Source organism: Nitrosomonas sp. Is79A3, from assembly GCF_000219585.1.
Taxonomy (GTDB): Bacteria; Pseudomonadota; Gammaproteobacteria; order Burkholderiales; family Nitrosomonadaceae; genus Nitrosomonas.
This window is the reverse complement of sequence record NC_015731.1, coordinates 1,441,789-1,499,459: the sequence shown is the minus strand read 5'-3', so window position 1 is coordinate 1,499,459 and position 57,671 is coordinate 1,441,789. Positions and strand designations below refer to the sequence as shown.

The following is a 57,671-nucleotide window of genomic DNA, read 5'->3' as shown; positions in this document are numbered from 1 at the left end:
CGGCAATAATGAAACGAGTAAATCTAAAAACCTGACCGAAGAAAGACATGAGTTTGACAAACGTCAACAGCAAAAAAAAGAAGAAGATGTGAAACAGCAAGCCAAGGCTGAAGAAAACAAAAAAAAATGTATAGACGCGCAAGGACAGCTTAGACTATATACTGATTCACCGCGTTTAACTGTGCCTGATGGGGCGGGTGGAATAGTTTTTGTCGATGATGATGCACGGCAGAGAAAAATTGCAGACGCCAACAAAGCGATTGCAACATATTGCAAATAAACAAACGTTTCAAAATTAGATGGCAGCATTCTCCGGCAAATTAATATTTTTTATTATTCTCTTTTTGACAGGTACTTTAGTTAAGGCTGAAGTACCTGTTTCATATCCAGCTCAGGAAAATAGTACGCGAACTGGGATTGATGCCGCCTCCAGCCCTAATGCTACAAAATCCGGAATGCAATGGCAGATCCTGCCCGGCGAAGATATTATGCAGATCGCCCGCCTGATGTTTCCTAAAGATCCTGCTGCACGCGACAATTTTATTCGTGCAATTATTCACACCAACCCGGAACACTTTCCTGGCGACACCTATCAACCAGTGCCCGCAGGATCCATCATTCAGATTCCGGATTTAAGAACAATTAGCACCTATGCAAAACCGGCAGTCAAGACAAAGAAATCAAATCCAGCCAACAATCTTAGCAATACAAAACATTCAGCCCCCCCGGAAACCGGGAAATCCGGCTTAAATAATAGTCACCCGGCATTGAAGCTTATCGCGCAATTGGAGCAAATCGCCGAGAATGAAGCCAGCGAACTCAACGCATTATTAAAACGCATCGCATCACTCGAAAAAAAAATCGCCGCGATGCAATCCATGCTGGCATTAAAAATGGAAACACCCAACGTACAACCCAGCGGGACCACAAGCACTCCGCTTGCAGAAAACATACAACCTCTTCAAGACACAGCAACGCCTGCCGCCGATAACACACAGCCTGTTGCACAGACAATAACGCCGCCGGAATCTAACGGCCAGCAACTTAGCCATCCAGCAGGACCAGATGAAACCAGCAGCAATGCCTCGATGGAATTCACTTTTCTCTCGGATAGCGTACTTCTTTTGGGGCTATTATTGGCGCTACTGATCCTCATCTTGATGTTACGCAATCACCATAAAATCAAAGAAAGATTTGCACGATCCACGGATGCATCGCTACCCGATGCAGCAGAACGGTACCGGTACGAAGCCCTCTTGTTGCGCCGGAATGACACCAAACAAGCCAATTCACCGGAGAATTCACCCGAAGCATCCGGTCAAACGATAGCCGCAGCACGCGCGTTAATCGAACAGGACAATCCGGATGCTGCGATTCAATTGTTACAGAAGCAACTCGCAACAAACCAGCGCGACATCCCTGGCTGGCTCCTGTTATTCGAACAACTCTATAAGTCAAATAACAAAAGAGATTTCAAAAAGAATGCCCGGCGTTTTAAACGCATGGGGGAATTTTCTGATATCTGGATACAAATCCAGAAATTAGGCAATCAGCTCGAACCCAATGAACCGCTTTATTTTGACGAACTGAAGCGCAAAGAAAAGTTTTTTTCTGATGCATCAAATCCTGGTTAGAAAAGCTCTGAATACATTGTTGATTTAATCACCTAAAAATTCTTTACTCAGCAATTTTCAGGTGATTGGCTGTTCTGACTAGATCACCAAAATGTCCGAATGGGTCATGGCAAGCCCAGTACCAACAATCGCAATGGGTACTGAAGCGCCCCCGCCACTACCATCCGCATCATAGAGCAGCGCTCCTGTCACATCGTTGTATATGATGAAATCATTCGCATCCAATGCTTGTGTGCCAATTACAAACTTACCGGCCGACAGTGTTCCTTCCGTCTTTAATGCTGCAAAGATATAATTATCAAGCTGAATCGTGTCATCAACTACGGTGAAATCAGTAATTGCTACAATGGAACTATTACTAAAAAATACGAAGTTGTCTATACCCGCGCCTCCAGTCAACTTATCACTGCCATCTTCGATGTACAACATATCATTTCCCCTCCCACCCAGTAATGTATCATTACCGGTACCTCCATAAAGCCAATCATCACCATCACCACCTTGCAGCATATCTTTTCCATTACTGCCGTACAGCGTATCGTTACCTTTGCCACCAGCTAGCGAATCATTACCATCTTGACCATCCAGATAATTGCCCAAATCATCGCCCGTCAACGTATCGTTATAACTACTGCCTAAAACGTTTTCGATTCCACTCAACGTATCATTGCCGCTACCACCAGTGGCAGTACCCTGAGAAAGATTTACTGTCACCGAGGAAGACGCATCATCGTAATATGCCCAATCCCAACCTTTCCCGCCTTGCAATATGTCATTGCCCGCACCACCTTTCAGATCAGTACCGTTATCGCCGCCGATTAACAAATCATCACCTTTACCGCCCCACAGCACACTGTAACTATCACTAATGCCTGTCAGTGTATCGTTATAGGCGCTACCAGTAACACCCTCAATACCATTTAATCTATCGTTGCCATCCCCGCCAGAGACTATGCCAGTAGCAAGATTGACTGTGACAGCCGAAGGAGCTGAATCATAATGAGCCCAATCAAAACCTTTTCCTCCCCCTCCTATCAGCAGATCATTCCCAAGCCCACCGGTGAAATCATCAGATACGTCATCCAAGCCAGTCAGTTTGTCGTTCCTATTGGTTCCAATATATACAGTCATGCTATTTCCTTTAAGTGAATAGTGTTTCAAAAACTTTTCGATGTAATATTTCGATCGAATCAATATTTTTCAACAAGCGTAATGGCTAATAAGTGGTCATATGATCTCCTTAAGGTCAGTAATGCTTCAGAAACGTTTCGATGTAATATTCCGTCCGAGTAAGCGCCCCGACAAGCGTGCTATGACTGCACTCCCGCGAAACGCATCTTCAGTCAATCCATTTTCATAGCAATCCAACCATTGGCGCGACTTTGGGTCACGAAGATGTTGCTGGCGTAGCCCTTCCTGGAGAAATCCAATTGAAGTGGTACTTTTTTGTGAGTGCTGATTGTTGGCAATAACCATTGTAGTTAATTTATGCAATCCGATTTGGTTGAACGCAAAGTCAAGAATTAACAACGTCCCGATAACTGCAGCAGCTTGTTTACGGTCGTCCTGATTGGGAATTCCAATGAGTAATTCAGCACGCCGATGTGCGATCTGAATATCCACTAAGCTTGCAAGCCCTATAGGCTTTAAGCTACTGATTAAAGACCTCTGCGATTGATCAGCCTGCTCATCTTTTTTGATTACCCAATGCACAGTCCTGGATTGTGCAACCGGGAACTTATTGTGCCTGAGTGCAACAAGCATCGACTCAGTGCTTTGATTCCGGCGTCCCATCGGAAGAAGCTGTTCCATAAATTCTTCATTAGCAAAACATTGCTGTAAGTACGGCAGATCACTCTCTTCGGGGATCGTCAAATGTATACTGTTGCCCGCAATGGGCGAACACCATCGCTGATCAACAATAAATAATCTATCCAGCAAAATAGAATGATTTGGAAAATTCACCAATCCTTGCAAGATAAAATCGCGAGCAGCCTGATAGTTCTTTTCACGAAATTTCTCATCGATTAAAGTGATCCAGTAATTTAGATTCGGTTTCACAGACATATCCGCTGAATTTTTCACATCAAGTTTTAGGTAGGATAAAACGCACTTTGAGATTCAATTCTTATAAAAATACCTTAGTTGGCTGCAAAGAACCCTAGCGATCTATGCAATACGCTATTCATAAATTGGGAACTAGGCTATAGAATCAGAGCGATCTGCGCTGTGACAAAAAACACAACCACTGCAAGATGCCTTGACACGATTGAAACAAATAGATTATTAGACCGGCAGAAGGCACAACGAAAAAGCCATTGGTTGGAAAATGTGTCTGCATTCGATAAACCACGCTCGGAAACGGAAGCATTGAGCCTCTAGTATTAAAAACCGGATTACTCAAACGCTTCCACAGCGCAATAACCAGCAGCGAAACTGTTTTATTTCAAAGCAAGACTCTCTAGCGCTTTCTGATGATCCCATTTTCCATGAAACAAAAGACCCTTTTTCTCAGGAGTGCGGTCACTGGTCCAAGTTAAATAATTTCCATCCGGCGTAAATACCGGCAGACCATCAAAACCTTCTTTATCGGTCACACGTACAGGGTCTTTTTTGCCATCTACATCGACGATATAAAGCTCGAAATTGCGATGGCCATGCACATTCGTTGCAAATATGATGTATTTTCCGGAAGGATGATAAAAAGGTGCCCACGACATCACATTAAGGCGCGTGATTTGTTTCTGATCCGACCCATCGATAGCCATCGTAAATATTTCCGCTTCCCGGCCATTCTCCGAAAAACGGCGCCAGACAATACGCTTCCCATCCGGGCTAAAAAACGGGCCGCCGTCATAGGTTTTCGTGTGGGTTAATCGCTTCACATTGGAACCATCTGCGTCCATGATATAAATATCGATCAAAGCGGATGGATTGGCTTTAAACAATGCGGTTTCTTCTTCGGATAATTCACCACTGTACGCGCGGCGATTGGAAGCAAACGCGATCAGCTTACCATCCGGCGACCACGAAGCTTCAGCATCGTAACCCAAGGTTTTAGTCAGATTTTTGATATTGCCACCGGAAAAATCGGTTTCATAAATATCGTAGAACTCATCGTAATCCCACGCGTACGACTTCTGCTCACCCGCTTTGCGGCGTTCGATCTCGGCAGCCATTTTGGCTTTGGCTTCCTTATCCTCATGCGTCGAGGAAAACAGCACTTTCTCCTGCGACGGATGAACCCATGCGCACGTGGTCTTGCCGGTACCCGGTGATACCTGCGTCACCGCACCAGATTCGACATTCTTCAAAAAAATCTGATAAAACGGATTATCATCCGCCACTTCCGCTTGATAAATCATCCATTTTGAGTCGGCACGGTAATACGCTTCACCGGCACGTTTTTCCTTGACGGAGAGCTGGTGTTCATCGGTGATGAAACCGGCGGCATTGGCACTCAGCGCTACTAAGAAAAATAAAACTGGGGAAAACTTGATCGCGGATTGTGAGTCATTCGGCCTGCCAGCAAACATTTTCATTTAATATCAAAACCCTTAAAAATAATTCAAATATCTTGTGCTTCACAAGATCCGGTCTCAATTGTACAAGTATTCGATGATGCTTGTTAAGCCGATACCGCCACCTGGCAGTAACAGCGCGAGTAATGCTGGCCGCTGTACGATTGGCAAAAAAGTGCTTTTCTTAACATTGCGGATCTCGGTCAGCAAGTTATCTGCTTTGCTTAATTCACTGGATGCAATCGCCACCAAGCGCATCCGGTAGTCTTCATAGTATTTCAATACCATTCCACACTGCTTCTCAGCACTTTTTCTCAGCAAAAACAGAATAGTAATTAGATATACCGATGCCAAGAGATACACAACGATTAAAGCCAGCGAGAAACCGAGATTGTCAAAAAGATTACTGCGCCCAATCGCTATGATCAGCATTAAAATAAATGGCAAATAAATCAAATTATTGATACTGTTTACCAGCTTAGTGATCAGTACAAAATGTAGATAGGGATCGAGTTTGCTTATCGAAATCCCCGTCATTATTGATTGTTGTTTGCGCATTTCCGATGACCATACTGTTTTATCTGAATTAGTTTGGTCCCATTCGATGCTTTCAATAAACTGCTTACAAGCGATTGCTTCATATGCAACCCAAAAAACCAACCCCCACAATATGAAAAACTGAAGTGTTACAAGAATATAGTGCCCATACAATGTGATAACACCGCGTGCAGGAAAGTTTAAATAACCCAATCCCCAAAACGCATATAAGGTCAATGTCAGAGAAATTGTACTAGTTAGAAAAATCCAAAGGTATCCTTTTGATTCCTTGTATTGAATAATTTTCTTGTATTCGCACCATAACACTGCAATATCGAAACTTTTTTCATCGGTATTTTTTTCTTTAGAGAAATGTAGAAATGGGCCTTGAATAACAGCTTCCTTCCATCTTCGGAAACAAGTTTCTTCTTTACATTGCTTGAAATTTTTCTCGATGGCCTTGATCTCTCGCCCCCTACGAGGATGGAAAAAATATATAAAGAGAAGAATCATCATCATAATTCCTGCAAATCTGATAACCAGATTTGGCCAGACACTGATTCCTTCCAACAACAAAAATGGTTCTCCGTAGGTATGAGCCGGGTAATTATCTTCATAGATCAGGAAGAACAAAAGAAACAGTAATGCAGAAACAGGAAGTAATATAAAAACAATTTGAACCGGCGTGACATTTTTCCAGCCGGACTTAAAGAAACCCCAAGAAAGATAAGCGGCGAAAAGGAGCAGTATTAAAGTAACGCAAATAACTGGCCAATCAATCTGCTTAGTACGAACCGGTTCAATTGTTGTTTTGCATTCCATGAAATGGTTGACTAAACAATTGCTGTTATCGATTTCACTAGACTCAGTAAATTTTAGGGTAGAGTTTTGTATCCACTTATCGAGAAACTCATTGGTGGGTGATGCTAAATGAATGGCTTGTGTTCTTCCAATTTCAAAAATTTGAGGGGCTAATAATGCATTAAATTTATTACTTAAAGTTATCTTAGATTGACAATTATTATTGTCTGGAGTTGGCCATTCTTCAATTACCTGCGGATTTAGAGCTACTAATGTCGCAAGATATGTCGAAGTCTGATAGCTATCTCGAAAAGGCATTACCTTATCTTGCAATTTTGGATGCAGCGAAAAATCAAAATTGCTGGCGATTACTAAATTTCTTGCCCATGCAGATTGATCCTTATGCAGAAAACGGGCATCCAGATCCGTCGTGAAGAAAATTTTATGTTTAAAACTATCCTTTAATGCATGCAGAATTAAAAGCTTGTCGTAAACATCGGTCCCGATGATTCCGATTGCTTTGATTTGATCCCTATTTCCATCAGCGGAATCCAATTGTTCGATTTTGTCGATCAATCTTCTTAAATAATCGAATTGATTACGGCCTTCGGCATGCTCGGGTGATGCATCGTCCAATTGCGTCAAAAGATTTTTTTGTTCTTTGGTATTTTTCTCACTTTGCGATTTTTTATTCGATTCATCGAACTCTGGCAACTTTCCATCTAAGCCACGCAAATAAGTGAAATTTTTGATTAGTTCTTTTCCTCCTTTACATTGCTTTTTCAAAAGAGAAGAAAAATGATCGACCAGGCTTCTGGCATATAGAGAATCCTGCTCGCTAATGAGTACCAGTTGATCTTTACAGTCTTCCTTAATTATTGGAATCTTACGATTAACATCCCGTTGTTCCAATTCCCAAAGAAGCGCTTTTGCAAGGTTTCTGTCTTGCCCGATCGTGCGAACAATAGAACGTTCGTCCAATAAACATTGGATTTTTACTTCCCCAGCTTTATCTGAACATGTTTGATTGATGTCATTTTCAAGTGCACCAACTAATTCCTTATTTGAGATCGTTGCACCTGGTGAAAAAATTCTGAACGAGTGCAGTTTTTCTACATTTTCTTCGATTGATTTGCTATTCATTAACTCTATTAATAAAGACGTATTGGTTGGTCCAATTAATGAAAAACTAAATTGTTCAACTTTTGATTCGGTATTCTTTAAATTTTGATATAGCAAAAAAATGAAATCCCGATATTTCCCTTCAGGAATCTTGTCTTCGTTTAACCAGATAACCAGTACTTTTTCTGATCGAGAATTATGCGCGTACCATTCATAAGGTAGAGTAATTTCGGTATTGATACAGTATTCGGGTGACAATCCAGTGTTTAGATTTGAATATTTAATATGTTCATTATCTTGAGGTGTATAACCACTTGAACCAAGCGCAGACACCACCGCATAGCGATAGCGAAGCCGATACTCAACCGGTTCGGAATAAGAACTGCCAAACACACTTACCGCAACTACTTTTAAACTAACAGTTTTGTCACCAATTTCCTGTTTAATTTTTTGAGTGAAATCAGTAATTGAACAGTGGTCACAATCATCATTTTTTTTTGCCTCTTTTTTGTTACTTATAGATACGGCCAATAAATAGTTTGAATTTTTGTTGATTTTGCATGTCGTAGGAGGATGGAAAAAATAGATGCAAGAACCTTAAAAGATGAAGCGCTGCATGAACGTCGCCGGCAAGTGATTCGTCTTCACAAGCGAGGCGGCAAACCTGGGCAAATAGCGCAGGTTACGGAGCTGAGCGACACGGCTGTGAAGAAGATTATTCGACTTTATGAAGAAGGTGGTGCAGCTGGACTAAAGCCTGGTAGACGCGGCCGACGTACGGGTGACAAACGCAGCCTAAGCGAAGAGCAGGAGTTGAGATTGCAACGGCTTATTTGTGATAAGCGTCCTGAGCAACTGAAGATGGATTTTGCGTTGTGGAATCGTGGGGCGATAAGACAGTTAATTGAGCAGGAATGTGGCATATCCATGCCGATACGCACGGTGGGACACTACCTCAAGCGTTGGGGATTTACCCCGCAGAAGCCGATCCGACGTGCTTATGAACAACGCCCGGAGGCGGTAAAGCAATGGCTCAATGAGCAATATCCGGATATTGCCAAGCGCGCTCGAACTGAAGGCGGGGAGATTCACTGGGGTGATGAGACAGGATTAGTCAATACGGATGTGCGAGGACGTGGCTTTGCACCCAAGGGAAAAACACCCGTGACCTACGCTCCTGGCACGCGGCAACGGCTGTCAATGATTGCCACTGTAACCAACAAAGGCTGTGCACGCTGGCAGATTATTGATGGAAATTTCAATTCAGATAGACTCATTGAATTTCTCGAACTACTGATCAAGGATGCAGGGAAGAAAGTGTTCTTGATCCTGGATAATTTGAGAGTGCACCACAGCAAACCAGTGAAGGCTTGGCTGGAAGAAAATAAGGAAAAGATCGAATGCTTTTATTTACCCAGCTACAGTCCGGAATTAAATCCAGAAGAAAGATTAAACTCAGATTTGAAGCAGGCTATCGGTTCGAAAGTTCCGGTGCGTACCAAGGAGAAATTACATGCCGCTGTCGATGATCATATGTTGATGCTGCAGAATAATCCAGAGCGCGTTGCTTCTTACTTCCAAGATCCGTACGTAAAATATGCCGCTTAAAACTATTTAATGGCCGGATCAATAGGAACTGCTCGGTTACCGCGATCGGATCTTGCCAGAGCCGAGCATCAATCTTCTGTTCATCTATTAATGACAATTTTTTATTGAGCGGATCAAATGGCCGTGAGCTGGTTAACGGATCGATCAGCGCGCCAGTCGTGAGCATGATCAATAACAGTATCGAAATCAGACCATTCTTAGAATCTTGATTATTGTCGTTTCCCATAGTTCTTCGCTCGCCAATGATTATTTAGCTAAATGTCATATTCCTGGCATTATGCCGGTGTTATGTGACTTGTCTCAACATACCAATGATGTTTGATATGATGCTAAACATGCAGTGAGCAAAATCACACTGCCCTGCAAATAGTGTGAAATTCCCGACAATCATCAGAATCCGTTCAATCTCCTTACAAAATGCAAAAATCATTAAACCTCCTCAGCGTAGCCTTTTTTGTTCTTGTTTTCTCCCTCTGTATCAGCCCGATTGCCGCGGCAAGTACTACAACCTTCCATCACCACATGGAAATCCAATTGTCGCCGGACACTTCTGAAATCCGCGTCAAAGACCGGATTCATATCCCGGATTCGGTGCGCAATGGCAAAGAATCCGTGCAGCTCGAATTCTTTTTACATGCCGGTTTATCAATCACGGATGTTGAGGGTGCTGCAATTCAGGTGGAAGAGAAAGAAATTACTTTGAAATCAAGATCGATTTCGATCCGGCAATACATCGTGACAGTGCCACCGGATCAACAAGCATTCACGCTGCAATTCAGTGGCAAGATCCATCACCCGGTGCAAGGCTCGGGACAGGAATACGCGCGCAGTTTCGGTTCGACGCCGGGGGTGATTTCGCCGGATGGTGTGTTTCTGGCAAACTCCAGCGCATGGTATCCGCAGTTTGCAAATGATGTCATGGTGTCATTTCGCCTGGATATTCAAGTGCCCGCCGATTGGGACGTGGTCAGTCAGGGCACGTTATTGCGCGAGAACCGGACAAGCACAATGCAAAACATCGTGTGGGAGGAAAAGCAGCCGCAGGACGATATCTATATCGTCGCGGGCCGCTATCAGCGCTACACACAATCCGCCGGCGCGGTGAATGCGCTGGTGTATTTGCGCAGTGCCGATCAACCGCTGGCGCAGAAATATCTGGATGCGACGGCGCAATACATTGCGATGTATAACAAGCTGCTGGGTCCCTACCCTTACACAAAATTCGCGCTGGTCGAGAATTTCTGGGAAACCGGCTACGGCATGCCTTCCTTTACGCTGCTGGGTTCCAAGGTGATCCGTTTGCCGTTCATCTTGCATTCGTCGTACCCGCATGAAATTTTGCACAACTACTGGGGTAACGGCGTCTTCGTCGATTACGCCAAAGGCAATTGGGCGGAAGGATTGACCGCTTATCTGGCCGATCATCTGGTTAACGAACAGCGTGGCAAAGGCGAGGAATACCGCCGCGACGTGTTGCAGAAGTACGCTGATTTCGTCAATAAGGAAAAAGATTTCCCGATCATCCAGTTCGTTTCGCGCCATAGCGCCAGCTCGGAAGCCGTCGGCTACGGTAAAACCATGCTATTTTTCCACATGCTGCGACAGGAATTGGGCGATGAAAATTTCGTGCGTGCCTTACGTCAATTTTATAAGCAGTTCAAATTCAAACAAGCAACTTTTGCAGATTTGCTCACGACAATCAACGCAACCAGCGGCCAAGATTTCTCCGCGCAGTTTGAGCAATGGGTACACCGCGCCGGTGCGCCCGATTTGGTATTGCGCGATGCAGAAACCGAACGTACGGCGCAAGGATTCAAGCTCAAAATGACAGTTGAGCAAACGCAACCGGGCGAGCCCTATCGTCTGCGCGTTCCCGTTTCTGTCACGCTGGAAGGTGAAGATATGGCGACGCAATCGCACATCACCGTTGATCAGCGAACGCAAACCATCGAAATGGATTTCCACACCCGCCCGGTGCGTATCGACCTTGATCCGCATTTTGATGTGTTCAGGCGCTTGGATAGCCGTGAAATCCCTTCCGCGCTGTCACAGGGTTTTGGTGCAGAAAAACCGTTGCTGATCCTGCCTGCGCGCGCAGACAAACAAATCTTAGAGGCGTATCGCGCGCTGACGGCGAATTGGCAAAAAACCCAATCGAACCAACTGGAAGTGATTACGGATGATCAACTCACCGCTTTGCCCGCAGATCGCACCGTGTGGATCATGGGTTGGCAAAATAAATTTGCCGAGACTGTCGCCAAAACTTTGGCGGATCGTGGCGTTTCTTATCAGCAAAAAAAATTGCAACTGGAGCAAAAGACCTATCCGCAAGCGGAGCATGCCGTCGTATTGACTACCCGGCAACCATCCAATCCGGATAAAACACTGCTATGGATCGCATCGGACAACCCCAAGGCGATTGCCGAGCTCGCCAATAAATTGCCGCACTACCGTAAATACAGTTATTTGGTATTCAAAGGCGACGAATTAACCAATATCGACAAAGGTCAATGGCCGATCACGCAATCGCCGCTCTCGCAATGGATCAAGCAAAAAGACAATTACGCCATTCACACGACGCACACCGGCATCACCAAACCGCGCCGCGCATTGGCGGAACTACCGCCGGTTTTTTCCGAGAGCCGCATGCTGAGTGATATTACGCATTTGTCCAGCGAATCGTTCAAGGGACGCGAACTAGGCACCCCGGAACTGGATACCGCAGCAACGTATATTGCCAAGCAATTTCAGCAAATCGGCCTAATGCCCGGCGGCGGCGACAATAGTTATTTCCAGATTTGGCAACAGGATGTCGGCGTGCCGAAAGGCAATATCACACTACGCAATGTGATCGGCATTCTGCCGGGCACCAACCCGCAACTCGCCGGGCAAAGCTTGCTCATCGGCGCACATTACGACCATCTTGGCATGGGCTGGCCGGACGTGCGCGCCGCGCACCAGGGGAAAATTCATTACGGTGCGGATGACAACGCCAGCGGCATCGCTATCCTACTGGAATTGGCGAGGCAGATCGTGCCCAAATGGCAACCGGAACGCACCATTATTTTTGTCGCTTTCACCGGAGAGGAAGCGGATTTGCTCGGCTCCAAGCATTACATCCGCAATACCAAAAATTATCCAACCGAGAAAATCATCGCGATGTTGAATTTGGATACCGTGGGACGTCTGGGAAACAATCCGGTCACGGTGTTCGGCACCGGAACCGCGCGCGAACTGGTGCATGTTTTCCGCGGCGCAGGCTTTGTCACCGGTATTCCCGTCAACGCCGTGCAAGATGACTTCGGCTCCAGCGACCAAGCCGCTTTCATCAATGCCGGTGTACCCGCCGTGCAATTCTTCGCCAGCGCGCACGAGGATTACCACGCCCCCGGCGACACCGTCGATAAAATCGACTCCGCCGGATTGGTCAAAGTCGCCGCCATTCTCAAAGAAGCCACCGAATACCTGGCCAACCGCATCGAACCATTGACGGTCACGTTGTCATCGCAGAATGCGCAAACTGAATCCACAGAAACAAAAACCAAAGAAAAACGCACAGCCAGTCTCGGCACAGTACCTGATTTTTCGTACCAGGGCGAAGGCGTGCGCGTGGACAACACCCTCCCCGGCTCCCCGGCGCAACAAGCGGGACTACAACCGGGCGACATTTTGATTCAACTGGCTGGGCAGCCGATCAGCGATTTAGCGTCGTATGCGGCAATTTTGCGCACGTTGAAGGCAGGGGAGAAAGTGGAATTGCGATATCGAAGGGATGATGCGGTTATGGTTACCGAGGCGGTGTTGGTGGAACGATAGCAGCATTATTGCTGATTCTAGTTCGCTTCGATTGCTGGAACCGCAACCGAGCCGGCGGATAAAGCTTGCCGTCAAAAATAACAGAGTGTTACCCTATGAAATATTGGTTTTTCCATGCTGAAACGATCGTGCTCGTAATTTTTTCTCACGGATTGAATCGAGCAAATTCTTAATGGATCGCATCGGGTGCGTTTGCTTCTATGAACTACCTTATTCAATTTATCAGTTGCTATTAAAACATGATGATAGATAATATTCACAGTGATTACACGACATTATCGACAGGATTATTGGACAAAATGTCTTATATATTACGTTAGGCGTCGCGATGTCACGCAAGCCGATCCCCTCGTTCGACCTCAACACATTCAGCGGCCCCTTCCGCGCTGAGTCCGATAGGGCCTGCGCAGTGCTCGGTGCCGCGCTATTGGATGCTCGGCTTGAGAGCCTGTATGACCGCCGCCTTCGAGACTGCAAACAAGAACTACTTTCGGGCAATGGATCGTTGAGCACATTCTCGGCACGAATCCGCATCGCGCGCGCACTCGCCTGGATCAGCGAAGACGTTCGCTACGATCTCGATAAAGTACGCGAGATACGTAACGAGTTCGCACACAACTTCGACCACGAACTGTCGTTCTTGACTCAGTCGATCGCCGACAAATGCCGAACGCTCCGAGTAGCGCAAGTGTTGATCGACGCGAACGAGCACGCGGCCTCCACACCACACTGCAACCTGAGCGCAACGATGATTCGAACCATTGGTTCAATGTTTGAGCCACCGAGACAACGGTTTGAGGTTACCGTCGAGATGCTCGCCCAGCACCTTGACGAATTGCCAGGAGACTCGTTCGAGTATGACGGTCCCAACCTGCGAGAAGAACTCTGGGCGCTTGGGTCACGCGTAGACATAAAGATTTCCGCGACTGGTACGGTGGGCGCCGTCCCGCCCAAAGCGGAGGGGCGGTGACACCTAACCCTGCGTTGCACCCGGACGTCCCATGGGCAGCGCTTCGCGCCCGCCCACGGACCGCCGGTGAACATGTACGTTAGGACAAAATGGCCAATCCATTACGAATAGGTGAGTCAGTATCACATGGACCGCGCACACTGCTTCAGCGACCAGAGCTGGCAGCGCTTATAGGTTGCGCATGTGCTGATTGGGCGTACATCGAAAGCTCTTTAACTATGTTTTATGGGCATTTGATGGGTGTCTATCTCCCCAAACATCCAGAATTTGAACCCCCATTACATCCTGTCGCCCTCCAAGTCTTAAATGAGCTCCAAAGCATTCACGCCAAAGTAAATCTGGTGAAGAAATTGGCTGACTGGGTTATCAAGGATGAGACACAAAAAAAGGATGTGTTATCTGTATTGGATAAATTAAGAAAAGCAGGTGAAGGTAGAAATTTGGTAGCTCATGGAGTTTGGGGCATTTGCGAATCAGAACCTGAAGCTCTAATACTTCTTCCTACATTCGGACATCAAATAATTTACAAAAAACGAGATTTCGAGTTAATTCTTGAAAGAATCCAAAGTGCTAAAGTTGAGCTTGACCGCATACACCATGAGTTCTATCAGCAGCGCCGTAACAGATGATCAACCATGCCCCCTTTCGATCACTGGCGCTATACCCAAACATGTGCAGATGGCACTGAAGTGCCTGTAATTTTCGACAGCCAGGAGTTGATCCCCAAAACTGCACATCATTTGCATCCATGCGATTACATGGCAGCCACTGCTTACACACGATCTGCGTTCGAAAAATTGATCCGCAAACACTGCGAAGACAGGAGCAAAAAACTTGTATTCAAGTCACAGATTGGCAAAATTATGCTCACCATCCAACTAAGGTTCACTCTTACAAACCCCATGCCTCCTAGGATCAATCGAATCAAAGGAAAGCAAAAACAACGTGGGGAGACTGTGTAATGCCCACCTGCTGGATCATTGCCGGTCCCAACGGCGCAGGCAAGACCACATTCGCACTGGAATACCTGCCCAAGGTGGCGGAGTGTACTCATTTTGTTAATGCCGATCTGATCGCAGCCGGCCTGTCTCCGCTGGCACCGGAACGCGAACTTGTTGCAGCAAGCCGTATCTTTCTGAATGAGATCGAAGAAAACATCAAACGCCAAGAGAATTTTGCATTTGAAACCACGCTTTCAGGCCGTAGTTATCTGCGCCTGATCAATCGGCTGCAACATGATGGCTGGCTAGTGGAGTTAATCTATCTTGCCTTGCCCAACGTGAAAATATCAAAAATGCGTGTGGCGGAAAGGGTTGCGCATGGCGGCCACAATATCCCGCTACGCGATATTGAGCGGCGTTTCTCGCGCAGCCTTGGCAATTTATTCCATATATTCAGTTATAAGGTTGATCGCTGCACTTGTTTCATAAATGATGGCGAAAGCCCCATTCTAGTGTTTGAACAAAAAAGCGATAGTCGTGATATTCTCCACGAAGTTTATTATCAACAGTTATTAAAGAGCATCAAGGAATGAAGATCACTCTGAAAACAACACCTTCCGAAGAAGGTCAAGTAATCCTGGATTCGCTGCAAAAAGCCGTAACTCAGGCACTTGAAAAGAAACGCCGCCTGGGTCACTACGCCGTGGTCTGGCGGGATGGTAAGGCGGTGATGATCGGCGAGGATGCGCCGAAGGTATCAGAAAATCCTGTCAGCTAGAATTGCGCGGCCTAGCCGAAGCAGATCAGCGCGCTGATGCGACTCATTTTATAGCGTTTATGCTGACCGCTTAAGCGTGGGACTTAACAATTAGTAATCTCTTGATGGCCTGTTAAGGAACCCCTGATTAAGTCCTTCGACAGGCTCAGGGCGAACGGTAATTTTGTCATTTCGAGCATGGCGAGAAATCTATGGTGTTGATTCGAAAAGATTCCTCACTGTGTTCGGAATGACAAAGATGCGTTATTCAGAGTCGCCTTAATATTCCCTGATTTCTCATTAAAATATAAAATAACCTGAACAAAATAATGCAATCCGATGATATCTCCCCTACTATATCGCGATGAAAAATTATTTTTCCCCTGTTCATTTGATATTTTTCGTTCTTCTGCTTGGCGTCATGATGGCGCTTATTCAGGTGGAGTTGTTGTCATTTGCTTTTGCGAAACTGGGTTTGCCGCCGGCATTGGGATTGATGGTACTGTTTCTTTCCTTGCTGGGCAGCGTCATTAATTTGCCGGTGACGCGTATTAAAAGCCAGGTACCCATACGGGAATTCACACAAACCGTGTATTGGGGGCTGCTCAAAGTGCCAGTGCGCCCATTTCACAATGAAACACAGATTTCCATTAATCTCGGCGGTTGCCTGATACCGGCGGCATTGTCGCTTTATTTGTTTTCCAATAGCACGTTGAGCTTGTCTTCCACGCTGCTGGGAATCGCTATCATTACTCTAATCAGTTATTTTTTCAGCCGCCCAATTCAGGGACTTGGCATCGGTATGCCGATACTGGTTGCTCCTGTCAGTGCGGCGCTGGTTGGTCTAATACTCAGCCCGGAACAAAGCGCACCGCTCGCTTATATCAGCGGCACATTGGGGGTATTGATCGGCGCTGACCTGCTGCGCATGAAAGATATTTCGCGGCTCGGGACGCCGTATGCATCGATCGGCGGCGCAGGTACCTTTGACGGGATTTTCATCACCGGTATTGTTGCGGCATTGTTGGCTTGAAGCTTCAATGCCAATAAAAAACCCCGCCGCAGCGGGGCCGGTCAATATAACCATTCTTAAGAATTTAGACTGTTTCTTGCAGTTTTCTGCGTTGTGCAACAAACCCCAATAAGCCAAGGCCAGCTAACAACATCGCATAGGTTTCTGGTTCTGGAATGGCTGCTATGGCATCGATTTCGCCTTCGCCAGGGGAGTAAAAACCGCCAACCAGACGATCTCCCGATACGACCGCAAAGTAATTATAGGCACCTGTGAAAGACCATTGTGTTGTCCAGTCATCAGCGTTCTTCAAAGCGCTTGAATCATCCACACCTTTCGCCCACACATTGGTGATATGTCCTTCTTCGAGCAATGCGCCAGAGGAGTCAGAGCCAAAAATGCGGAATTCAAAAGATTCCCAGAATTCACCCGTGTTGCCAGAAGTCCAGCCATGGTCAATTGCCGGAATGGCGAGAACAGAACTCAAGGCGGTGGCACTATACACCACGATGGCTGGATCATACTGCAGCCAATTATGATCTGCTGTCGCCATAGCGGAAGCAGCCGAAATTCCAGTGATACCATAAGTCGACCCATCCGCCCAGCCGGTAGCACCATTACCGCCACTTACATAACTGAGATAAGCGGTTGGTGACACAGTGCCGCTATTCACTGTCGCGGTATCAATCAATGTTGCGCCGCCAATTGTGGTCGTAGCAAAAGCTGAAGATGCTGTTGCGGCAAGTATGGCGGTAGTTATTAGCGCTCGTTTAAACATAAAATCACCTCTTTAAAAAATAATCCGTTCAAAAATTTAGTGCCATTTACCTTCAAGGTAGATACTTAATTTATTGTTTTTTTAGCCAACCCAATCAGGAAATTGAAGTCTATCATATAGAAATTTTCTATTTAAAAGAATTGTCCTATAAAACAACTAACTTTGTCCTAGCCTCCTTGAGAAACAAAGCAATATAGATTTCATCGGATTTATTCCAGCCATTTCTGTAATTTTGACTTCGACCTCGCTATACTCTTCGATATGATAAGCTCATGCCTGCATAATTCCGATTCACCAAACGAGCACTTGCTGCATCGGCTATATGCTTTGCAGCAGCAGTTTTTGCACATTTCGTCGGAATCCATGCAACAGGTTGCAAGTGAATTTAATCTGCCGGTCAGTCAGGTGGCTTCGGTTGTTGAATTCTATTCATTTTTTTACACACAGCCTTGCGGCCGCTTCCACATTTTGTTCAGTAATTGCACCAGTTGCGGCTATCTGGCGGATGATCAAAATCTGATGTTGATGCTTTGTCAGCGATTAAAAGTCACGCCAGGCAAAACGCGCCATGATGGATGCGTCAGCGTGGATGAAACTTCCTGTATTGGTCTATGCGATCAGGGGGCATCATTGCTGGTCAATGGCGTACCTATCGCCGCACTGAATCCAGAAAAAATTATGCAGATCGCTCAACGGATTACAACCGGAGCGCCTGTCACTGCTTGGCCTGCGGAGTGGTTTGAAATCCACGATACCGTGCATCAGCGCAATCTGCTGTTAACGGAACGTTTGGCACGTGGCAGCGTATTACAAAAAGCGTTGCAGCAAGGCGCAAACGAAATATTGGCGCTAATCCAGCAATCCGGCTTACGCGGCCGCGGCGGTGCGGGGTTCGACACCGGCAAAAAATGGCAACTCTGCCGCGCAGCGCCCGGCGATGCGCGTTATGTCGTCTGCAATGCCGATGAAGGCGAACCCGGCACTTTTAAAGATCGATTTTTATTAAGCGAACAAGCCGATGCCCTATTTGAGGGCATGGCCGTATGTGCATTTGTCATTGGCGCGAATAAAGGCTTTATCTATCTGCGCGGTGAATACCGCTATCTGCTATTCCACCTGCAAGCCGTGCTTGAACAGCGCCGTAGCTTAGGATTGTTAGGCAAAAATATTCTCGGACATGAAAATTTTGAATTTGACATCGATATCGTCGTAGGTGCCGGCGCCTATATTTGCGGTGAGGAATCGGCGTTGATCGAATCGCTCGAAGGTAAGCCCGGCATTCCGCGCATCCGTCCGCCGTTTCCGGTCACGCACGGCTACCTGGGGCAGCCCACCATCGTCAACAATGTCGAGACATTTATTGCAGCAGCGCATATCGTCGCACACAGCAGCGCCTGGTTTAATTCCAGAGGCACAGAAAAATCGCGCGGCACAAAAATCCTCAGTATCAGCGGCGATTGCCAATTACCTGGAATTTACGAATATCCGTTCGGTGTGCGCATTCAACAAGTCTTAGATGATTGCGGCGCGCGGGATGTGCAAGCAGTACAAATAGGCGGCCCCGCCGGAAAATTGCTCGGCGTAGCGGAATTTGACCGCACAATTGCATTTGAAGATGTATCCACCGGCGGATCGTTTTTGATATTTGGGCAGCAGCGTGATCTGCTGGGCATTCATCGCAATTTTGCGCAGTTTTTTGCGCATGAAAGTTGCGGTTTTTGCACCCCTTGCCGTGTCGGCACGCAATTACTGAAAAACAACCTGGACAAAATCGCCGAAGGTCGCGGCACAGCTTATGATATCGCGGAACTCAAACAGCTCAGCCAGTTGATTCAGCACCATTCGCATTGCGGCTTGGGACATACGGCAGCGAATCACATTCTGGATAGTTTGCAGTATTTCCCGCAAACCTTTTCAGCCAATTTGAAGCAACACTTCACCGCACAATTCGATCTGGATCAGGCATTGGAAAGTGCTCGCCATGTAACGCACCGTGACGATGCTGCGGCACATCTGGGTAACGAATAATGCCAACGGACCCAAACACAATTCGTATCGACGGCAATGAAATCCCGTTCAGTGCGGGACAAACCATCATGGATGCCGCATTGGCTGCGAAAGTTTATATTCCGCATTTGTGCCACTTCCCTGGCTTACCGCCGAGCGGCAATTGCCGGTTGTGCGTGGTGGAAATCGGCAAGCGCAGTGTTGCTGCGTGCATAACACTGGCTGCTGCCGGACAGGAAATCCGCAATAACACACCGGAATTGAACGAAGTACGCAAAGCCGTCACGCAAATGCTGTTCGTCGAGGGCAATCATATTTGTCCGTCGTGCGAGAAAACCGGCAATTGCAAACTGCAGGCGATGGGTTATTATCTGGGCATGCTGGAGGACCATTTCCCGCAATTTTATCAACGCCGCGAAATGGATGCCTCGCATGCCGATATTCTGCTCGATCGCGGCCGCTGCATTCTATGTGATTTGTGCGTTCGCGCCAGCCGTGATGTGGATGGAAAGAATGTGTTCGCCATTGCCGGGCGCGGCACAGATGCGCATCTAATCGTCAACTCTCCGACTGGAAAATTAGCCGACAGCCCAATAGAAAAAACCGATCTGGCGGCAACTATCTGCCCGGTGGGTGCGATTCTGATCAAGGAACAAGGCTATCAGGTGCCGATCAGACAACGCATTTATGATCAGCACACCATCCGTGAAATTGGTTTGCAGGAAAACATTGCGAAGAAAAATGATGATTAACCTCAAAATCAAAATAATCGTCACTCCATTAGCGAGATGTTTTGGCTGCTACATGTCTTTTCTGACTAGGGATGAACCCCTGGTCAGTTTGACCGGATACATGGAATTTAACCGCTTGCCATTGACCGGAATCAAACACTGCTGCCCGTGTGATATCGGTTTGATTGAAGACGGTATGTGCAACACAGAAAACGTGCATCTGTTGCACCGCCCCCCCTTACAAAAGGCACAATGAGTTTCTCCATCGATATCTGCGAAAAAGCCGGTGTGCGCACGTTGCATTTCGGATCCGACTGGATACAAGGTGCAATGCGCATCGCACGTCCATGGCATCTGGAGCTCGACTACACCCGGGAAATGATGGCAAGCCTGTTGCTCAGAGACGATGCGCGCTTTCCGCGCAAAGTGCTGCTGATCGGTCTTGGTGCGGCATCACTGACCAAATTTTTATATCGCAACTACCCGCTGGCAAAACTGACCGTGGTTGAGATCGAACCGCGTGTGATAGCAGCCGCAAGGCAATTCTTCAAACTGCCGGAAGACCCGCTACGCCTGAATATCGTAATCGCAGACGGCTCAGAGTATATCGTCGAATACGACAAGACTTACGACCTGATTTTGGTGGATGGCTACGACGCCGATGCGCGACCCGGTGAACTGGACATGCTGCCGTTTTACCAGATGTGCCGCGCGCGATTAAACAATAACGGCATCCTTGCGGTGAACCTGCTAGGACGCAGCCGCGGGCACCAGGCAAGTCTGGAACGCATCAAAACATCGTTCGACGCGCGCGCACTGGCTTTCCCTTCCTGCGACAGCGGCAACGTCATTGCCATGGCCGCGACCGGAGAGAAGATCGAGATACCCATCAGTGAACTCAAGAAACAGGCACTTGAATTGAAAAAAAAAACCGATCTCAATCTGCTACCGACGCTGACGCGCCTGGAACAGGCAAAATCTTGTCCTGGGGGAATTCTTAGGATTTAACTGATGTCACGCAGCCTTTGGCATTATCTCTAAACGAAATTTCCGCTCTCTCAGTATCGACTTTCTCAGCTAAGCACTTCATCAATATTTTCGCGGCGATCTCGACGTGATGTTACGTCATAAAGCGCATTCTAAAATGCTAACCGGAACGGTCTTGTCATCGTATGTGGCACACACACATTTTTCTTGGATCGTGCCTCTATCTTGCATTATAAACATTTCATTTGGCGAATAAGCTTGCTAAAGTAGTGATATGAAGAATTTGCTCTGCCCCTTAGGCGGAGCTTTATTCGGATGTTTCTTTGCATTAATGACATTCAGTATATTTATTGTAGCTATTGCAACTGCGGTGAAGCCGGATTTCAAAACCACTTGGGAGATTGATCACATGAAAGTAATTCAAATTATTTTTTTATTCTTTTTACAGAATGGAATACGTAGATCACTAGTATGTTCGGTAATTTTTGCTTCGATTTTGATTGCAGGTTGTGGAATTGGTGATTCTGTTGATAAAATTACCAAAAAGGTCGATGAGGTTACTGATAAAGTTGAAGATTTAACTAATACAACAAGTGATATTGCGGGAGATACAGTCGCTACAATTGATGATGCAATAGACGCTTTAGATCGCAACTCTGCATCCTGGCAATCGGTATTGCAGGATGTGACCAAACAACTAACCGCAGATACTCAATCGACAATACGTAACGAGATTTCCGATTTGCTCAACCGCAGCGTGGCAGCAACCGGGACAGAATTGCGATGCGATCTTGATTTTATCGGTACGCGCGTACGGCAAGCATTGGTGAGAATTCGCGCACATTTGCTTAATGAACCTGAACCTCTCGTCGAACCCGCGTTATGTCATGTCGTGCCCGCAGCTGTCGATATGGCTTTGGATGCCAACCGTCGGAACAAAGTTGAGTTTTTTGGCTATGATTTCGATACTACACCGATTAAGGTCAAACTATACGACAAGTCGCGTGCAGTGGATGTATCTAAACATCTGCATGTACTTACGCACTACCATATGACACTGAATTTAGGCGGCAATGGTGTTCCCTTGTCAAATGCGAGTAATCGTTTAAGTCTGGAATGGAAAAATGATCAGATTTCCAGTATTGCTGTGATTCAACCAGCGACACCGGTATGCAAGGAAGAAATTAATACTATCCCGCCGTCTGCTGAAATAACGTTTACACCACCACATAAGCAAGGAGACAAAGAATTTTTTGGGTTTGGCCCAGAAATCTGGGCGACCGCCGAGTGGATTAAGGAAGATAAGCAAGTCAAGTTCAAACTTTGGATGAAAGCTTTGCAAACAAAACCTGATATTACGCTTCCTTTTACAAAATCAAAATCGCCAACAAAGGCAGAAGGAACTCACATTGTTTCATACTATAAAGCGCCTACCGGTTGGCGCATTGAGAGCATAGAAAGTGATACAAAGAGTTCTGCACATTATGTAGATACTGATCACAATGAAGATCGTCAAGGTACTGGCCCAAATGGGCCGGTTAAGGAATTTGTATTCCGTGGTGACCAGAAAGGTGACGATGCCGGTAGCTACACAGGCGTTGATGTGCGTTTTAATCCTTTGATCATTAAGTTGGTTCAAGAAGAAAATTGTGCGCCGGCATCAGCAGTCAAGTTTTTGCAAGATAGAGGACAGCTATCGGCGGCTACGATAAAGCGTTTAAATCCAGAGTTAATGAAATTGCAGCTCAGGAAACCTTGATGAGATAAATTGCTTGATTGCGTTCATACACTAAGGCTTGTGTTTGAATGCAATCAACGATGCATCACATACTTAGTCAGCTCTAAAATATCTACAAATACTTGATATTAGGCAGGAATGCACTGATTCCAAATGATCATAACGACCAGAAATGTTAAAATATTCATGTGTTTTCTGGTCTAAATGGCACCGGAAAACGGGTAAAGGTTAGAGAACAGTCTCTCATTTCATTTTAGAAGAGACTAGAAATTGACGTTTCGAACCTAAGAAGGTATAGTGTCGCCTTTTCCGGGGTGTAGCGTAGCCTGGTAGCGCGCCTGGTTTGGGACCAGGATGTCGGGAGTTCAAATCTCTCCACCCCGACCAATTTCAGCTCTAAAATTTAGGGCAAGCCCGACTTGGTGCCCGTAGCTCAATTGGATAGAGCACCAGCCTTCTAAGCTGGGGGTTACAGGTTCGATCCCTGTCGGGCACGCCACAAATATTTCTATATCGTGTGGATAGCATTCTCAACTCAGTTTGTGTAAATTAAACCACTACACTTTTCATCTTATGGTGGCTGTAGCTCAGCTGGTAGAGTCCCGGATTGTGATTCCGGTTGTCGTGGGTTCGAGTCCCATCAGCCACCCCATCTGATTATCTTCATCGCAGCGTGGATCAAATATTATTTTCTTAATTTACGCACAGTAAATTTACGGTAATAATTCAAAAAAACCTAAGCGTGACTTTGTTTGCCCAAAAATATATATTATCGGCTGAATAGTTTATTAACCTGTAATCCATATTATTTTTCAGGAACATTACCATGAACCACAATCTGTTCAATAGCCTGCATGAACTATCCATCGCACAGGGAAGTAGTGCAAAATACTATTCACTTCCGGCTCTGGAGAAAAGTGGGATTGGGAAAGTCTCTCGTTTACCGATATCGATCCGCATCATACTGGAATCCGTATTGCGTAATTATGACAATAAAAAGATAAATGAAACGCATATTAAGCAATTGGCGAACTGGAGACCTAATGCAGTTAGAGTAGACGAGATACCGTTTGTCGTTTCTCGCATTGTTTTGCAAGACTTCACCGGCGTGCCACTTTTAGTGGATCTGGCTGCTATGCGCAGTGCCGCGGTAAAATTAGGTAAAAATCCAAAACTGATAGAACCATTGGTACCCGTTGATCTTGTAGTTGACCATTCCATTCAGGTTGATTACTACGGAACCAAAGACGCTCTCACTCGCAATATGGAAATTGAATTTTCCCGTAATAACGAACGCTATCAATTTATCAAATGGGGAATGCAGGCTTTTGACACCTTTAAGGTGATACCGCCTGGAATTGGCATAGTGCATCAGGTCAACCTCGAATATCTGGCCCGCGGTGTACACCAAAAAGATGGATTAATCTTTCCGGATACACTGGTAGGCACCGACTCACATACCACGATGATTAACGGGATCGGTGTCGTCGGCTGGGGGGTCGGCGGTATCGAAGCGGAAGCCGGCATGTTGGGTCAACCGGTTTATTTCCTTACACCCGATGTAGTTGGTGTAAATCTGACCGGTCAGTTACGGGAAGGCGTCACTGCAACTGATCTGGTTTTAACGATCACCGAAATGTTACGCAAAGCCAATGTAGTCGGTAAATTTGTTGAGTTCTTTGGTGAAGGAACTGCTTCATTGACATTGCCTGATCGTGCAACGATCGCCAATATGGCGCCTGAATACGGGGCAACGATGGGTTTCTTTCCAGTTGACGACATCACCATTGAGTATTTCAGAAGCACAGGGCGTAGCAATGACGAGATTGTGGCATTTCAATCCTATTTCCAGGCGCAGGAAATGTATGGTATCCCTCGGAAGGGCGATATCGACTATACCCAAGAGCTAGCGCTTGATCTGAGTGTGGTCTCACCTTCGTTGGCTGGGCCAAAACGCCCGCAGGATCGCATTGAACTCACAGCGATTAAATCTAAATTTACTGAACTCTTTAGCAAACCCGTCAAAGAAAGCGGTTACGGGAAACAAAGTGATGATATCAATCAGCGTTATCCAACACGCAACATCCGCACGCAGAGTCCTGATGTCTGCACACATATTGGCTCTAATATTCTGGAAGAAAATCGGCTGGCACCCCAGAATTTGCATAATGCATCCGAAGTAAACAGTCATCATTTGACAGAGAAAGTTGTCCCAGCAGAACGCCGAATGACATCCCGCAACGTCACTGAAATGACCAGCAACCGCCCGACCCCTCATCTTGCCGAAATCCCTGCTACTGAATTGAATAGTTCTTCAGTGAATTTGGGGAATGGTGATGTATTGATTGCCGCCATCACTTCCTGCACAAACACATCCAACCCAAGTGTCCTAATCGCAGCCGGATTATTAGCAAAAAAAGCCGTTGAAAAAGGATTGTCGGTTAAGCCCCATATCAAAACATCGCTGGCGCCCGGTTCGCGGGTTGTAACCGAGTACCTGACCGTCGCGGGACTGCTACCCTACCTTGAGCAACTTGGCTTTAATTTGGTCGGTTATGGCTGCACCACATGTATTGGCAATGCGGGTCCATTAGCAGATCCGATTGAAGAGGCTATCGTCAAGAATGACTTGGTCTGTGCAGCCGTACTTTCAGGAAATCGCAATTTTGAAGCGCGCATTCATTCGAACATCCGCGCTAATTTTTTAGCCTCGCCACCGCTGGTCGTGGCTTATGCTATCGCAGGTACTGTTTTGAAAGATCTCACCGCCGAGCCTTTAGGTATCGGCAAGAATAATCAGCCGGTTTGGCTTAAAGACATATGGCCCAATAGCGCAGAAATTCATGCACAAATGAAATTCGCCGCCAACGCGGATACCTTCAGGAAACTCTATAGTAATCTCACCAAAGACCACCCTTTGTGGAATGATGTGACTTCTGTCAGCGGTCAAACTTACAATTGGCCACAATCCACCTATATCGCAGAACCGCCCTTCTTTCAGAATTTCACACTGCAACCGGCGATCTCCAGTGGCACAAATGACATCAAGAATGCTTACGCATTAGGTATATTTGGTGACTCTGTTACAACGGATCATATCAGTCCGGCTGGCTCGATCAAAGACACTTCCCCAGCCGGACATTATTTGCTGGATAACAACGTCGCCAAAGCCGACTTCAATAGTTATGGCGCGCGGCGTGGCAACCATGAAGTGATGATGCGCGGCACATTTGCCAATGTCCGCATCAAGAACTTGATGATCCCGGGCAGCGAAGGCGGTATAACACTTTACCAAGCCACTGCCGGCACTATACCGGAGCAAATGAGCATTTATGATGCCGCGATGAAATATCAATCACAAGGCATACCCACAGTCGTTTTCGGCGGCAAGGAATACGGTACCGGCTCAAGTCGCGACTGGGCTGCCAAGGGAACACAATTATTGGGAGTCAAGGCAGTCGTTGCGACCAGCTTTGAACGTATACATCGCAGCAACCTGATTGGCATGGGTGTACTCCCGTTACAATTCAAAGGCAATGACAGCGTCGACTCACTGAGCATTAAAGGCGATGAACAGTTCGACATATTCGGTTTGGACAACATCCAACCGCAAAAGGATGTCACCCTGGTAATCCGAAGAAATGATGTCAGCAGCCAATCGGTACAGTTACTGTGCCGTATTGATACGGCTATAGAAGTCGATTATTACCGGCATGGCGGTATACTACCTTACGTACTCAGAGAATTGATGACTTGAGTAATCACTGCGACAGAATGAATATAATTAAGGAAACTCTGATTAAGTCCTTCGACAGGCTCAGGACGAACGGTAATATATTGATTACGTTCGTGGTGAGCTTGTCGTACCATGAATGTAATCAACTTAATCAGAGCTTCCTTAAGAGCACCTCTAATAATTCAAATTACAAAATGAGCTTCCCCCGAAAAATAGTCTTCCAAGGGTGACGTACAATTAACGTTACTATTGAGAGGAAGACGATGAAGAAGATACCGAAGCAGGAATACACGACCGAGTTCAAGGAGCAAGCGGTCAAGCAAGTTGAATCACCCCGGGTTCTCTGGAGGCTGTTTGGTTTAAGTAACTTTGGCAGAATCCAAGTTGGCTAACTGCCGGTAGTATTGTGCCTCAGCTTCCGCCGGCGGTATATAGCCGATGGGTCCAAGCAAACGCTGGTGATTGAACCAGAACACCCAGTTCAACGTCGCCAATTCAACGGATTCCCTGTTTTTCCATGGCCCCTGCTTGTGAATCAATTCAGCTTTGTAAAGCCCGTTGATCGTTTCGGCTAGTGCGTTATCGTAGCTATCTCCTTTACTGCCAACCGACGGTTCTATTCCAGCCTCGGCAAGCCGCTCCGTATAACGGATAGAGACATACTGGGAACCCCGGTCGCTGTGGTGAATCAAGGCACCCAGCTCCGGTTGCCGGGCGTATAAAGCCTGCTCCAGCGCATCCAGTACGAAGTCCGTGTGCATGCTGGAACTGACCCGCCAACCCACGATGCACCGGGCAAACACGTCGATGACGAACGCGACATATAGCCAGCCCTGCCAGGTGGAAACATAGGTGAAATCCGACACCCATAACTGGTTTGGGCGATCCGCCTTGAATTGCCGGTTTACGCGATCCAGCGGGCACGGCAGCGCCTTGTCCGGAACCGTGGTTCGCACAACCTTGCCGCGCCGCACACCTTCCAGCCCCAACCGTTTCATGAGCCGTTCAACAGTGCAGCGAGCTACCTGCATTCCTTCGCGCTTAAGTTGCCGCCATACCTTGTCGGCACCATACACCTGCAGGTTAGCCTGCCACACACGCTGAATTTCTGGCATCAAAACCTCATCGCGTTGGGCACGAGTGCAACGCAATGCCGGATTGCGCCGCTCGGCCGCGTGACGCCGATACCCTGACGGGGCGACCTGCAATACCTTGCAGATCGGCTCGACCCCGTGGGTGTCACGATACCGGTCGATGAACGACCTCAGGATTTGAGTTTGCGGTCGAGCTCCGCCTGGGCGAAAAAAGCACTGGCCAGTTTCAGAATTTCATTGGCGCGACGTAATTCCTTGACCTCACGCTCCAGTGCTTTGATGCGTTCGCGCTCTTCACTGGTGATGCCATCTCGTAGGCCTGTGTCGATCTCGTGCTTCTTTACCCAATCATGCAATGTCGGCGGCGCGCAGCCGATCTTGGGCGCAATCGATTCTATCGTCGCCCACAGCGAAGGGTACTCACTGCGATGCTCTTGCACCAGGCGGACTGCTCGTTCTTTTACTTCGGGGGAATATTTGTTTGTTTTGTTCATCGCTCCATTCTCTCAAGATTTGGAGCCTCCTCAAAACCCGGGGCGATTCATGGGATACCCGCGAATGATACCTTTGGAGATGTTTTTGCAGCGATAGACAATGAACAGTTTGGCGAGTGTTTTTCCAACTGGGTGTCTGACTTAGCCAGTCTGACTGAAGGAGAAGTCATTGCAATTGATGGTAAATGCTTAAGGCGTAGCATTGATAAGGCTTCAAGAAAGGCAGCTATCCATATGGTCAGTGCATGGGCGCAGCACAATAGCCTGGTCTTGGGTCAGGTTAAAGTGGACAATAAATCCAATGAAATTACGGCCATTCCCAAGCTGTTATCGCGACTGAATATTGCAGGAAGTGTGATTACAGTTGATGCCATGGGTTGCCAGAAAAGAATTGCTCAGCAGATTATTCAACAAGGTGGCGATTATGTCTTGAGCCTGAAGGGCAACCAGGGTAACTTACATGAAGATGTTGCCACGTATTTTACCTCGCAGTTATCGCCTGAAGCCGCCATGGTGACTGTTGATGGGGATCATGGACGCATTGAAACACGTACTATCTGTGTGACAGATGAGATCGCATGGTTAAAAGAACGTCATGCTTGGGCAGGACTACAAAGTATCATTGCGGTTACAGCAACAAGAGAATCAGAAAATAGAATCACCGGGGAAACGCGTTATTTCATCAGTAGTCTGAGCGCCAATAATCCGGCTAAACTGGAACATGCTGTTCGCGCTCATTGGGCTATCGAGAACAATTTACATTGGGTGCTTGATATTGCTTTTGATGAAGATAGCAACCGGACACGCAAAGGCCATAGTGCAGCCAATCTTGCCACTATCAGACATATTGCTTTAAACCTGATAAATAAAGAAAAAATATCAAAAGTCGGTGTAAAAATAAAACGATTAAAGGCCGGTTGGAATAATGATTATTTGCTCCGCATTATTGGAGTAATTTAAGCCCGATTGCCCTGGTTATTTAGCTTGTATTTATTGCATACCATTGGCGAATTGTGCTTATCGCCAATTGGCTTAGCGATGGTTGTAAAATTATCACCGGACAAATTTGCTTCATTGTTAATGGGTGTGTGGTTTTTATCAACTGCAGCAGCAAGTAAATTTGCAGGAATTTTAAGTTCTTTGTACCCCGATCCGGCACTGCCTACAGTTACAAAATTTTTAGGCTTCTAAATCATAATCTTATATGAGTTTTTCTTGATTTTCGTAATTATATCCGGACTCGCATCCGTGATTTTATTTGTACTCACCAAAACATTACAAAAGATGATGCACGACATACAATAATTGTGCTCACATCGATATAAAATTGGTCAGATTGTCAATCATCGTTATGCTTTCGGCTACGCTGTAGCAAATTTAATTTAGCTGAAATCAAAGCTTCGGAAGAAAAATGAGTATCCCCTTCGAATATTGGTTGCATCACGCTTTTTTTTACGCATTACTCTTTTTAATCCATTATGCAAGTGGGTTATTAGTAATACATCGAGATTTTAAAGTTAACTACACACGAAAAATAAATCATTTCGCATTCTTCTTTCTCCCGACTTTACTGTCGTCATTCATTGAATATAAATATAGTGCAGCAACATTCTTTATGGATATGGTGTGCGCCTTTATTTTTCTGACATTTTTTATCGCGCCATTGCGAAATAGAATTAAGCCTCTTCTTGTGATGTTTCACTCGTTTGACAGACCAGAAGATAGACCGCTGACACTTACTTGGCTTTATACACAATTTATCGCAAGTTTTTTAGTGCTTATCCCAATGTTAGCTTACTTCGAAAGTCACGATATGCTTCCGCTAATTATGATCATAATTATAGCCAATGGTGTCGGTGACGGCCTTGCAGAACCAATCGGTATAAGATATGGGAAACGAAAATATACAACCTACGCATTATTTACTAAAGAAAGATATGTCCGTAGTTATGTCGGCAGTGCTTGCGTATTTGTGACAACTTTTATCGCAATATTAGCGTTTCATCAATATTTCAATTCAATCCAGCTAATTACCGCTCTACTCACAATACCAATTCTGATTACTTTGGCTGAAGCTTTTTCTCCGCATACCTGGGATAGTCCGTTCATATATGCAATTGGAGGCGCTTCACTTATTGGTATTTTTCATGTTTTGTAATGATTGATAGCAATTAAGCTGAGCCAGAACTGATCAATAATTTTGAGCAATACTTTCTCCGGAAAATAATAGACTTAAAACTCATTGTCATTAATGTGATCAATAGAATTAAATCACTTTCATCTATGATGATGACCACCTCTATGGCTGCCGCCCCGATGCTCTCCACCGGAGTGCCTATGCCCGCCAATGAAGTGTTTATGGCCGCTATCGAAATACCTATGTCCACTATCGAAGTGCCTATATCCGCCTACGTAGCCTTGATTTACATAAAATGATGGCTGATATCCGTAACCATATGCAGCACCTCTATAATATCCACCTCCATAATACGGGGTAGCCACACATCCATTCAGAAAAAGAATTCCAATTACAGCAAAAAGGGTAAGAATTCTTCTGGCATACATAAAGTACCTCCACAATAAATCACGCGTTTATAACGCAATAAATACCAAATCAATATTGATATTCCGGTTTCATTGTGTAACCTTTGGGCTGAATGCTGACTGAACACAAATCAAGCCCTATCAAGGAATCTCTTTACGCTAATGCGCCATTTACATGGATAGAATGTGACAAATCTGACGATCATGGATGGGTATCATCGTTCAATTTCAAAACATGCTTTACGATAGAGTCAATATTAAAGAAGTATCGATTTCGGCTTGGTTATTCTCCGTTCAGGATTGGCACTATAGACATAAACAGAAAATTTGCCGCAATGACTTGTTGTTTCATTGAGAAGAAGTAGTGTAAGCTGCAAAATAAATATGAATAACGTGAAAGTCCATGAATGTCGGCGCGAACATGCATGAACAATCTCATAGTCATCTTACACATTCATCTTGAGAGCCTAGCCAGACTGCAACACATTCTGGGCAAAAAACGGCGAGATCTCCACCTATGAATCATAAAATTCTATCAAAACAAAAATTGCCACTTTCTCGGCTTTTAGGTCGGCACGTGTGTCGAAAAGATGGTTAATTCCAACCGTGTTGATTTAGGCGAAGCAACGCTCGCTATTTCTGATGCGGTCGATTTGGTCGGCATCACTGTTCTCCAGCATGGAAAGCGTGTCGCATTCATGGCTTTGGAAACAGCTCGCGCCTTTGGAATCGAAGAATCATGGCAGCGCGAGTTGTTCCGTGCCGCATTAATCCATGACTGCGGCGTCTCCTCTTCGGAGACACACAAACGCCTGGTTAATGAACTTGACTGGGCCGGGTCACGCGAGCATTGCGAACGTGGCTACAAATTGATGTATGATTTCGAGCCTTTTGCCAATTTGGCAGAGTTGATTCTCCACCATCACACCCACTGGGAAAGTCCTCTTCGTCAAGAGATAAAACCCGGAATATTCCTTCTCTCAAACCTGATTCATCTCACTGATCGTGTCGATGCACTCGTCGCGCAGCACCAGGATTCCGATCTGCTCCTCGCCCGCAAATCCATCCTCACACGCATAGCGGCTCTTTCGGGAAGCTTCTTCGATCCTGCCCTGGTGAAGGCATTTCTGGAAACATCTGCCAGTGAGGCATTTTGGCTCACACTGGAATCGCATCATCTCGAGCGGCAAATCAACGAGACCGTTTTACATTTTGCCGACACCCGCGAGCTAACGAGCCCTGAACTCATGCAACTGGCAAAAATCTTTGCTCGAATTGTAGACGATAAAAGCAGATTCACAGCCGAGCACTCAATCGGGGTGTCCCGTCTGTCGCGCCTTCTTGGACAGCTCTCTGGATTACCCGCCAAGGATTGCGAACTACTGGAGATTGCCGGTCTCCTTCATGACATTGGCAAGCTCCGCGTTCCGGACGAAGTGCTTGACAAGCCTGGACCGCTCAACGAAGCTGAATTTGCTGTAATCGAGCGTCATACATTTGAGACGTGGCAAATCTTACGGCGTGTCCGGGCCTTTGATCAAGTCGCCGAATGGGCTTCGTTCCATCATGAATCAATTACCGGTAATGGCTACCCTTTCCACCGGCACGATGGCGAAATCCCCATACAGGCACGGATTGTTGCAGTAGCAGACGTTTTTCAAGCAATGGCACAAGACCGCCCCTATCGTCCGACAGCCGGACCGGACGGTGTTCGTGCAGTGCTTGCACGAATGACTGCTATCGGGCACCTTGACTCCACCCTCATCGCCAGAGTTGAAGCAAACTTCGATGCTTGCTGGGAAGCTGCAACTGGCAAGGAGCGTGTAAAGACAACCTGATATTGATACTGGGCGTATCAATCCAATTTGATTCTAACAAAATCGATCAGTTTTCAGTTAGCATCGGCATAGAAAAGCACACTCCTGTTTAATAAGCCTGATGTTTTGCTAAAAAAGGAGATCTAACATGAGCGACATCAATAAACTGGGCCTCCCCATTGTACTATTGGCAGCATTATGGGGAGCTGTCAGCACCACTTTGAGTTTCTTTGAGATCATTAATGCGCGACGTGACATTATGTTCGAGTTGGTCGATAGGTGCGGATACTGCAGTGATCAAACACTTGGCCCGCTAGAAATCTATTTTACCAATCTCCTCCCGCTTACCATCGGAAACACTATCTTCCTTGGTTTGATATTTTACGTGATTTTATCGATTCCACGCCACATGAAGATTGAAGACAATACCGAAGCCAAACATTTGAAATCGGCCTGTATGATTATCGCAATACTCCCTGCTTTTGGCGTATTCGCTTTTGTTGCCGGCGGAATATTTGACATGGTTATGCTGATTCGGTCTCTTAAATAATGAAAAATTTCTCGACGAAAGCGCTCGCTCTTGTACTTTGGTCTGTGATTTTTAGTTTTGGTGGCTGCGCGGTCATGGATAAAAATATTCCGGATTGGTCACACTATCGTAACCCGGATAAAGTGAATGAGCTGCAGTTGGCATCCAGCAGCATTGGGGAAGGCAATCCCGTGCTACTTATCCACGGTTTCGGTGCCAGCAGCTATAGTTGGCGGCATATTATTGCACCTCTGGCCCAGAAATACCGCGTAATCACCATTGATCTGAAAGGCTTCGGCGAATCCCCAAAACCGCGCGACGATTTATATTCCGTTTACGAACAGGCCAGATTGGTAAGAAATTTCATCGTCGAAAATAACCTGCAGAACATCCACATTATCGGACATTCCTACGGTGGTGGTGTGGCCCTGGTTACTTCGGTATATTTAGCATCATCGCATCCGAATCTACAGAACAGCCTGGTATTGATTGACAGCATTGCCTACCCGCAGGATCTTCCAGATTTCGTAGAGTTGCTTGCTACTCCCGTACTCGGGCCACTATTGATCTACACGATCCCAAACACGATTCAGGTGAAAAGCCTGCTAAAGAAAGTATATTTCAATGATGCACTGATTCCGCAAAGTGCCATAGAGCATTACGCCGGCAACCTGGACAAACCCAATGCAAAATACGCGACACTAACCACTGCACGGCAAATGCTGCCTACCGACCTGCAACAATTCTCCGGCAATTATGCCAACTTGACTATCCCCACTTTGATTGTGTGGAGCAAGGAGGATGAAATCGTGCCATTGGCGATTGGTGAACGCCTGCATGCGGATCTTCCCAATTCAAAGTTGGTTGTTCTTGATGATGTTGGTCACGCGGTTCAAGAAGAGAAGCCATCGCTGTTACTTCCGTATTTGCAACAATTTCTGGATACAGAAACGCGCCGCCCTATTCCAGGCAGTAAATAACAATCTTTGCAGCAAAAGAATCCGGAGCGCAAATCCAAAGACCAAATACCAAATACAAGCAAGTCCGGACAGTTATTCGGCTCTTGACAAGAATAAATATAGTATTTGACAACCTAAGAGACGTTCAGTACATTCGATCTTGTTCTAGTGAAAAGGTTTTTTTCTAGAGCATTTTCTTGATATTTTTGACTTAAAATTTGGTGCTTTAAAACCATTATTGAGTTATTGGATCGTTGATCTGGGTTTGAAGCGATATCACTACTTTATGGAGAGTATTATGGCGCGACATAGTGTGATTGCAATAGCAACAGCATCTTTACTTTTACTCCCTGCTTCTGTTTTCGCCGCTGGATATGGTGCAGCAGGTTGTGGACTGGGTTCGATGGTTATTGGATCAAAACCAGGTGTAGAGCAAGTCTTTGCTGCAACAACCAATGGTACATCAGGGTCTCAGACTTTTGGAATTACATCCGGGACTTCAAACTGCGGTGATCATGGATTAGTAAGCATGAATAAAGAGCGTGAAGTTTTTGCGCAAGAGAATTACACCAGTTTGGTTAAGGAAATGGCGCAAGGTAAAGGCGAGAATCTGTATACCCTCGCCAGCTTATATCAGTGCCCCGCCGACAGTCATCAAGAATTCGGTAAAATGGTTCAGCAGAAATTCGATCATTTAGTAGCGAATGATCAAACAACCTCAACTGAATTACTGAATCAGCTTGAAAATCAACTCACGCATCATCCGAAACTTGCAAAATCCTGCAATATCAAGCTTTCCGCATTAAATTAAGTAAAAATGGCAGATGGATATAGGTGAAAGCCTGTATCCGTTTCGATATTATTATCACTTCTATGGTTCCTTTGTGCAGCCTGCTCGTCTTGTAGCTGGGTTATTATTTTGGTTTTGCTTATTTCCTGTATCTGCTCATTCAAAATATCAGGTCACTACTGATTATCTGGCTGAATTACAACAGCAAACCAGGCAAACAAACCTAGCCGATGAACGTGTCTGGCACTTATTATTAAAGTATAACAAGACACTATTCGGCGGCATGATCAGTGAAGCCGACGGCATGGAGTTTTTTAATTCTCCACAAGGGAAAACCGATCCAGAATCAGAACTGCTAGCGACGCTAGCCAGTTTCTTTGTTCCGCTAACCGAGATTGCAGAAGGCAAAGAGCATCCGCAGTGCAACTTTCCCGCCCGCTTCAAATGGTTGAATCAACAATTAGCATTCGATCCCCAGCGCCTGGAAATACAAACATGTGACCGGCTCGACCGCTGGCTAACAGCTTTAGATCCCGTCGGGGTAACATTAGTATTTGCATCTTATTTCATGAATAATCCGGCATCCATGTTTGGGCATACCCTGATACGCATTGATAGCCGGAGAACGAGCAGTGGTAATAATTTAATGAACTATGGCGCAAACTATGCCGCGATCCCGGATACGGACAATGGGTTTCTTTATGCATTAAAAGGTTTAATAGGCGCATTTCAGGGCCGATTTGCAATTTTCCCTTATTACACCAAGGTGCAAGAATACAATAATTGGGAAAGCCGCGATCTTTGGGAGTATGAGCTTAAGTTTAACCAAGATCAGCTGAATATGATGCTTCTCCACTTATGGGAATTGGGCGGAACCTATTTTGATTATTATTATTTCCAAGAAAATTGCTCATACCATGTGCTTTCTTTGTTAGAGATCGCCAATCCCAATCTGCGATTGAAAGATTCGTTCTTTTTTAGTGTTATTCCGGCTGATACGGTAAAAGTCGTGATGGCGCAGGAAGGATTGGTAAAACAGGTCGTGTACCGGCCCGCGGTGCTCAACCAGATGAATCATAAGCGTTTCAAGATGGTCGATGATGAGAAGCGAATATTACAAGGCATCATCAAAGGAGAAATCTCACCAGAAAGCACGTCCTTCGGTAACCTTTCCACTCAATCACAGGCCCTTTTGTTGAATGCCTACATGGATTATCTCCAGTATCAGAGCATGCAGGAAAAGAGTGACAAAGAAATAAAAATTCCGCATGCCGTTTTGTTAGCCAGAAGCCGCCTGCCGGTTAGCGATGATGAGAATGGTGAAATTACGCGCTTCTCCAATCCGCCAGACCAAGGTCACGGTACGGATCGCTTGCGTTTAGGGATGGGACTCAATTCCCATGAGTCTTTCATAGAATTAGCCTATCGCCCGGCTTACCACGATTTAATGGCCAAAGATGTGGGGTACGACAAAAACTCAGAAATCATTTTTATGGACTTTAAGCTCCGCTATTACTTAGAATCCGAGCGGTTAAGACTGGATCAGGCAAAAATTCTTTCTATTACATCGTTCAACCCCTACGATCCCTTGTTTACCAAACTTTCCTGGCGCGCCGATCTGGAAATCGACACACTGAGAGACCACGACTGTAATTATTGTAATTCCTTCAAAAGCAGTTATGGGAGAGGTATTTCCTATCGGCCAGATTTTTTCTCACCCCTGCTGTTATTTTCTTTCGTTGACTTAAAAACAGAATTTTCCAGTCATTTGAAAGAAAATTACCGGTTAGGTGGCGATGTTGAAGCGGGCGCGTTTTACGATATAACTAAAAATTTGAGAATCAAACTTGCTGCCAGTTATCAGGTTTATATTCTGGGTGAAAATAAGCGCTTTTTCACTTCTCATTTTATAACCCGCTATGCCCTATCACAAGATCTTGATCTAAGGCTGGAATTAAATCGCTATGATCATAATAATGAAGGAATATTTTCAGTCAATTATTTCTTTTAAGCTGCCAAGTCTAATTTAGAGTCTTCCTACGGCCTATCGAGATTTCCTAGAAATAATAAAAACGCATCACGATATTTGCGATCGTGCCGCCAAAACACATCCGTATGCGTTCCATCCGGAATTCTCCAGAAGGTTTTCGGTTCAGCCAATTGTTCAAAAACCTTTTCACCCAGCTCAGGCTCAACAACAGCATCTTTTTGCCCATGGATAACAAGAACAGGAATGGGTGAAATAGATTTCAAATCTGCTGGCGCCCAATGATCGCTTAATAAAGCATAGCTGAGTGGTTGCATCGGCCAAGTGAACCAATTGTGAGACAGTTTAACTCTGGCAATGCGCTGAAAAGACGCAAAGGTACTGTCCACAACGACGAGCTTTAAATTAACCTCAGATTTCTTATCGATCGCAGTACGTAGCGCAACAATACCCCCCATACTTTGACCATAGATAATAATGGGGCCCTCTCGAGATTTATTTTTAACCACCCAATCCAATGCCGCGTAACCCGACTCCAAACAACTTTTAGGGTTAGGTTCTCCTTCAGATAGCCCATATCCAGGATAATCAAAAATAAATAAGTTATAGCCTTCAGCGGTGATCCAGGCCAAATGCAAGTAGTGGGAAGTTAAGTTCTCAGCATTGCCATGAAAAAAAATAATCGTTGCCTTTGCCGGAGATTCTTCTGCGGGAAACCACCAGCCATGAAGCTTTCTTTGGGCGTTATCGGTGAAATAGATATCCTCAGGAGCATATCCCACGGCTTTAGGATCGTAGTACAAACGTCCTTTATTCGGATAATAGAAAACACTTGAACAACTGCTGAGTAAAAATACGCCAGGAATAATCAGAAAAAACAGTCGAGCAAATACTCTTCTCATAGAGACCCCAAGTATTCTGAGTTTGATACAGGCCAGCTTCTAAGTTGAAGCAACAGAGATCCTATTCAAGATTGAAGCAAAACGATCCGATAGATTCGTAATTACTGATAGATTGTATTATTGTGCAGAATCCAACCATTCACATGTTTCCCTTCCGGGTCATGATGTGTCCAATGAATGACCCCGCCTTTATCATTCCATTCGTATTCACCGGAAAATTCAACTTGATCATTTAAAAATAAATTATCAATTCTTGATGACAGATCAATATTATGTGAAATCAACAGAGTTTGCTTTGATTTTAATTCAATGATAAATCTTTGATGGCGACTGTCCTCAAGGTCATCAGACAATATGGCAGCTACTGTTCCGGTTCCATAAACTTGCACATTGCTTTGACCATCAGCAAATAATTGCGCTAATAATTCATCGCTATCCGGTTCTAATGCAACAAAATCTGAAATTACACCCGCTCTTAACAATCCATTAAAAACATCCCCATAGACATAGACTTCTTCGCCTTTGGTTCCAATATAGTTACCGGTATCGGGATAGTAGCGTAGTAAATAATTATCTAACCCAGCAGTTTTTCTTCCTTCCGGACTAAAAAACTCCGGATAAGATTTTTCTGCAAGATCAAATAACTTATTACTATTAACCAAAAGGTTTCCAGCAAATGATATTGCCGGGATGAATGCCAGAAGTAGTAATGTCGTAAATTTCATCGTTATGCGCTCACTCCCGATAAGGTTTATTCTCAGTAACCAGAGGCATAGTTTCTTTAAAAATCTTCAGTTTGTTTGTTACGGCAGGGATTTATGATTCTGTATTGCTGAATACAGAAACAACATATTGAGTATCGGCATATCAAAATATCAACCACCGTCGCCTTGCCTGCGCGCCCATCCTTACGTCCGGTCGCTCGTAAAACGCGACTTATAGAATTTAACTATTTGTCTAACAAGTGAAAAACATCTATAGTTGGCAGTTAATTTTTAATTTTATGTGATTGTAGCCCCCGTGTTACTTGGACGGGAAAAACAAAATGGTGCGTTTATACTTTATACTAGGAACAAATCTATTATTAAGTAATAAGGATTTAGGAAAAAACCTCATCAATTTTATGACATTCCGTTCCAGATTATGAGACATTTTTTGTCGTATATATTACGTTAGGCCTTCGAAAGCAACGCTCGAAACGCGCTGGCTAGTTTAACTTGGCTACCTAATCCAAACCGAATATTTCCTTCTCTATGGGAGATGAAATGACTGACATTACATCGCCAAAGAATGCAGTGCCAGCGTCGATCTCATTTGACGTGAAGTACATGCAAAAGGGCAAGCACAGCGTCATACTAATACTTCCAGAGGCTTATCACGCCCCTATCGGCCTCATAGTCGCCTACTGGGGGAACTTCGAAGTCATCTTTGATTCATGCCTCGAAGGACTCATCATAGGCGAAATCGATGATGGCAAGGTAAGAGAAACTAAGGGATGGAAGCATAAGGGATTCAAAAAAAGGCGAGAGCTGTTCAAGGACATTTGTGATGAATGGCTTGCAAGCTGGGATCCAGCTGCCGCCGCGAAGCTGACGTCGATCATTGACTCCGCGTCCCATCTACATTCGCGTCGCAACCTGATTGACCATGGAACTTACGGCTACACAATTCCCGCCCAGAGCTCTATTGCCAAAGGCTGCTATGCCTATAGCAACGCAACAGAAGAGAAGATGCCATTCGACGAACATATTCTAAAGAAGATATACCACGACATCTCTCATACAACAGCTAATTTGGTAAGAACGTTCAGCTCTTTCGGAAAAGTTGAGGGGCAGTTCCACACCTTACCAGACTCAGAGATACTACGAATCTACCGTGAGACGACACACCCATGGAATCCAAACCCGGCAAAGCGACCAACCGAGCTCTAACCCAAAGCCGCACACCATATATGGATCAACTTCAACTGCGGTTAAGTCTCAAATGCACCCAAAACAACTATACGAACAAGCATTGATGCACATGGAACGCACGGGTTCACGGATTGGCTAAACGAGTGCCTCAGCCGCAGAGTGTCCCCTACAAGGACGGATTTGTCTTTCATTGACCGCAGAAACATTTGGTGATGATGAGCTGTTCGCTACCATCAAAGACTTCTCCGCTGAGTTCGTGCGAATTTCAGGTAAGGATTATCAGTCAAAAGAGTGGGATAAGACTTAACAAGTCATTCCACCAGACCGTCAAAAAGCTGCGCTTTTTGTCGTCCGCTGAATTCGCACGCTAGGTAAACATACGAAAAGAGACGACGACATCATCAAAGCTTTGGAGTATGTGAATGTCAAACCGAAATCTTAGTAAACCAGTTACCAGATTTGTCCGCATTGGTGAACCATTTATTCATGATCACTTAATCGTTCTGACCCAGAACTGTATCGAACAGGCGGTTGAAAACTTTCTGCGTTGCCACTGCGGTGTAAAAGCAGGCCCAGATGCTTATTTATCATGAACAAACTGCGCTTTCTCGTCTATTTTTGCCTTGCATCGGCTGCCTCGTATACGTTTTTCAACGGCCCGATAATGGGAAATTAAAGTAGGCGGCTTAATTGCCACTTAATTGGTAATTCAAATCTTTTTTCTTCTGCAAATTGAACTCGGAATTTTGTCTACCTCACACCCATTGCACTAACGCAACGATAATGTATAAATCCATCTGCGGATTGGCCTGATAAACACCATATTTACAATGTATCCCGCTACGTTATGCTATTCGTACAGGGGCTGTTATACTTCAGTGAGTGCCTATAAAAAATCAATGCGCAATTTAGCTCTCTGCGTTGCAACAAATTTCATCCTGATAATAAGAATCGAAAAATAAACTGTGAAAAAACTACTATTAACTTTAGCGCTGACTTTCGTAAGTACCAGTACGTTGGCTGAATGGACCAGGGTGGGCGAAAGTGATAAGAAAGGCGGTTACACAGCCTACGCTGACTTAGCCTCTGCTCGCAAGGTAGGAGATAAGGCTAAAATGTGGGCTTTATTTGACTATAAAATAGTGCAGAAAGTCTCCGGTGTGGAATTTTTATCTGAAAAAATCCGGCGCGAATACGACTGCAAAGAAAAGCAAATGAGAATCCTTGCTTACTCATTATTTGGCTGGAATATGGAGAGTGGCGAGCTTATTCGCTCATATAGCCAACCCCAAAAATGGGAAGCAGTACAGCCTGGAAGTATCGATGAAATGGAATGGAAAGTAGCTTGCGGGGAGTAAGTCTTTGCTACCCCGCAAACATAAATATCAGTCATTGAATGCAATGTAATTCGCGTTTGCTTGTTATACCACAAGCTCTATTTATTCCTCACGGGCCTACAGCCGTCAGATTCCAAAGAATTACCGCCCCCGTTCTCTCCCTGAATTAAGTACGCATAAGCTGCATAAAGAAACGGCATTTCTTTGAGCCTGACAATTAAAAACAGATCCTTACAAAAATCTCCTGTCAAAAAACTTCCGTTTTCCTATTTACGCCCGGCCAGGAACGTGGCTAAGGTTTGCTCATAGGTCGCCAGATCAACCGGATTAGGCAACAGCTCAGCGACCCGGTTCGCGGCCAACGGGTTCTGATTGGCCAGATAGTAAGAAATACCAAAAGCGGCTAAAGCTTCGCCAGGAGTGAAGTTGCAATGCTCATAGCGATTGATCGGCATGTTAAAGCGATTACTTTGATTCCCGGCTGCGGCTAATTTTCGCCCGTACAGCGGCTCGTGCCAGTATGGCACCTGCTGGTCTTGCAGTGTGTGCAGCGTGACCAGTGGAATGTGCAAATCCCCGCCGGTTTGGTAGTAACTCTCCAGTTCAACCGATGCTGCTTCATCGGCTGCTACCCGTTGCGCCGATTGATTCAACAGAAAATCATTATCGGATCCTCTGTAACGCCGGGTTATATTGTCAAACGGGTTGCCACCCAGCTTTTCCTTTGCATCGTTGGTGCCAAACACGTTGTACCACAGTGCATCCTCTACGGAAGTATGCAACGATCCCAGATAATCGTTGGGGTCATGCGGCATCTTGGTAACTTTTACCAGTTGGTCTAATTTACTCGCATTTTCAGCGGCAAAAATGATTGGTTCCATTTGCGCCCAAATATCTGGCCAGTTTTCAATAACTGCCGGGGGAATACTCGTTAGATCGCTCCCTAGTAGCACGCCAAGATCGGGGAAAAAGTAGTTAAAAATTACGCGCACATCCCCAAAGTAATTAATCTGACGTTGAAAATCCCCAATCGGAGCGCACATCGCCAGACCCGAAACAAAGATATTCGGATATTGCTCGGTCAGTAAGGTGGTAACGAGGCCGCCCTCGGAAGCGCCGATGATGAGAACGCGGTCAGGTTTGCCCTTCTGCGCTGTGTAAATATCAACCAGATCCAGAATTTCTGCCACGCCTTGCTTTATCGCCAGACCATTCACACTATAGCTCGTTGTGGCAAAGCCAAAGCCCAGAGCATTGGTGATATCGGGAATGCAAAAGCTGCCAATACAAAGCTGAGATTCTGGAATCTCTATCGGGTTCGTAACATCCACATAGCCGTGAGCCCAGATGACCAACTGGTTATTGTAGCGCGCGGCGGGCGGCATGCAAATGCGGTAAATGGCGCCACTATCCTGCCGGTTATCGGGATCACACGCACTTAACCCACTGCTCAAATCAGTAACAGATTTATTAGGTTTGTGCTGGTTCGCTGTGGCAGAAGCTGCCGTTGGACCGGTTACAGCAATGCTGACCAAGGTAAAAACCAGGATCCAAGCCAAAAGTGAAATTCGTTTCATCGGGAACACCTCTTACAGAAATGTATGTGAATGGATTATAGCTAATTTCGATTTGTTGCTAACAGGTATTTCTTAAGCCATTTGATGGCGCGAATTGTGCGCTATGATCGGAATAACATTATTGCGGAGCAGCAATCAGTACGCAATCAGGAAAACTCACGTCATTACCTCTCTGAGTGGCTTGGATTGAGTAGAGCCTCAGATGTCATGCCCGAATGCGACTGTAGTTGAGGAAATATCACACGTTCTTCATAACGCACATGCGCGGCAAGCAAATCGCCAAACTGGCGCAGACGCATATCAGGCTCCAGTAAACAAGGGCCGCAGGCAAGCGCATGCAATTCCCCATGTTCAGAAAGAATACGCGCGACAGCCTCCGGATCCAGTGCATCTGCCGCAAGCCGGATCAATTGTTCTTCTTGCGCAAAGTGCGCAACCAACACCGCATGCCAATGCGCTTCAATCCGTTTCAGTGCTTCTGAATGAGCGATGTTGTCATTAGCATCCGCTGCTTTCCGGGCAGCACGTGCCATTACCAGCGATGTATGGTGTTCACGTGATAACGAAAGCAAAGCGCCAGTTCTGGGCATGTTGTATCGAGAAAAGGATTAAAAAAACAAACTTGCAAGACTGCCTGCGATCTTTGTACGATCGCTAATTATTTTATGTTGTATGCTGGGACAGTCAACATTCGACCCATTCTTCAGTGGAAGACGCATTCTGATCAATTAGGATAGTGCTTTCAACCCAAAATCAAAAGAGCCGATTGGTCTTTCTTCGTTGCGACTTGCCGCTGACGCCCAATTCACACTGATCGGGATTTATATAAACAAGTACATCAATACAATGTCTTAAGGCCGGTTTTCACATAATCTGGAAGATTAATCTGATTTTCGATTCGATCGAGAAATGTTGAATCGTCAGCAACCGTTAGCGGATCCAGTTTCAGCGGCACGACGATTTCCGAAAGCGGCGCCGCCGCGCGCTCTAACCCGCGCGATGCGCCCGTGAGCTCGCGCTCACCCGGCAGTGGTAGCCGCGGACGCAGATCCATCCCGGAATCTTCCAATTCATCAAGGGCGAGAGTCCATTCTTGCGTTACTGCCAGTGCACTTGCCAGCTTTGTTAGGAGCGTGCGATGCTTTGTTTTAGGTTGCTCTAACTCACGCGCCAATTCCGGCAACCGGAGAAGTGCTTCACGAAGCATACTCGTGGCCGTTTTTAATGAGAGATTTCCAACCGATGGATCAGCCGTTTCCTGTTGCAAGAAAATAATCCGCTTTAATCCCCCGATTCTCAGCATCTCGCCTACAGCTCCCAAACGCCGCATCAAACCGGAGATTCCATAACGTGCAACGCCATTGATCATAACCAGACGAATAGCAGTTTCTTTAGCCTGCAAAATACTTTCATAAGGATCGCCAGACTCCTTCGATATGACGATAAGATCGGCACGCTTGCCTGCTTCAAGCGAACCAAGCACAGCTTCCCATTGCAAAATTGAAGCGGCATCCCGTGTCGCCATGGCAACAATATCACGATCACTGAACACAGACCCCATCGCTTGACTGACCAACCGGGCTACTTTGAGTTCTCCCAAAAAATTCTTGCTCCCCGAAGGCGACCAATCGGAACCGATACCGATTCGAACCCCAGCCTCTTTTGCTGCTTTGATCTTTGCGGTTTCGCCATACAACAGCAAATTGCTCATCGGAGACCAAATCATGGCACCTTTTTCTTTTCCGAGGGTGTCAAAATCCTTTTCTTTTAATCCGGCACAATGAATCCCGGCCAACTGCTTATTAATCGCCCATTTTTCATCCGCAATTTGAAGGGATTGGAAATGTTTATTTGCAGTTTCATCGACGCCTTCACTTAAATGGAGCAGAAAACAAGTGGCTTTTTGCAGACGTTCGAAGAACCGGTTCGCATTCTTGGCTTCGACATCGGCAACTCTGGTATCCGCTTCCGGTAGCGCTTTTTCATCAGTCTGCTCCACATTCCGCACGACGCCACGATAAAAGCGGCGAATCCCGGCATTACTGAATAACTGTATCCCTTGGCTGGCCGTCACTCCCCCAAGCAGGCTCTTGCATTCCACATAACGAATGAGCGCTGGCACCAATTCGGGTGATTTCCCAATAATCTGCATCGGACCGCTAATCAACTTGCGATAGGCAGGAATTCCCGACCATTGGTCGCGATTGCTGTATTGCTTCGGTACATCCCAAAGGCACAGCGCGTTATACGCCAAGTGATTGTGCAGCTCTATCAGACCGGGATAGATTGTCCCGCCAGTTTTAACCACCGGCACATCCTCAAACCCTGCCGGACAGGATGCTTGCGCTTCATTAACCGCGACAATGCTGCCTCGATCAACATAGATCGTTCCATTCAGAATCACCCGGAACGAGCTGTCCATCGTGACAATCCGCCCGCTCAACGCACATTTGCGGCCCATCAACGGATCAATCGGATCTATACGCGCTGAGGTACTCATAATTTTGGCACCAATCCTTTCGGAACAGTAATCGTAATATTGCGCCGCTTGGCGTTCACATCAGCTCCCGCACGGCGCGCCCAGTTATCGGATTCCCGCATCCATGCCGGAAGTCCGGGTGGAAAATCAAATTCGGGAATAAGAACTTTATCTCCCGGTTGCCACGATTCGCCATACGGTATTAGCGCTTGCACCCGATCCGGATGTTGGATCGCGGCGTGGAGTGTTTGCAGCGCGGCATTCCATTTGGCCAGCATTGCCTTTGTGGCTACGCGCAATTTTTCCTTATCCCCGTCTGAAGCGCTTTCCGGCTGAGTTGGGTGCGTAATCGGCACATACGTCACCGCGGCACTCTGACCATCCCGTGTGGCAGACCATGTTTTCCAAGCTTCGTCAGCCAGCATCCCGAGGGTAATGACGGCTTCAATCTTCTGACCAACCAACAGCGCTTTTAACCAGCGATGCCGGTAATCAATGATTCCCACGGCTTTTTTGTTTTTTGCACTGACGCTTCCATACACGCTGTACAAGAATGTATTAATCATGACGTAACTGCGATCGATTCCCAGCTTCGCCAGAAACCCTTGAATCCGCTGCCCCGCCTCACCAACCAGAATCCGCCGCACAACTGCTTCGTTTTGCGCCGGATCTTGTCCGATCAGAAGAACACGTGGTGATCCATCCAATCGCCCCCGATGAAAGATCGGCCCCCATTCCACACGAAAATTCTCGATTGGATAAACAGCGGAATCAGGATAATTCTCGCACAGGCTTTTAAACGGCTCTTCTATATAACCAGGATCGAATGGATGTGCCATCTCTGTCTCTCCTTCACTGATCTATGAGATTCCATTCTAACGCGCTTTTTCTGAAAAAAAATAAAAGATACCGCAAATTTTTTTGTATGAACGAAATAGTATTAGCATGCACCATCTTGTTTGCAAATTAAGAATTAGGACAAATGTCCTAAAAAACAGTGAGCATCTGACAACAGCATTAAGTGACTTGAACAGTTAATATAAGCCGTTAATATTTAATATTTATTTAAATATAAGCAGAATAGAGTTTATTTTTTATTCACACGTATGCAGAAGGTGAAAATTATGAAACTTTGAGCCGCTTGCAAAATTATCCAACGACAAGTGAGATAAGTTTAATAAAGACTCCTTGCAAGTCGTTTTTATATATAAAAATATCTGAAAAATAGGCAAAATGCTTATTCTTTTATTAAACTGGAAGGCCTAATATGATTAATAAGGATTGGTATTTGGAAAATTATCTGATTAGATGAGGGAGTCTATGAATTTGGGATCTGCCAAAATTGATACTGAAAATCAATTATTAGAGTTAGTACCTGAATCGTATGGGCGTTTATTTTCTGTATACATCCGAATCGCTAAAAAGCCTGGTCGGTGTCCCGCAGATGCGGTGCATCTTAAATAAACTTCTAAAAGGAAAAAGAGATCATGAAACAAATGAAATGCTATACCCTCGCGCTTGCAGCTACTGGTTGCCTCATAGCAACTATGCTGCCAGCGCAAGCGTCTGTCGTCTGGGGTAACAGTGCTAGCTCTGGGAACGTAAACTTGGAAGCCTTCGACACAACGACGGGGCTTCTCGTTCCAGGTCAGCAATTCCTCGTTCCAAATCCCATAGCCGTAAATGACAACGGTCGTGGCGTTGCAGTTCTTGGGAATGACATATACTACACGACAGCTAGTTCGGGAAACATATACAAGACCAACGCGATCACGCATGCTGACTTGGGTATCGTGGTGAACACAGGTTTCAATGGGATTGCAAACATCGCGACGGATGGCACATACCTGTATGCTAACGACTACCAAGCCACTAACGGTGTTATCAACAAGTACACTACCGCAGGAGTTCTTGCTGGTTCAATCACTCTGACCGGTCCGGATGCCGTTGGCGCTAATTCGCGCGACGGTTTCGAGGTGCAAAACAATCCGAATATCTTAGGGGGAGCTACGACCTTCATCGCTAACCGTTATGATGGAGGTTTTGGCCCGACGAATGGCAGTATTATCGGAGCCTACGACGTTTATGACAGTAATGGAGTCGAGATAATCTCGGGTTTTATTACTCCGAATGACCAAGGGGTTGGCGGCGCTACCGGGATTGCTTTTGACGGCACTAACTATTTTGTTTCCGACATCTTCAACAACAGATTGCTCGAGTACTCTGGCCTTGGTGTTTACATGACGACCATTGACCTATCGGGTATCCCAAACCCCTATACCGGGCGTTTACTAGAAGACCTCTCTGCCGTTGGCAACACCATTGATAACCCCCCACCAGTTCCAGAACCTGAAACCTATGCCATGCTACTGGCCGGACTGGGCTTGTTGGGTTTTATAGCACGCCGCCGGAAAGAAAACGCTTAATTTGATTTTATTGCAACTCCAACTAACCCCGCTACCAGAACGGGGTTGGTTTTTTTCTGATTGAGAGATCAAGAAAATTCTCAATCATCACCACTTCAGGGAGTTTCTGAATAACTTACCTTTGTCATTCCGAACACAGTGAGGAATCTTTTGGATTAGACAACATAGATTTCTCGCTATGCGGAAATGAAAGTTATTCAGAAGCTAATTTATATGCATAAAGCTTAATTCCGCAGAATCGGAATCAGAAAGCACAGATACAATTGTGGAAAAAGCGCAATCTATTGTGGTCCCCTGATAAAACCACGAGGAATCGCAAGTTCATTTTGAACTAAAAACAAGCCTTATTCCAATTACAGATAGAAATGGCAATAATTATATTAGTTTAATCTATTAAAAACAATTAGTTATATATTTTATATGTTTGCATGTCTATCGAGAATTGGAATTACGCCTACAAATAGTTACAGTTCGCACAATGGAGGTTCCATTAGCAGTACCAATGATTGCATCATCTTGTTCTTCTTGCTCTCCATAACCCCAAACTTCTTTCAGTACTTGATTGGCAATTTCTATCGGGAAAAGCAAAGCGCCAGGAAAAAGTTGCTCTGGCCAAACTGACTCCGTAATAAATCTATTTTCTAGAACTCTCATATTCAGTAAAAAAACCTTGGAATCCAATTCGAGTAAATCTTCGAATTCAAATTTCAAAACATCATCCCTATCGGAGTTATAACTAATTTCATCTTGATCCAATAACCAGAGTTCATCCAATTGAAATACAAGCTCTCTGAACATTCGTGTTGTTAGAGGAGTGTTGCCATGAGAAATTATGAAGATATCCTCGGCGACTGCACCTAGATTCAACAATATTTTACTGGACTCTAAAGATAAACCATCTTGCTGCCGGAGAACAGTTACTTGTTGATCAGCCCATGTTTTCAGCACATCTGCAGAAACAGCAGGAATAGCAACACTACGATCTAAACGATCCAGTTGATCACCAACAAGCATTCCAGACAAGTTCGAAATGGTACCGCCAAATAACCCCCCTACTGTAATTACACCTTTTCTTAGTCCAGAAAAAAACCATCCTCATGAATTGCACACCTGCCCAAAATCTTATTATCTTTATTCACCATGGCAGTTATCCCGTCTGAAACTGCAGCAAGACTTCTTAAGAAATTTTCATAAGAAAACAAACCTGGACTAACAACAGGTATTAATCTCTCAAGTAACTGCTCGGGTTCAATTTGGCGCCAATCTCCGGCAGAAATCGTTTTTATTTTCTGATTTAGCCCCTCTTTCGTCCAGACATCTACTTCCAAAGCCGGCGCAATTGCACCAACGATTTGAGAAAGCGAAAAAGGAATATTTTCCCTTTTAGATCCAAAAGAAAAGCTGAGCGAGCTCCGAACAACAGAAAGTAGTGCTTTTTTATCCTTAAGACAAACAGAAATGCGAGTTCCAGGGCGACGCAATTTTTCACTACTTAATGGCGGACGCAGAATAGAGCGTAAGACCAGTCCTTTGGGAAATTCCAACACCCACTGATTCTCAGCATCGTCAGGATGGGAATCATAACGACGTGTGGTTACCTTGACGTGATCACCCAGCATAAATACCGCAAAAAACCCAATCCCAAAACGACCTACTGCATCAAAACCGGAGGCAGCAAGCCCAGGCCATTCACTACGCAACGAGGAGTCACGCCAAAGTGAGCGGCCAAAATCTAGAAGAATCTCAGTCAAAACATAACGGCTCATACCGATACCGGTGTCTATTACATGAAGCCAATCTTCACCGCCGTGCTGCTCCAATTTAACTTCAATAGATCCATCGTTTTCTTCTAATCCACCAATTGCACGGCAGGCAAACACTGCATCGCGGGCATTCTGCAACAATTCTCTTAGAGCCAAATACGGTTTATCACCATATAGTTTGGCACCCCCGAAACGCTCAACCACCGATTTGACATTACTGATTTGTAATGAAGCATTGACAGGATGCCAACCTTCAGTGGGAACATGACGCGAGAAAGCTTCTGGTGTGCGAATTCCAGCAACCTCGTGAGCTACAAGTGGATCTAGTTGATGATCTCGAAGCAAGTGATAAGCTGCAGACAATTCTTGATCCACCAGCCTGGCGGCGTCATACGCAAGCCACCAAGCATCTTGTTCTGCAGCTGGAAAGGGGTTACTTGTAAATAAAAGTTCTTTCCGATTAGTATCACAATGGGGTTGATGTAAACGTGCCTGGAACTGCCAGTGGTCGCGAGAAATCAACTGTGGCTGATTCATGGCAAGCAATAATCGAGGAGCTCGTTTGGCATCAATATGCGCAGCATCAGCAACCCGTAACAAAATTGCTACCTTAAGCATATTGACTGTCCAGTTAGCTGGTGCCAGATTTACCGGGGCAGACACATTTTGCCGTGCAAAAGACTCAAGTTCATGGGGATTCGACCAATGACTTTGGGCTATCACACCAATAATATGGCCATAAGCTTCGCGCAATTCGTCGTGGGGAAACAAATGAAAAGGTGCTCCGCCAATTGTATCACTCCAATTGGCGAAAGCCAATCGGAGCGCCCGTTTGGGATGAAGTACCCGCAAAGTATCAAATAAAACAACCTGGAAAGCCTCTGAACCTTCAACAAGCTGCTCTGGACTATACTGTCGTTGCGCTACAGCATCCCGCCACTCAGTCGTTTCGCGCAATTCATTAATGCCACCAGTAAATGCTGCACGACAATGTGCCGCATCATGTAACAGAAATGCTCCACCAAGCACGAACACTTCGGCTGGGTTCAAGGGATAATTGGGACCAGAGATTTCAGAAGCAATACGCCATAAGGAATCTACATGCGTAATATCATGCAGCGTAAGAGACGGTAATTCACTTTGAATTTGCTGAAGCAGCAAAGCCACTCGCGCACGAAAATCACGATAAGCTTGAGCTAGTTTGTCTCGTTGATTATTAAAATCATCATCGCGATGTGTAAAAGCATTCTTCCAGAGAGAAGATTGTTCGTAATCATTCATAACTCAATCCCTCAACTAATTTACATTGCTGACCCAGTCTGCTCCTAAAAATTGCTGATAGGTATCCCAAAAATACAAAGCTTATTAACTCTAGAAAAATTATTAACCAATTTAAGGAATGCTATATTTATTTAATTCAATCCACCTTTCTATAGCTCCAATACAACATAAACCCGGTAAAAATCATCCCGCCAAACAAATTCCCCGCAAGCACCGGCAGTCCGTTCCACAACCACCAATCCACGATGGTGATATCCGCGCCCAGTAGGATACCGGCGGGGATCACGAACATGTTGACGATGGCGTGTTCGTAGCCGAGGCCGAAGAAGGTCATGATAGGCAGCCACATCGCGGCGATTTTTCCAATGGTGGCGGTGGAAGTGAATGCCATGACGGCGCCCAATGTTACCATCCAATTGCACAGCATCGCACTGGTAAAGGCGGTGATCGTGCCATCCAAACCGAGCTTGGCGTATTCAAGTGTTTTGGTTTCTGCGATGGCGATGGTTCGTTGCAGCGCGGGGATGGTTTCCGGGTCGATCGTTCCCATTTTGGTCGCGACGATGCAATACAAATACGCATAGGTGACACTGCCGATCAGATTTCCGGTCAGCACCCAGGTCCAGTTCCTGAGCAAATGACTGAAGGGTGTTCTTTGATCTTTGACCGCAATCGGAATCAGCGCGAAATTGCCGGTTGCCAATTCCAATCCGAGCAGAACGATCATGACAAAGCCCACCGGAAACACCAAAGCGCCGGCAATACCCCAGCCGGTTTGTGTTGCCGTCAGAATCGCCAGCGTGGTGGCATAGCCGAGAAAGGCACCTGCCAGAAAACCACGAATCAGCAACTGCTTGACCGGTAGACTGGCTTTCTTAGCCCCTGCCTGTAACATGTTTTCGACAATTTCTTCCGGTTTCACGTATGCCATGGCATTGGCTCCTTTTGCAAATAACTTCAAATCAGAAGCGTGCGATTTTAGCGCATAATCGCGCTGAACCGATGACGAGCGTTATCCCGGGTTTGGCGTTTCAGGCAAAAAAAGCTGCAGCAGATCGTTGAGAAAGCGCCTGCCTAAGACGGTGGGTTTAATGCGGTGATTATCATGCACCAGCAAGCCGCGTTGTTCGGCTTCATCCAATTGTTTCTGAACGGCGGCAACCGGTAGGCCGGTACGTTCTTGAAATACGGCCGTTTCAAATCCGCCGGTGAGCCGCAATGCGTTCATCATAAATTCAAAACCCCGGTCTGCGGGAGTCAGTATCTGCTGCGTCTGGATTAACGACTCTGCTGCATTGGCTTTGGACAGATACTCCTTCGGTTGCTTAGTGCGCATCTGCCGCACAATCTTATCGGCAAAACTGATTTTGCTGTGCGCGCCCGCGCCAATACCGAGATAGTCGCCAAATAGCCAGTAATTCATGTTATGGCGTGACTCCTTCCCTGCCCGTGCGAAAGCCGAAGTCTCATAATTCCGGTACTGATGGCTTGCGGTCGTTTGCTCTATCATCTCTTGCATCGCCGCAGCTTGCTCATCATCGGGAAGATTGGGGGGAAAGCGGTGAAACAGCGTATTCGGTTCCAGCGTCAAATGATAAGCGGAAATATGCGTGACGCCGAGAGAACACGCCATTTCAATATCAGCTTGCGCTTCTTCCAAGGTTTGACCGGGCAATGCGTACATCAAGTCGAGATTGATATTGTCGAAATTCTTTAACGCAATCTCCACCGCACGATGCGCTTCCTGGTCATCGTGCACACGCCCTAGCGCCTTTAAATGCTGCGCATTAAAACTTTGTATGCCGATCGACAAACGGTTGATGCCTGCGGCACGAAAATCGGCAAATTTTTGCGCTTCAAATGTTCCGGGATTGGCTTCCAGAGTCACTTCGGCAAAATGTTCCAGCGGCAACAATGTGCGCACTGCCGTCAAGATTGCATCAATCGCTTTGGCGCTAAATAAACTGGGTGTACCGCCGCCAAAAAATACGCTGCTGAGCCGCCGCCCCCAAACATCTTGCAGAGCAAACTCGAGATCTCGGATTAATGCTGCAACATATTCTTCCTCCGGTGCCTGGCTGCCCTCCCCGCGAATTGCATGCGAGTTAAAATCGCAATAAGGGCATTTCTTCAGGCACCACGGAATATGGATATACAAACTTAGCGGCGGCAATGACTTGAGCTTGGGTGATTGCGAACCGAGGATCGATGCCGGTGAAATCATCAAAGTCACGAAGCGTGGTTAGCCAATTTTGCGTAAAGTTAATAGCGGCGGGCTGGATAATGCTGAGCGCGTACCCAGCATGCCGGCCACTAAAACACCGATCACACCGATTGACGTACCAACAAGCCAAATCCAGGGATTAAACGTGTAGTCTAGATGCAAGACATACTTACCGATGACATAGCCCAATACGCTGGCACCGGCCGATGCAAATAATCCGGCCAATCCGCCCAAGATTGCAAATTCGGCTGCCCAGGCACGTGACAATTGTTCCCGTCGGGCACCGAGTGCTCTAAAAATAGCCGCTTCATAAATGCGTTCGTCTTGCGTAGAAGCAATCGCTGCGTACAACACGGAAAAGCCAGCCAGTACAGTAAACACAAAAACAAATTCAATCGCCTGCGTTACCTGATCGATCATTTGTTGCACTTGGTTGATGACGATTGCCACATCGACCACCAAAATATTCGGAAAGGCCCTGACCAGTTCATGCATCAACGCAATTTCTTCGGGCGGCACATAAAAACTGGTGATATAACTGACCGGATAGTTATCCAGCAAACCAGGCGGTACGACAACAAAAAAATTAACCCGGAAACTATCCCAATCCACTTTTCTCATGCTGGTGATCTTAGCTGAAAAGGGGCTGCCTGCAATATCATAAGTCAATTCATCACCCAGCTTGACACCGATTATTTTAGCGATGCCTTCTTCAATCGACATAACCGCTTCGCTGCTATCCGCATTCCACCATTTGCCTTGAACAACTTGGTTATCCAATGCTTGTTGACTCGCCCAGGATAAATTGAATTCGCGCCGGATATGCCTTTCAGCATGCGGATCATTCGGATAATCCTCCGGCGACACATCCTTCCCATTAATCTTGATCAAACGGCCTCTTACCATCGGAAACACCGGCGGATGTTCAATGCCATATTGCAGAAAAAATTCCTCCAGCGGCTGCAATTGATCCGGTTGAATATTGACCAAAAAATGATTCGGCGCATCGGGCGGCAAGCTAGTATGCCAATCGTCGATCAAGTCATCCTGAATCAATGTCAGCACCAGCAATGCCATCAAACCCAATCCCAGTGCCACAGCTTGCAATACGCTTGAAACCGCGCGGCGGCTGATGCTGGCCAAACCATAACGCCAGGCCCCGCCGGCTTGATGCCGGAGGCTTGATAGTACTCTGATCAGTAACCAACCCAGACAACCAAAAATGACAATAGCCGAGACAAATCCTATGACGATATAAAGCCCCAGTTTCAGGTCTTGCGCTTTCCAGATAAACAAAAGCGAGAGAGCCACCAATCCCAATAAATAGCCAGCTATGCTATGCGCATTGGATAAGCCGATATCCCCGCGCAATACCCGTAAAGCCGGAACGCTACGTAAATTCAGCACAGGCGGTAATGCAAAACCCAGTAACAACACCAGCCCTACCAGTAGGCCTTGCAGTGCTGGCAGCCAATTGGGCCAGGGCAATTCCGTGTCGACAATACCGGTCAGCCAGTGAGTCAGAATCTCCTGCGCCGCAAAACCAATCAGGCATCCAACACTGCTGGCGATAACGCCCAGAACAATAAAATAATACAAGTACAGATAAAATAATTGTTTCTGACTGGCTCCCAAACTGCGCATCACCGCACACCCATCTAGATGACGCTGTGTAAACCGACGCACTGCCAATGCTATCGCCGCCGCTGCCAGAACAACACTGGCCAGGGCCGCCAGGCTTAAGAATTTTTCTGAACGCTCCAATGCGGCTTTAATCTCGGGACGTGCATCCCGGATCCCTTCAATTCTCTGTGCTTTGGTGAGCCGAGTTTTCGCCCAATCACGAAATTGCTGCACCGCTTTTATTTCACCCGCCACGAGTAACTGATAGGAAACACGGCTGCCTTCCTGAATTAAACCGGTATCTGACAAATCGGCTGCATTGATCATAGCGCGCGCGCCCATATTGATGAATCCCACCGAGTGATCCGGCTCACGCACGACCAATTCGGTCACCGTCAACTGGGTGTCACCTACATCTACCATGTCACCGCCTTTAAGCTCAAGCCGTGTCATGACTTTTTCATCGACCCAGATAGTGCCCGGTTGTGGAATTCTGCCAGCAACCTGAATTTCTGCTGTTTCTAAAGATCTGCTGGCCAGGTGCACACGCCCGCGCAGTGGATAGCCCTCTGTGACTGCTTTAATCTCAGTCAGCAGATTGTTCTCGCCATTGGAGACCATGCTGGGAAATTTGGTCAGCGTTGAAACAGATAATCCAAGCCGGCTAGCCTCATCGGCATAGTGTTCGGGTAAGGGTTTACTCGAAATAATCAGTAAATCCGCACCCAGCAGTTGATTGCTTTCGCGCGAAAGTGCCAGTTCCACCCGATCAGCAAAAAAACCCACTGTGGCCATTCCACTGACTGCAATGACCAGCGCAAAAACCAACACATTGAGTTCGCCCGCGCGCCAATCACGGTACAACATGCGAAAAGACAGCTTAAAATGATTCATGGAGAAAAATATTACCTTGCCGAAAATATACGAGGAATTATCAACGATGCTTGACTATATAAAACAATTATTGCACAAGCTTGCCATCCGCCAATCGGATTTGGCGCGAACAACGCCGTGACAGGGCTTCATCATGGGTAACCAAAACCAATGTCGTGCCATGTTCACGATTAAGTTCGAACATGAGCTCAATAATTTGTATTCCGGTGGCGGAATCGAGATTTCCCGTGGGTTCATCGGCCAGCAATAACTTGGGATCCGTTGCAAATGCTCGTGCAATAGCAACTCGCTGCTGCTCTCCTCCGGATAACTGTTTCGGATAATGATGCAAGCGCATGGACAATCCAACGCGTTCCAGTAATCTACGCGCCGTTGTTTCAGCGTTTCCGGCTGCAGAGAGTTCAAGCGGCAACATCACATTTTCAATCGCAGTCAATGCAGGAAGTAATTGAAATGACTGAAATACAAAACCCAGAATTTTGCCGCGCAAGGCAGCCCGGCTATCTTCATCCAGAGTAAAAATATCAATTGCATCCAGGTGAACTTTCCCAGACGTCGGCAAATCCAATCCTGCCAGTAGCCCTAATAAAGTAGATTTACCTGAACCGGATGCGCCTATAATTGCAACGGCCTCACCGGCGTTAACCTGCAAATCGATATCCTGCAATATGGTTAATTGTTTGTCGCCGGTATTAACCTGCTTAGTAAGTGCTTTGGTCCAAAGAATGGGTTGTTTAATAAAGTTATCTGACATGAAAAATTTCCTGATTATTCTGACGTTTCTTTTTACTTTCATTGCTCCTGCTACAGCGGCATCAACCAAAACTGTAATGGTTTTTGGTGATAGCCTTTCTGCTAGCCATGGCATGCCAATCGAAGCTGGCTGGGTTGCGCTACTTACACAACGATTACAGACCAAATTCACTGATTATCAAATCATAAACGCAAGCATCAGCGGTGAAACAACGCTTGGGGGACGCAATCGAATCAAACAATCACTTGAAACACATCGTCCTGAGATTGTTATTCTTGAGCTTGGCGCTAACGATGGTTTGCGTGGCGCTTCTATAAAATCCATCTATGAGAATCTGGCAACTATTATTGAAATATGCCAACAAAACAATTCTCAGGTTCTACTCGTCGGCATGCAATTACCTCCCAACTATGGCATGACTTATACCCGAAAGTTCCAAGCCATTTTTCCGCAATTGGCTGAAAATTATCAAATCAAATTAATACCATTCCTGCTAGCCGGTTTTGGAGAAAAACACGAATTTTTTCAAGCTGACGGGATACACCCTAACGAAGTCGCACAGAAAAAAATTGTTGAAACTGTCTGGGAAGTTCTGCAAACCATGATTAAAACTGAGAAAATCGCCGCCAACCCAGATAATTAGCTGCATATTATACCACTTCGATTTAAGTGAACCGAAATCTAAACAATCATTGATTTTCCAGACCATCGATAAATTTCTGCAGATCTTTCGACAAAGGCGATTGCAGTTGCATGCGTTCCCCCGTATTGGGGTGTGTGATTTGCAAGGTATGCGCGTGCAAAAACATTCTCGTTAGTTTGTTCAGCCCGCGGGCTTTAGCCAGTTGTTTGTTGATTTCGAAATCACCATATTTATCGTCACCAATGATTGGAAACCCAAGATGCGCCAGATGAACGCGAATTTGATGTGTACGGCCGGTTTTTATTTCGGCATCCAGTAAACTGAAATTCTTCCAGGATTTTTGCAGCTTGAATATCGTATGAGACAACATCGATTTGTTGTCATCATGCTCACCGGTTGATACTGCAACACGCCGCTCGCCACTTGCCGTAACATACTTGTTAAGTGCCAGTTTGACGTGTTGCTTAGCGTTGTGCCATTCCCCTCCAACCATCACCAAATAGTGCTTATCCATCAAGCCCTCACGAATCTGCCGATGCAATTCAACCAGTGCTGTGCGTTTCTTTGCGAGCAACAAAACACCGGAAGTATCTCTATCCAGGCGGTGCACCAGTTCCAAAAATTTCCAAGATGGATTTTGCGCACGCAATTGCTCAATCACGCCAAAACTAATTCCGCTCCCGCCGTGAACTGCCAATCCGCCGGGTTTATCAATTACCAGTAGCGCATCATCTTCATACAATGTAGCGAAGGTAAAGAAATTTGATGGTGCAATTGCAGGCTGCCGGGAAGAATTCTTCTCGGTTGTTTTGATCGGCGGAATTCGAACAATATCGCCCAATTGCAATCGATAACTGGCATTTATTCGTTTCCCGTTAACACGCACTTGACCGCTTCTCAATAGCTGATACAGGTGACTTTTGGGCACATTCCTGTATCGCTTGA

The 57,671-nt window shown here is 45.9% G+C and carries 47 protein-coding genes, 3 tRNA genes and 1 other annotated feature (2 of these 51 only partly in view); of the genes, 30 read left to right on the top strand and 20 right to left on the bottom strand.

The genetic code is table 11. The annotated features are described in order from the left end of the window. Positions 1–280, top strand: the 3' portion of a protein-coding gene (locus tag NIT79A3_RS06780; protein ID WP_013965472.1) for a DUF4124 domain-containing protein. Its footprint begins 170 nt before the window's first position; the window shows 280 of its 450 coding nt (coding positions 171–450); the start codon falls outside the window, past its left edge; the stop codon is at positions 278–280. 19 nt (positions 281–299) lie between these two features. Further along, complete coding sequence (locus tag NIT79A3_RS06775; RefSeq protein WP_013965471.1) at positions 300–1,634, top strand: hypothetical protein; 1,335 nt, start codon at positions 300–302, stop codon at positions 1,632–1,634. Positions 1,635–1,712: 78 nt separating this feature from the next. Here NIT79A3_RS06775 and NIT79A3_RS06770 read toward each other — a convergent pair whose 3' ends face one another. From NIT79A3_RS06770 to NIT79A3_RS06755, 4 genes are all read right to left on the bottom strand, one after another. After that, positions 1,713–2,765 carry a calcium-binding protein gene (locus NIT79A3_RS06770; RefSeq protein WP_013965470.1) on the bottom strand — a complete coding sequence of 351 codons (1,053 nt, stop codon included), beginning with the start codon at positions 2,763–2,765 and terminating at the stop codon, positions 1,713–1,715. 126 nt (positions 2,766–2,891) lie between these two features. After that, entirely contained in the window at positions 2,892–3,695 is an 804-nt protein-coding gene (locus NIT79A3_RS17795; protein ID WP_156797035.1) for a GNAT family protein, read from the bottom strand. 380 nt (positions 3,696–4,075) lie between these two features. Beyond that, entirely contained in the window at positions 4,076–5,176 is a 1,101-nt protein-coding gene (locus NIT79A3_RS06760) for a PD40 domain-containing protein (protein WP_013965468.1), read from the bottom strand. Between the two features lie 57 nt (positions 5,177–5,233). Next, positions 5,234–8,146: a hypothetical protein gene (locus NIT79A3_RS06755; protein WP_013965467.1), complete on the bottom strand. Its 2,913-nt coding sequence runs from the start codon at positions 8,144–8,146 to the stop codon at positions 5,234–5,236. Positions 8,147–8,188: 42 nt separating this feature from the next. Between NIT79A3_RS06755 and NIT79A3_RS06750 the strand changes: the two genes are divergently transcribed. From NIT79A3_RS06750 to NIT79A3_RS06715, 7 genes are all read left to right on the top strand, one after another. Continuing rightward, positions 8,189–9,223, top strand: a complete 1,035-nt coding sequence (locus NIT79A3_RS06750; RefSeq protein WP_013965466.1) for an IS630 family transposase — start codon at positions 8,189–8,191, stop codon at positions 9,221–9,223. Positions 9,224–9,640: 417 nt separating this feature from the next. Beyond that, positions 9,641–13,039 carry a M20/M25/M40 family metallo-hydrolase gene (locus tag NIT79A3_RS06745; RefSeq protein WP_013965464.1) on the top strand — a complete coding sequence of 1,133 codons (3,399 nt, stop codon included), beginning with the start codon at positions 9,641–9,643 and terminating at the stop codon, positions 13,037–13,039. Between the two features lie 328 nt (positions 13,040–13,367). Further along, positions 13,368–14,009, top strand: a complete 642-nt coding sequence (locus tag NIT79A3_RS17790) for a hypothetical protein (protein WP_013965463.1) — start codon at positions 13,368–13,370, stop codon at positions 14,007–14,009. A gap of 89 nt (positions 14,010–14,098) precedes the next feature. Next, the gene (locus tag NIT79A3_RS06735) at positions 14,099–14,638 is read left to right on the top strand and encodes a hypothetical protein (RefSeq protein WP_013965462.1); all 540 of its coding nucleotides are present in this window, start codon (positions 14,099–14,101) and stop codon (positions 14,636–14,638) included. A 332-nt stretch (positions 14,639–14,970) separates the two neighbouring features. After that, positions 14,971–15,543: a hypothetical protein gene (locus NIT79A3_RS06725; RefSeq protein ID WP_013965460.1), complete on the top strand. Its 573-nt coding sequence runs from the start codon at positions 14,971–14,973 to the stop codon at positions 15,541–15,543. Beyond that, positions 15,540–15,728, top strand: a complete 189-nt coding sequence (locus NIT79A3_RS06720) for a hypothetical protein (RefSeq protein ID WP_013965459.1) — start codon at positions 15,540–15,542, stop codon at positions 15,726–15,728. The genes NIT79A3_RS06725 and NIT79A3_RS06720 overlap by 4 nt, the downstream gene beginning before the upstream one ends. A 400-nt stretch (positions 15,729–16,128) precedes the next feature. Then, positions 16,129–16,740 carry a DUF1614 domain-containing protein gene (locus tag NIT79A3_RS06715; RefSeq protein WP_198009397.1) on the top strand — a complete coding sequence of 204 codons (612 nt, stop codon included), beginning with the start codon at positions 16,129–16,131 and terminating at the stop codon, positions 16,738–16,740. Between the two features lie 64 nt (positions 16,741–16,804). Here NIT79A3_RS06715 and NIT79A3_RS19080 read toward each other — a convergent pair whose 3' ends face one another. Then, positions 16,805–17,497 carry an FxDxF family PEP-CTERM protein gene (locus tag NIT79A3_RS19080; protein WP_013965457.1) on the bottom strand — a complete coding sequence of 231 codons (693 nt, stop codon included), beginning with the start codon at positions 17,495–17,497 and terminating at the stop codon, positions 16,805–16,807. Positions 17,498–17,758: 261 nt separating this feature from the next. Between NIT79A3_RS19080 and NIT79A3_RS06705 the strand changes: the two genes are divergently transcribed. Together NIT79A3_RS06705 and NIT79A3_RS06700 are read left to right on the top strand one after the other, a co-directional pair. Next, positions 17,759–19,525 carry an NAD(P)H-dependent oxidoreductase subunit E gene (locus NIT79A3_RS06705; RefSeq protein ID WP_013965456.1) on the top strand — a complete coding sequence of 589 codons (1,767 nt, stop codon included), beginning with the start codon at positions 17,759–17,761 and terminating at the stop codon, positions 19,523–19,525. Then, positions 19,525–20,256: a 2Fe-2S iron-sulfur cluster-binding protein gene (locus NIT79A3_RS06700; protein WP_013965455.1), complete on the top strand. Its 732-nt coding sequence runs from the start codon at positions 19,525–19,527 to the stop codon at positions 20,254–20,256. The genes NIT79A3_RS06705 and NIT79A3_RS06700 overlap by 1 nt, the downstream gene beginning before the upstream one ends. A gap of 28 nt (positions 20,257–20,284) precedes the next feature. Here the strand turns inward: NIT79A3_RS06700 and NIT79A3_RS18650 are convergent, their stop codons facing one another. Continuing rightward, complete coding sequence (locus tag NIT79A3_RS18650; protein ID WP_156797034.1) at positions 20,285–20,464, bottom strand: hypothetical protein; 180 nt, start codon at positions 20,462–20,464, stop codon at positions 20,285–20,287. 23 nt (positions 20,465–20,487) lie between these two features. Here NIT79A3_RS18650 and NIT79A3_RS06690 point away from each other — a divergent pair, with 23 nt between their 5' ends. The 7 genes from NIT79A3_RS06690 (at position 20,488) to NIT79A3_RS19395 (ending at position 27,088) form a co-directional block, all read left to right on the top strand. Continuing rightward, the gene (locus NIT79A3_RS06690) at positions 20,488–21,243 is read left to right on the top strand and encodes a fused MFS/spermidine synthase (protein WP_013965453.1); all 756 of its coding nucleotides are present in this window, start codon (positions 20,488–20,490) and stop codon (positions 21,241–21,243) included. Positions 21,244–21,496: 253 nt separating this feature from the next. Then, entirely contained in the window at positions 21,497–22,981 is a 1,485-nt protein-coding gene (locus NIT79A3_RS06685; RefSeq protein WP_013965452.1) for a hypothetical protein, read from the top strand. 289 nt (positions 22,982–23,270) lie between these two features. Further along, positions 23,271–23,347 (top strand) — tRNA-Pro (locus tag NIT79A3_RS06680). Between the two features lie 35 nt (positions 23,348–23,382). Then, positions 23,383–23,459, top strand: a tRNA-Arg gene (locus NIT79A3_RS06675). Positions 23,460–23,536: 77 nt separating this feature from the next. Continuing rightward, positions 23,537–23,612: transfer RNA gene (locus tag NIT79A3_RS06670), tRNA-His, on the top strand. A gap of 174 nt (positions 23,613–23,786) precedes the next feature. After that, positions 23,787–26,717, top strand: coding sequence for an aconitate hydratase (locus tag NIT79A3_RS06665; protein ID WP_013965451.1), 2,931 nt, complete (start codon positions 23,787–23,789; stop codon positions 26,715–26,717). Positions 26,718–26,959: 242 nt separating this feature from the next. Then, positions 26,960–27,088: a hypothetical protein gene (locus NIT79A3_RS19395; protein ID WP_013965450.1), complete on the top strand. Its 129-nt coding sequence runs from the start codon at positions 26,960–26,962 to the stop codon at positions 27,086–27,088. Here NIT79A3_RS19395 and NIT79A3_RS06660 read toward each other — a convergent pair. Continuing rightward, positions 27,056–28,284, bottom strand: a protein-coding gene (locus NIT79A3_RS06660) for an IS3 family transposase (protein WP_156796972.1) whose coding sequence is annotated in 2 segments (ribosomal slippage) — positions 27,056–27,996 and positions 27,996–28,284 — 1,230 coding nt in all. Because the reading frame shifts where the segments join, the coding sequence is not laid out codon by codon here. The genes NIT79A3_RS19395 and NIT79A3_RS06660 overlap by 33 nt on opposite strands. Then, positions 27,890–28,006, bottom strand: a sequence feature (AL1L pseudoknot). It overlaps the preceding gene by 117 nt. On the opposite strand from NIT79A3_RS06660, the gene NIT79A3_RS06650 reads away from it, so the two are divergent. From NIT79A3_RS06650 to NIT79A3_RS06615, 8 genes are all read left to right on the top strand, one after another. Continuing rightward, on the top strand, positions 28,219–29,244 hold the full coding sequence (locus NIT79A3_RS06650) for an ISAs1 family transposase (RefSeq protein ID WP_348225742.1): 1,026 nt from the start codon (positions 28,219–28,221) through the stop codon (positions 29,242–29,244). The two genes, NIT79A3_RS06660 and NIT79A3_RS06650, sit on opposite strands and share 66 nt — an antisense overlap. Positions 29,245–29,250: 6 nt before the next feature. Continuing rightward, the gene (locus NIT79A3_RS18645; RefSeq protein ID WP_041360207.1) at positions 29,251–29,475 is read left to right on the top strand and encodes a hypothetical protein; all 225 of its coding nucleotides are present in this window, start codon (positions 29,251–29,253) and stop codon (positions 29,473–29,475) included. A gap of 220 nt (positions 29,476–29,695) precedes the next feature. Then, positions 29,696–30,442, top strand: coding sequence for a hypothetical protein (locus tag NIT79A3_RS06640; RefSeq protein WP_013965448.1), 747 nt, complete (start codon positions 29,696–29,698; stop codon positions 30,440–30,442). Between the two features lie 976 nt (positions 30,443–31,418). Then, positions 31,419–32,666, top strand: coding sequence for an HD domain-containing phosphohydrolase (locus NIT79A3_RS06635; RefSeq protein WP_013965446.1), 1,248 nt, complete (start codon positions 31,419–31,421; stop codon positions 32,664–32,666). 127 nt (positions 32,667–32,793) lie between these two features. After that, entirely contained in the window at positions 32,794–33,195 is a 402-nt protein-coding gene (locus tag NIT79A3_RS06630) for a hypothetical protein (RefSeq protein WP_013965445.1), read from the top strand. A 74-nt stretch (positions 33,196–33,269) separates the two neighbouring features. Continuing rightward, a complete protein-coding gene (locus NIT79A3_RS06625) occupies positions 33,270–34,154 on the top strand; it encodes an alpha/beta hydrolase (RefSeq protein ID WP_348225741.1) in 885 nt (294 codons plus the stop codon). Positions 34,155–34,431: 277 nt separating this feature from the next. Then, positions 34,432–34,944: a DUF3015 domain-containing protein gene (locus tag NIT79A3_RS06620; protein ID WP_013965443.1), complete on the top strand. Its 513-nt coding sequence runs from the start codon at positions 34,432–34,434 to the stop codon at positions 34,942–34,944. A 13-nt stretch (positions 34,945–34,957) separates the two neighbouring features. Then, on the top strand, positions 34,958–36,934 hold the full coding sequence (locus NIT79A3_RS06615; RefSeq protein ID WP_013965442.1) for a DUF4105 domain-containing protein: 1,977 nt from the start codon (positions 34,958–34,960) through the stop codon (positions 36,932–36,934). A gap of 26 nt (positions 36,935–36,960) precedes the next feature. Here NIT79A3_RS06615 and NIT79A3_RS06610 read toward each other — a convergent pair whose 3' ends face one another. Both NIT79A3_RS06610 and NIT79A3_RS18215 read right to left on the bottom strand, forming a co-directional pair. Beyond that, positions 36,961–37,812, bottom strand: a complete 852-nt coding sequence (locus NIT79A3_RS06610) for an alpha/beta hydrolase (protein WP_013965441.1) — start codon at positions 37,810–37,812, stop codon at positions 36,961–36,963. Between the two features lie 101 nt (positions 37,813–37,913). Then, a complete protein-coding gene (locus NIT79A3_RS18215) occupies positions 37,914–38,537 on the bottom strand; it encodes a DUF3465 domain-containing protein (protein WP_013965440.1) in 624 nt (207 codons plus the stop codon). Positions 38,538–39,077: 540 nt separating this feature from the next. Between NIT79A3_RS18215 and NIT79A3_RS06600 the strand changes: the two genes are divergently transcribed. Continuing rightward, the gene (locus NIT79A3_RS06600; RefSeq protein WP_013965439.1) at positions 39,078–39,743 is read left to right on the top strand and encodes a hypothetical protein; all 666 of its coding nucleotides are present in this window, start codon (positions 39,078–39,080) and stop codon (positions 39,741–39,743) included. A gap of 947 nt (positions 39,744–40,690) precedes the next feature. Continuing rightward, positions 40,691–41,083 (top strand): surface-adhesin E family protein, encoded by a 393-nt coding sequence (locus NIT79A3_RS06595; RefSeq protein WP_013965437.1) that lies wholly within the window; start codon positions 40,691–40,693, stop codon positions 41,081–41,083. 245 nt (positions 41,084–41,328) lie between these two features. Here NIT79A3_RS06595 and NIT79A3_RS06590 read toward each other — a convergent pair whose 3' ends face one another. From NIT79A3_RS06590 to NIT79A3_RS06575, 4 genes are all read right to left on the bottom strand, one after another. Then, positions 41,329–42,639, bottom strand: coding sequence for a hypothetical protein (locus NIT79A3_RS06590; RefSeq protein WP_013965436.1), 1,311 nt, complete (start codon positions 42,637–42,639; stop codon positions 41,329–41,331). Positions 42,640–42,803: 164 nt separating this feature from the next. Beyond that, complete coding sequence (locus NIT79A3_RS06585) at positions 42,804–43,229, bottom strand: hypothetical protein (protein WP_013965435.1); 426 nt, start codon at positions 43,227–43,229, stop codon at positions 42,804–42,806. Between the two features lie 248 nt (positions 43,230–43,477). Then, the gene (locus tag NIT79A3_RS06580; protein ID WP_013965434.1) at positions 43,478–45,139 is read right to left on the bottom strand and encodes an amidohydrolase family protein; all 1,662 of its coding nucleotides are present in this window, start codon (positions 45,137–45,139) and stop codon (positions 43,478–43,480) included. Further along, positions 45,136–45,957 carry a uracil-DNA glycosylase family protein gene (locus NIT79A3_RS06575; protein WP_013965433.1) on the bottom strand — a complete coding sequence of 274 codons (822 nt, stop codon included), beginning with the start codon at positions 45,955–45,957 and terminating at the stop codon, positions 45,136–45,138. Before NIT79A3_RS06575 ends, NIT79A3_RS06580 begins: the two co-directional genes overlap by 4 nt. A 648-nt stretch (positions 45,958–46,605) precedes the next feature. Between NIT79A3_RS06575 and NIT79A3_RS19390 the strand changes: the two genes are divergently transcribed. Then, on the top strand, positions 46,606–47,544 hold the full coding sequence (locus NIT79A3_RS19390) for a PEP-CTERM sorting domain-containing protein (protein WP_013965431.1): 939 nt from the start codon (positions 46,606–46,608) through the stop codon (positions 47,542–47,544). Between the two features lie 432 nt (positions 47,545–47,976). Here NIT79A3_RS19390 and NIT79A3_RS06565 read toward each other — a convergent pair whose 3' ends face one another. The 6 genes from NIT79A3_RS06565 to NIT79A3_RS06540 form a co-directional block, all read right to left on the bottom strand. Next, entirely contained in the window at positions 47,977–48,558 is a 582-nt protein-coding gene (locus NIT79A3_RS06565) for a hypothetical protein (RefSeq protein ID WP_013965430.1), read from the bottom strand. Positions 48,559–48,617: 59 nt separating this feature from the next. Then, complete coding sequence (locus NIT79A3_RS06560; protein ID WP_013965429.1) at positions 48,618–50,588, bottom strand: ATP-binding protein; 1,971 nt, start codon at positions 50,586–50,588, stop codon at positions 48,618–48,620. A gap of 136 nt (positions 50,589–50,724) precedes the next feature. Then, positions 50,725–51,519, bottom strand: a complete 795-nt coding sequence (locus tag NIT79A3_RS06555; RefSeq protein WP_013965428.1) for a formate/nitrite transporter family protein — start codon at positions 51,517–51,519, stop codon at positions 50,725–50,727. Positions 51,520–51,600: 81 nt separating this feature from the next. Next, positions 51,601–52,812, bottom strand: a complete 1,212-nt coding sequence (gene hemW / locus NIT79A3_RS06550; RefSeq protein WP_013965427.1) for a radical SAM family heme chaperone HemW — start codon at positions 52,810–52,812, stop codon at positions 51,601–51,603. Positions 52,813–52,830: 18 nt separating this feature from the next. Further along, positions 52,831–55,329 (bottom strand): FtsX-like permease family protein, encoded by a 2,499-nt coding sequence (locus tag NIT79A3_RS06545; protein WP_013965426.1) that lies wholly within the window; start codon positions 55,327–55,329, stop codon positions 52,831–52,833. Positions 55,330–55,396: 67 nt separating this feature from the next. Then, positions 55,397–56,083 carry an ABC transporter ATP-binding protein gene (locus NIT79A3_RS06540; RefSeq protein WP_013965425.1) on the bottom strand — a complete coding sequence of 229 codons (687 nt, stop codon included), beginning with the start codon at positions 56,081–56,083 and terminating at the stop codon, positions 55,397–55,399. Between NIT79A3_RS06540 and NIT79A3_RS06535 the strand changes: the two genes are divergently transcribed. Beyond that, positions 56,082–56,726, top strand: a complete 645-nt coding sequence (locus tag NIT79A3_RS06535) for an arylesterase (RefSeq protein ID WP_013965424.1) — start codon at positions 56,082–56,084, stop codon at positions 56,724–56,726. The genes NIT79A3_RS06540 and NIT79A3_RS06535 overlap by 2 nt on opposite strands. Before the next feature lie 46 nt (positions 56,727–56,772). On the opposite strand, the gene NIT79A3_RS06530 is transcribed toward NIT79A3_RS06535, so the two are convergent. Beyond that, on the bottom strand, positions 56,773–57,671 hold the 3' portion of the coding sequence (locus NIT79A3_RS06530; RefSeq protein WP_013965423.1) for an RluA family pseudouridine synthase. 115 nt of this gene lie beyond the right edge of the window; 899 of the gene's 1,014 nt are visible here — the last part of the coding sequence; its start codon lies beyond the right edge, outside the window — the gene reads right to left on this strand; it ends in the stop codon at positions 56,773–56,775.

Bases quoted from the DNA above. Each gene is read 5' to 3' on its own strand.
- NIT79A3_RS06775 (WP_013965471.1), top strand. From the start codon at position 300: ATGGCAGCATTCTCCGGCAAATTAATATTTTTTATTATTCTCTTTTTG.
- NIT79A3_RS06770 (WP_013965470.1), bottom strand. From the start codon at position 2,765: ATGACTGTATATATTGGAACCAATAGGAACGACAAACTGACTGGCTTG.
- NIT79A3_RS06760 (WP_013965468.1), bottom strand. From the start codon at position 5,176: ATGAAAATGTTTGCTGGCAGGCCGAATGACTCACAATCCGCGATCAAG.
- NIT79A3_RS06750 (WP_013965466.1), top strand. From the start codon at position 8,189: ATGGAAAAAATAGATGCAAGAACCTTAAAAGATGAAGCGCTGCATGAA.
- NIT79A3_RS06745 (WP_013965464.1), top strand. From the start codon at position 9,641: ATGCAAAAATCATTAAACCTCCTCAGCGTAGCCTTTTTTGTTCTTGTT.
- NIT79A3_RS17790 (WP_013965463.1), top strand. From the start codon at position 13,368: ATGTCACGCAAGCCGATCCCCTCGTTCGACCTCAACACATTCAGCGGC.
- NIT79A3_RS06735 (WP_013965462.1), top strand. From the start codon at position 14,099: ATGGCCAATCCATTACGAATAGGTGAGTCAGTATCACATGGACCGCGC.
- NIT79A3_RS06725 (WP_013965460.1), top strand. From the start codon at position 14,971: ATGCCCACCTGCTGGATCATTGCCGGTCCCAACGGCGCAGGCAAGACC.
- NIT79A3_RS06720 (WP_013965459.1), top strand. From the start codon at position 15,540: ATGAAGATCACTCTGAAAACAACACCTTCCGAAGAAGGTCAAGTAATC.
- NIT79A3_RS06715 (WP_198009397.1), top strand. From the start codon at position 16,129: ATGATGGCGCTTATTCAGGTGGAGTTGTTGTCATTTGCTTTTGCGAAA.
- NIT79A3_RS19080 (WP_013965457.1), bottom strand. From the start codon at position 17,497: ATGTTTAAACGAGCGCTAATAACTACCGCCATACTTGCCGCAACAGCA.
- NIT79A3_RS06705 (WP_013965456.1), top strand. From the start codon at position 17,759: ATGATAAGCTCATGCCTGCATAATTCCGATTCACCAAACGAGCACTTG.
- NIT79A3_RS06700 (WP_013965455.1), top strand. From the start codon at position 19,525: ATGCCAACGGACCCAAACACAATTCGTATCGACGGCAATGAAATCCCG.
- NIT79A3_RS06690 (WP_013965453.1), top strand. From the start codon at position 20,488: ATGAGTTTCTCCATCGATATCTGCGAAAAAGCCGGTGTGCGCACGTTG.
- NIT79A3_RS06685 (WP_013965452.1), top strand. From the start codon at position 21,497: ATGAAGAATTTGCTCTGCCCCTTAGGCGGAGCTTTATTCGGATGTTTC.
- NIT79A3_RS06665 (WP_013965451.1), top strand. From the start codon at position 23,787: ATGAACCACAATCTGTTCAATAGCCTGCATGAACTATCCATCGCACAG.
- NIT79A3_RS19395 (WP_013965450.1), top strand. From the start codon at position 26,960: ATGAAGAAGATACCGAAGCAGGAATACACGACCGAGTTCAAGGAGCAA.
- NIT79A3_RS06650 (WP_348225742.1), top strand. From the start codon at position 28,219: ATGCTCTTGCACCAGGCGGACTGCTCGTTCTTTTACTTCGGGGGAATA.
- NIT79A3_RS06640 (WP_013965448.1), top strand. From the start codon at position 29,696: ATGAGTATCCCCTTCGAATATTGGTTGCATCACGCTTTTTTTTACGCA.
- NIT79A3_RS06635 (WP_013965446.1), top strand. From the start codon at position 31,419: ATGGTTAATTCCAACCGTGTTGATTTAGGCGAAGCAACGCTCGCTATT.
- NIT79A3_RS06630 (WP_013965445.1), top strand. From the start codon at position 32,794: ATGAGCGACATCAATAAACTGGGCCTCCCCATTGTACTATTGGCAGCA.
- NIT79A3_RS06625 (WP_348225741.1), top strand. From the start codon at position 33,270: ATGGATAAAAATATTCCGGATTGGTCACACTATCGTAACCCGGATAAA.
- NIT79A3_RS06620 (WP_013965443.1), top strand. From the start codon at position 34,432: ATGGCGCGACATAGTGTGATTGCAATAGCAACAGCATCTTTACTTTTA.
- NIT79A3_RS06615 (WP_013965442.1), top strand. From the start codon at position 34,958: ATGGATATAGGTGAAAGCCTGTATCCGTTTCGATATTATTATCACTTC.
- NIT79A3_RS06610 (WP_013965441.1), bottom strand. From the start codon at position 37,812: ATGAGAAGAGTATTTGCTCGACTGTTTTTTCTGATTATTCCTGGCGTA.
- NIT79A3_RS18215 (WP_013965440.1), bottom strand. From the start codon at position 38,537: ATGAAATTTACGACATTACTACTTCTGGCATTCATCCCGGCAATATCA.
- NIT79A3_RS06600 (WP_013965439.1), top strand. From the start codon at position 39,078: ATGACTGACATTACATCGCCAAAGAATGCAGTGCCAGCGTCGATCTCA.
- NIT79A3_RS06590 (WP_013965436.1), bottom strand. From the start codon at position 42,639: ATGAAACGAATTTCACTTTTGGCTTGGATCCTGGTTTTTACCTTGGTC.
- NIT79A3_RS06585 (WP_013965435.1), bottom strand. From the start codon at position 43,229: ATGCCCAGAACTGGCGCTTTGCTTTCGTTATCACGTGAACACCATACA.
- NIT79A3_RS06580 (WP_013965434.1), bottom strand. From the start codon at position 45,139: ATGAGTACCTCAGCGCGTATAGATCCGATTGATCCGTTGATGGGCCGC.
- NIT79A3_RS06575 (WP_013965433.1), bottom strand. From the start codon at position 45,957: ATGGCACATCCATTCGATCCTGGTTATATAGAAGAGCCGTTTAAAAGC.
- NIT79A3_RS19390 (WP_013965431.1), top strand. From the start codon at position 46,606: ATGAAACAAATGAAATGCTATACCCTCGCGCTTGCAGCTACTGGTTGC.
- NIT79A3_RS06565 (WP_013965430.1), bottom strand. From the start codon at position 48,558: ATGCTTGTTGGTGATCAACTGGATCGTTTAGATCGTAGTGTTGCTATT.
- NIT79A3_RS06560 (WP_013965429.1), bottom strand. From the start codon at position 50,588: ATGAATGATTACGAACAATCTTCTCTCTGGAAGAATGCTTTTACACAT.
- NIT79A3_RS06555 (WP_013965428.1), bottom strand. From the start codon at position 51,519: ATGGCATACGTGAAACCGGAAGAAATTGTCGAAAACATGTTACAGGCA.
- hemW (WP_013965427.1), bottom strand. From the start codon at position 52,812: ATGATTTCACCGGCATCGATCCTCGGTTCGCAATCACCCAAGCTCAAG.
- NIT79A3_RS06545 (WP_013965426.1), bottom strand. From the start codon at position 55,329: ATGAATCATTTTAAGCTGTCTTTTCGCATGTTGTACCGTGATTGGCGC.
- NIT79A3_RS06535 (WP_013965424.1), top strand. From the start codon at position 56,082: ATGAAAAATTTCCTGATTATTCTGACGTTTCTTTTTACTTTCATTGCT.
- NIT79A3_RS06540 (WP_013965425.1), bottom strand. From the start codon at position 56,083: ATGTCAGATAACTTTATTAAACAACCCATTCTTTGGACCAAAGCACTT.